This window comes from Nostoc sp., from assembly GCF_036917515.1.
Taxonomy (GTDB): Bacteria; Cyanobacteriota; Cyanobacteriia; order Cyanobacteriales; family Nostocaceae; genus Nostoc.
Genome location: NZ_JBALDE010000033.1, coordinates 1 through 55,310 on the forward strand (window position 1 = coordinate 1; position 55,310 = coordinate 55,310).

Below are 55,310 nucleotides of genomic sequence, written 5' to 3' on the forward strand. Positions count from 1 at the left end.
ATCACAGGAGTAAGGTTTCATTCTACAGGCACTTAGACGTTGATATACTCCATCATCCCATACTGTATTGCACTCAAGCAGGAACTGCTATATCTACCCGATCTTACTCAGTTGGGACGGCAACTTTATCAATGGCTGGATGACTTTGAGCAAAACATCCCCACCGCTAATATTGAAGATGGTTCACTGCGGATGACGGCAGATGCTTACGAAATTTTAGGGGCGATTTGTGCGGCATTGGCGGAGAACGGGGCAGAAAGTCGGTTGATTGTCACCTGTCGCTATTTGAAAGAAGACACTTTGCCACCCCATCGCCTGCATTTGGAATCTTTGGCAGGGATGAACAGCAGTGATATTGATAAAATCTGCTTTCCCTTAGATCGAGAAGTTAGGCAACAGTTAAGAACTCGGCGGATTATTAAGATTGCTGATGGTAATCCCCGCCTGTTGAAGTGGTTGTTAGAGGTGATTCAGCAACCAGGATTAGCGGCGGATGAATTACTGAATCGGCTAGAGGCGACTGAGCAGAAATTCCGCGAAGACATCTTGGCACAAACTCTGCTAGATGCCTTGGAACCGGAAGAACAAAAGTTTCTCGCACGATTGAGTGTGTTTCATCTGCCCGTTACTGTTGAAATCATCAATGCCATTACCGCCACACCTCTACCTTTTCAAAAGCTTATCAGCCTTAGCCTAGTCGAGTCCGCCAGCACTCAACCCACCCAGCCAGCTAATTACCGGGTAACGACAATTTTAGAATCCTTGCTGAAACCAGTATTGAGTGATACCGAGTGGCAAGCAACGCGACAGCAAGCGGTAAAGAAAATCTATCAACTTTGGTGGGAGGAGTCTAATCAGTCATGTACGGACGAACAAGCATTAGAGGTTTTGCGCTTAGGACTAATAGCTGGAGAACAGGAGGTTGCTGCCAAAGTTAGCGATATCGTTGCTACTGATTGGGTAAACAAGTCTCGTTTTTTAGAAGCTGTACAGCTATGCCAGCAAGTTTTAGCAGTTTTTCAGGACTACCGTATCTTTGGAACCATCGCTCGTGCTGAATACTTTTTAGGCTTCGTTGAAAATGCTGTTGTTCATTATCAACAAGCCTTAAACCTTTGCCCTGATGATGATGTCACGGAAAAAGCTGGAACCTTGGGCAATTTGGCATGGGTAATAGCTCAACAAGGAGACATTGAACGAGCGCTTTTCTTGTACCAGCAGTCTTTGGAAATAAGTGAGCGCATTAGTGATGTCCGAGGAAAAGCTATAACTCTCCAGAATATGGCAGGAGTAATAGCTGAAAAAGGAGATATTGAACGAGCGCTTTTCTTATACCAGCAAACTTTAGAGCTATTAGAATCTGTTGGTGATTTCAGTAACAGATCTACCACACTGAACAACATAGCAAAAGCAATCGCTGATTTAGGAGACATTGAACGAGCGGTGTCTTTGTGGCACGAATCTTTAAAAATCAGTCAGAGTATTGGCGACGTTAGATATCAAGCCGAAATTCTGACAAATCTTGCTTATATTGCAGGGAAGACAGGAGATAAAGACAGACAATTAGATTTAAATCTACAAGCACTCCAGTTATGTGTAAAGATTCGAGCTTATAGGCATTTGGTTACAGTAATAACTAATTTAGGTGAAGCAGATGAAAGCAAAGGTTTAATTTACTTTGCTCAAGCAACTTGGCTCTGTCTCAATATTCAAGTACCCTTACCAAATACAATGACCATATTCGCTCATCTCTATCAGGCTTTACCTCAAGGAAATGAACTTCAAGCCTTGCTAACAACAACTACTTTGTTTTTGTGCAGTCAGCTAGACGAAGATCATCCCCTGTTTAAGGAACTCCAGATTCTTGGTGGCAGGATGATAATAGCATTGACAGAAGCCCAAGGAATTGAGACGCAGCAAGCTTTTGATACTTGGATTGTCCAGCAACGGCTGAATGAGCCAAAATATTTCCTTCCCCGACTCAATCAACGTTTAGAGGAAATAGTTGGCGATAGGTGGTTGTTTGACCGCAGTCAAGTTTCAATGAGTGAATAAGGGGAGATGCGAGCATAAAGGAGAGACTGCTTGAGAAATAAGGTAAATTAAGGCAGTGGGCGCTGACGTAGCTGTGTACGCTCTACAACAGTAAAACTGCCTTCTAAAGATATACCTTCAAGACTCAGCAGGCGCAGCAAATCTTCAGCTGGCTCCTCTGGTGTCGCAGTAAAATAGCGGAAATAAACAACACCAACTGGCGATGGCATCCGCAAACGGTAAATTAACTCACCATAATCTCGGTCAAATGTCAGAATAATTCGTCCCTCACGAACTGCGCGTGTCAGAACTTCAGAATCTTCTGCACCTGCTGCGTCTTCGCTTCCATAAGCCACATCGTAACCCGCAGAGCGCAAATATCTAACACTCATTAGGGGAAAATTTTCATTTGCTAGAAACCGCATTACCCTGCCTCTGACAAAAGCGGGAGGGTGTACAAAGATTCTTCACGCATACACTCTGCTGTAAAAGCAAATACCGCCCTTAGTGCTTCTGAGGTAAGAGTAGGATAGTTTTCTAGCACTTGTTGTTCTGTCCATCCCGCAGCAAACAAACCTAATAAGAACTCTACAGATAAACGAGTTCCTTTGACAATCGGCTTACCCAGCAAAATTTTGGGGTCTGAATGAATGTACTGTCGCCAGTCCATAGTTTGTACTCCGACTAAGCTACAGCTATTGTTGCACAGTATGATTTTGGTTGGCTTGGTGAGAAGGAGATGCGATCGCGTTAATCTGAAATTAATCGCTAACAATGTAACCAGCTTATGCAATCCTTCAATATTACACTGCCAGATGCGATATGGAACCTCAACTATAGCAGTTCCTGCTTGAGTAAAATACACTATGGGATAATGGAGTATATTAACGTCTAAGTACTTGGAGAATGAAACCTTACTCCTGTGATCTGCGCCAGAAAGTAAAAGTAATTAACGCATATAACAATCAAGAAGGCTCTCAACGACAACTGGCAAAAAGATTTAGCGTCAGCTTGAGTTTTGTTCAAAGTTTACTCAGACGATACCGCAACAGTGGAACAGTTGAGGCAAAGCCTCACGGTGGAGGTCAAAAACCAAAGCTCAATCATGAGCAGCTGGCATTAGTAGAGTTATTAGTAGAGTCAGATAATGATGCTACTTTGGTGGAATTGTGTAAGCAATTAGAACAAAAAACTCAGGTAAAAATAAGTCGTTCCACAATGGGCAGAATCACACAAAAACTGAATTTGACACGGAAAAAAAAACATTGCACGCCAGCGAAAAATACACGGAACGGGTGCAAAAGTTAAGGGCAGAATATTGGACAACTATTGGAGAAGTCAACTTAGTAGACTTAGTATTTATTGATGAAGCCGGAGTTAACATCGCCATGACTAGACGCTTCGCTCGTTCGCTCCAAGGTACTCGCGCTTATGGCGATCGCCCTGATGGGCGCAGAAAAAATGTCACGATGATTGGGGCTATGTCAACACAAGGAATTATTGCCGCGATGACTTTTACTGGTGGTACTAATAAGTCAGCATTTGAAACCTATGTTACTCAAGTTTTGGTTCCAAATCTTTGGCCTGGGGCAACTGTTGTCATGGATAATTTCAGTTCTCACAAAGTTAAGGGCATTAAGGAAGCCATTGAAGCTGTTGGTGCAAGGTTGGTGTACTTGTCTCCTTATTCTCCTGATTTTTCACCGATTGAAAACTGTTGGTCGAAGGTGAAAGAGTTTTTGCGTAGGCGTAGCCCGCCGCAGGCATCGCAAGCTGCTAGAACCTACGAAGAATTAGATCAAGCCATCACAAATGCCCTAGATTCTGTGAGTAAAAAAGACATTATTGGATGGTTCACTCACTGTTGTTACTATATTGCACCCAACTGAGAACCGCTATAATATCTGGTACACCAGTTTTCTATGGAACTCGCGTACCAGTACAAACAATGGTTGATTATCTCGAAGCAGGCGATCGCCTTGAGGACTTTCTAGAAGATTTTCCCACTGTGAGCCGCGCACAGGCAACAGCGTTTCTCAAGCTAGCTCTGAAAAAGGTATTATCTTCTTATGAAAGTGCTGCTTGATGAATGCCTGCCTAAGAAATTAAAGCGAGATATCACAGGTCATGCCGTATTTAGTAATACTGGGCATAATTATTTTTGGATTGCTGAGAGAAAAGATGCGATCGCATTACTCTTAATTAATCAGCGACAATGTAAAAAGTTTCTGAAATCAGTCCTCTAGACTCATTCACGAGTATAAAAGACTCGTCAGCGAGTATCAAAGACTCATTCACAAGTATAAAAGACTCGTCGGCGAGTATCAAAGACTCGTCAGCGAGTATCAAAGACTCATTCACGAGTATAAAAGACTCGTCAGCGAGTATCAAAGACTCGTTCACGAGTATAAAAGACTCATCAGCTGTTTGGTAAGGTGCGTTAGCTGTTGCTAACGTACCAAAAATATCTTGGAGAGTGTGTTAACAAGATAACGCACCCTACGAAAGTTACTAATCTACTTCATACATTTGCTTATGTTTGGCTAAAAGCTCTTGATATTTCTCGTTTGTCTTTGCTTCTATCCACTTAGCTTTAAATATTGCTGCTGATTCCGCTTTCACTGGATCTACTTCATAAGGAAGAATCTCTTTTTTTACACCTGAATCTTCCGAATTTTGTTTATACTTCCTGCCGGTTTTATGATTAGCATAACGGCGAGAGCGAGTATAGCCCATTTGGATAAATTTCCGTGCCATATCTGCACCAACAAAATCATCTTTCTCTAAATAATCAAGAAAAATTTCGTAGATTTTTTCACTCGACTCTCTAGCAATATCTGGAGTTTTGAACCGCCAGTAAGGAAGAATTTCTGATTTGTATGGTTCTACCAAAAGTACACCCTGCTCACCCTTGCCAACACGATAGAGTTCAGGGTGTTGGCGAAAATCAATATTTTTAAAGTCTAAAGAATAATCAAAAGCCATGATAAATTTTTATTAGCAATAGTAAACTTTGAAAAAAAGTTCAACTTCTATCTGAGTATTGAGATTTTATTAATTATGCTATCTAGCACCCAATCCCTGAACAATGTTATTGCGCCAGGAAGTCTGCGTAGAGTACATCACATTGCCCTCAACGTCAAGGATATGCAAGCCTCGCGCTATTTTTATGGCACAATCCTGGGTTTGCACGAACTCACAGGCGACGAAGTACCCGCAACCCTAGTGGAACTAGTCGCATCTGGGAAAGTAGCCAACTTCATAACTCCCGATGGTACAATTCTAGATTTATTTGGGGAACCAGAATTATCACCACCAGATCCCAATCCAGAAAAAACCTTCACCAGGGCTTACCATCTAGCCTTTGACATCGATCCGCAGTTATTCGATCGCGCGGTGACAGCGATTAGAGAAAATAAAATAGCGATCGCACATGGCCCAGTCACTCGTCCTACTGGTAGAGGAGTGTATTTTTACGATCCAGATGGCTTTATGATTGAAATTCGTTGCGATCCAGATGTCGATTAAATAATTATTTGTCAGTAAAAAACGGGAAATACTTCTATGACAGCACTGACATTAAACCTGAATTCAATTCTGAAACTGACAAGAGAGCAGTTTTATCAGTTGTGTGAAGAAAATCCCGATTTACAACTAGAACGCAATGCCCAAGGAGAACTAATCATAATGCCACGCTCTTAAAAAACACTACTTAATTTACTATGACCGCTAAATTCACGCAAATATTTAAAGTAATTGAAGACACAATCACAAAACCACCAATTCCACACGAACCATACAAGCAATCACTGAAAGCCTGGGCGATGTATTGTTTGCGAGATAAAGGTTTTATAGTCGTTTATGCTCAAAACGCCGACTTTGCTATTGAAAGAAAAGGCGAAGAAAAGCTATATTTCAAAGTTTCAAACAGCCCTGAAGATTTAGATAATTCTCTTAACTGGATTGTTTGGGATAGTGCAACCAAAAGCGCCAGTCTCCTTCCTCAAAAAATAGACTGATGCCAAAATATTCATCAAATATTTATTTTCCTGATTTTTTAACTATTCTGATTCCTGAATTCTGACTAGACAACTGCTGTACAAATATTTGATGTTCTGGAGAATTTAATCCCAACTGCAATACAGCTAATACTTGCTGCATATTACCAGCAATTAAATCGCACATTGACAACCACAAACCAAGAAATACTTGACTTTTGATAATTCCATCAACATCCACTTCTAAAGAGACATATCCTCCTTGTTGCAGGCTAAACCAATCTAATTTGTTTTCAAATACTTGCCAAACAATATATTCTTTTACTCCATTACGACCATAAACTTTTTTCTTGTCATGTAAATCAATAGCAACACTGCTAGCTGCTATCTCTATTACCAGTTCTGGCGCACCTTCGATGTAATCTCATCGCTCAAACGAGATTGTCCTTGGGATGTTGGTGTGATTAATAACACTCCATCTGGTTGCGGTTCATTGTCTCGATCTAAGCGGACTGTTGGCTCAATTCCTAATTTCACACCAGAAGTGGCAATTTGGTAAGTCCACAACCAACCGATAAGATGGCCATGTGGTTCAGCATGACTTTCAAAGCGTAATGGGGATACCAAGTATACAACTCCTTCAATTAATTCTGCCTTTTGATGACGGGGCATTGCTTGATAGCGTCGCTCAAATTCGTAGCGAGTAAGGCGATCGCCATTTTCTAAAAGAGGAATTCGCTGCTTGAGTGATGGGTTAACCATGATTTTCTGCTCTGGCAAGGAGTCTTACTTTATTATGGCTTGGTACATATTTTTCTTTTGATGTACTGCCTAAGCCCGATCGGGTTTCTCAAACACCATTAAATGTTGTTGAGGTAACAAGTTCTTAGTTTCCCGCCAAACCAAACCAACAGCTTGCATTTCCTTACGGACTTGCTTTTGAGTCATCTTGTGCAGACGTTTAATCATAATAAAGGGATTTTCGCCGCGATATTCAACCAGCACCACCTTCCCACTTGGTCTAAGTGCTTTGACAATTCCTTGCATCACTTCTTGGGGATACTCAAGTTCATGATAAGCATCCACCATCAAGGCTAAATCGATACTTTCAGATGGTAAATTGGGGTCAGTAAAAGTGGCTAAAACAGGCTCAACATTAGTGATATTCTTCTCTTTTTTGAATAACTCAATGATTTCTAACATTTCTGGTTGAACATCTACAGCCAACACCTTACCTGCTGTTAATAACGGCGCGATACGAAAGCTTAAGTAACCTGTTCCAGCGCCAATATCCGCCACCACATCATTAGGTTTGAGATTCAGGACGTTGACTACCTTACTTGGCTGTTCCTCTCCCTCTCTACTTGGACGTTCTAGCCAGCCAGCGCCAGTGTATCCCATAACTTTGGCAATTTCGCGCCCCATGTAGTATTTGCCGATACCATCTGGACTATGGATAAAACGCTGTTCGTAAACAGTGATCGCACCAGTCGTGGCTTGTGCTGTCAGGGTTGGGTTCAACAGCGAACAACTTAATATCACAACAAGAGTTACTATAAAGTGGAGAAAATTTGACATTTGGTTATGACCAATATGGATATTTATAAGCAGCAACTAAAAGAATTTTATGGTAGTAGAACGACTTATGACCATGAAAAAGATACTCGCCATCCTCTAGAAGCCAAGCTTTTACTTGAATTTGTAGGGCTACATTCGGGGCAAAAAATCCTTGATGTGGCAACTGGAACGGGTTTAGTTGCGATACCCGCAGCTGAAAAAGTTGGTTCAGAAGGCTATGTGGTTGGAATTGACATGACCCCTGGAATGTTGCGTCAAGCAAGACTTAAGATTGCAGCAGCAAGATTACAAAATATCGAGTTGATTGAGGCAGATGCAGAATATTTAAACTTTAGTGATAGTAGTTTTGATGTTGTTTTTTGCTGTGAGGCAATTGTACTTTTTCCTGATATAATTGCTGTTTTAAAAAAGTGGTATCGCTTCTTGAAACCAAAAGGATTTGTGGCATTCACCTGTCCTCCCGAAACTGCTATTATGGCATCTCTTCAGCAGAGGATCTGCGCTAGAGTTTTGGGTGTATCGCTACCACATATCCTTGAACCACTGGGAAATCCAGAAAAATGTCGGAAATTGCTTGATCATGTAGGTTTTAGAGATATCGAAATTAAGATTGAACCATCAGGACGTTATCACCCTCTTAGTGATAACAGATTATCGATGACAGTAATTAATATAAATTTTAAAGGTAATCCTCTGTTGTCAAAATTATCACAAGAACAATTAAATCAATTGCAAGTTGAGTACAAAGCAGAAATTGAGAAATTAGCAACCGATCAAGGTCTTTGGATAGACACTACAAAGTTCTTTGTTCGTGCTCGAAAATAAATTTATGACCTTTATTCATGAACTGACACATGAGGGCGATCGCAGATGATAATTTTGCCATTAATAATTACAATCACAGTTTAATCTCCTAGACCGATGTCGAAGTAAACGTTTTCAGATTTACTTAAAGCAGCCCCTTTTAAAATTTATAATCCAACCTGTGGACGCTTATATGCAAAACCTGTCCCTAATATTAGTGCCTGTACTCGCTGCACAAAAAGCAGCAGGTGACGGTTTAATTAAACCTCTTGGTCATCATGAGCTGCTGTTGGTGCTGGTGCAACTGTCACTATTGCTTCTAGTCGCGCGGGGATTAGGTGAGTTGATGCGCCGGATTAATCTACCGCCTGTTGTTGGGGAATTACTTGCAGGTGTGCTACTTGGGCCTTCTCTATTTGGTTTGCTTCTTCCAGACTTACAGGCGCACATCTTTCCCAAAAGTCAAGAACAGTCTAATTTACTTTCAGTGATTTCTTGGTTAGGTGTGTTATTTTTGCTGATTGTGACTGGGTTGGAAACGGATCTCAAGCTGATTCTTCGTAAGGGTAAAACGGCTCTTTTGATTTCACTAGGCGGAATTATTGTCCCGTTTTTTACCGGATTTGGACTGGGCTGGCTATTGCCAGATAATTTTTTAGCCGAGCCAGAAAAGCGATTAGTATTCAGTCTGTTCATCGCCACAGCAATGAGTATTTCGGCAGTCCCAGTGATTGCTAAGGTGTTGATGGACTTAAACCTGATTCGCCGTGACATTGGTCAAGTTACCCTAGCTGCTGGGATGACTGACGATACCATCGGCTGGATTTTACTTTCTGTGGTTTCAGGTTTAGCTAGTAGCGGCAAATTTGACTTTGGAACTATTTTCCATTCTGTGAGTGCAGCTATATTGTTTTTAGCGATCGCCTTTACAATTGGGCGTACCATTGTAGACCAGATTTTGCGCTGGGTTGATGACTATGTTGGTGGAATCTCCGCTAGTATATCGGTTGTGCTGATTCTTTCGCTCTCAGCAGCAGCACTTACCCACGCATTAGGTTTAGAAGCTGCATTAGGTGCTTTCGTGCTGGGAATTCTGGCAGGTCAATCTCGCCGCTTTAGTAATGAAGCTGGACACATGCTAGAAGTTTTCACAGCAGGCTTTCTAGCGCCAATTTTCTTTGCTTCAGCAGGCTTGAAAGTTAACTTACTAGCTCTGTTAGTCCCTGAAACGTTGCTATTTGGCTTGATTGTTCTCGTTGTTGCCTGTGCTGGTAAATTTACAGGTGCTTACCTTGGCTCTCGCGTCGGTGGCTTGAGTCATTGGGAAGGTTTGGCGATGGGTTCCGGGATGAATGCTCGTGGGGCGATGGAAATTGTCGTTGCCACGATTGGTTTATCTTTAGGAGTGCTCAATCCCCAGATGTACTCGATTATTGTCATGGTGGCGATCGCCACTTCCCTAATGGCTCCACCCCTTTTGCGCTGGTGTTTGTCGAAGGTGGTTATGAGTGAAGAGGAAGCTCAACGTTTGCAACAAGAAGAACAGGATAGCCGCAGCTTTATCAAGCAAATCCAGCGTGTCTTAATACCTACTAGTGGTGGCCCCAACATCCAACTTGCGGCGCAACTAGTTGGTTACATGGCTCACCAAAACTCGATAGAAGTTACATCTCTATATGCTCTAAGTGATAAGCAACCTCAAAGCAGAACCCGCCGAATGGCAGCAACCCAGGTTAAAGATACCGCCGCCGAGCAAGCTCTGGCTGCTGTGACTGAGGAAATGCAGCTACCTGCTGATACCACCCTGCAAACAAAAACGGAGTCTGGGCGTAATAAAGCGGAGGTAATTTTGAATGAAGCAAACAAAAACTATGACTTAATCGTACTGGGAGCTTCTGAACAGATAAGTCCCCAGAAAGCATTGTTCAATTTGCTTGTTGATCGGGTTGTCCAAGAAGCGCCTTGTGCAACGATGGTGGTGAAGTCGCATCTACCTCAAATAAAAGGCGAGATATGCAAAATCCCTCATCAACAGCTCAACAAGATTCTGGTACCAACGGTGGGGACAGAATATAGCAAAAATGCCGTAGAGATGGCAAGTACGATCGCTGCTCAAACCGGGGCATTAGTGATGATCGTTAACGTAATTAATTTGCCACAGGTTGAGTATATTCTTTACGAACAGCGATCGCTAGCTCCAGTGAAGGAAATTGCTCACGATATGCTCGAACAGCAAGCAGAAATGGGCCGCAATCTGGGTGCTGATGTCAAAACTTATATTCTTCAAGGAAGTAGCCCAGAAAGGGAAATCCTCAAGTTTGCCCAAACCGAGGAAGTTGACTTAATTCTTCTAGGGAGTAGTATCCGAATGGTTACGGGTCGCGTTTTCTTCGGTCATAGAGTCGATACTATTCTGAGTAAAGCCCATTGCCCAGTAGCAGTAATTACTGTGCCATAGTTGTTCCAAGCTTAGATATAGCTGAGTGCTGAGTGCTAAGTTATGAGTATAAACCCAGTTGCTTCAAGGTTTTGAGCAATCAACACTGTCATAACATATCTGAATGTATAATAGACTATTTAATACATAGCGATACGGTGCATGAGGCATTCCTTTACCACGCTTGGACACCTGCTTAGGAAATATATCCTCAAATCGCTTCCATTCTAAGTCGCTCAATCCCTCAAAACGTCCAGCCATCACTGATAAACCCAACCTCTTGCCAAAAAATAGATTACTACAATCTGGCATTAGTGGCATAGGTTCATGTAAAGAGGTAGCAGTGCTACTTCTCTACAAGGGTTGTGGATAACGCATATTTAATTTCACCGGATGTCTAATGATTTGGTTTTAGCGCGAAGCCCTAGAAGTGACGGATCTTTGCAAATTAGCTAGAGCGCGATTGTAATCCAAAATAGCTTCAACTTGATTACCTTCTGCTCTTGTCAGGTCATTTTCAGCATCAATTACCTCTGTTTGAGTGCCCACACCAGCTTGGAACCTTAACCTTGCTAAATTCAGAGCTTCCCTGGCTTGATTTAAAGCCACACTAGAAGTCTGCACATTATTTAAATTGGATTGCAATTGAGCATAATACTGTTCTACATCAAAGCGAATTTGGTCGCGCTGGGTAGCAAATTGAGTCTCTGCGATCGCAATATTAGCTCTCGACTGATCTGCACGCGCTTTTGCTACTCCCGCATCAAACAATGTTAGATTTCCTTGAAGTCCCACTGAATAGCCATCAGTAATGCTCGCGCCATCATTATACCGATCTAGTAGATTGTAGTTGCCTACCAAACTAACTTGCGGCCCTAGCTGTGAAAGTGCCTGTCGTCGCTGTTGCTCGGAAATATTACGTTGTGCCAAATACTGTTGCAACTCTGGACGATTTTGAAACGCTTGGACAATACTTTGTTCTACCGTCTGCGGCCAAAGACCCGCTAATTGTACAGGGTCTGAGGCAGTGACATTAACTGACTGTGACAAACTTAACAATGTGGCAAGCTGACGACGGGCAATTTGCTGCTGTGAGAAAGCATTAGTTAGTAGTTGTTGGGCGTTTGCTAAATTCACCTGAGCTTGCAGCACATCGAATCGTGTACCTACTCCAGCTTGTTCTCTGGCTTGAGTATCCCGTAAACTAGCCTGGGCATTTATCACAGCAGACTGATTAATTCTGACTAGTTGATCTGCTTGTTGCAAATCGTAGTATTGAGTTGTGGCATTCAAGCTAATTGTCAAAGACTGAGTTTCAACATTTAATTCATCTACCCGTAGCTGTTCTTCTGCGGCTCGGATAGTCGCTTGTATGTTCCCAGAAGTATAGAGATTATAGTTCAGTTGGGCTGAACCATTAAAAGTGGTGCTGGATTGAGATGAATTGTTATTAAAACCATTACCATTATTAGTCACGCTACTGTTAATCCCAAGAGTAGGATACAAGGCAGCTTGAGCCTCGCGGACCGCCGAGCGACTGCGTTCTAACTCTAATATAGCTACCTGTAAATCTCGATTGTTGCGTTTTGCGAGTTCCAAAGCTTGTGCCAAACTGATTGGCACAGTTTCCTGAATCCTTACTTCCTCAGGTTTAGTGGGAAATTGCAGAGGATTGGGATTGGGGTTGAGGCGTTCGGGAACTTGTACAGAGCTTGAAGAATTCTGTGCTTTTGGCGGAGTTGCTGCACTTGCTGCATTTGGAAAAAGAATTGCGAATGCGATAGTAAACCAGGTAAAATGCACGAAGAATAAGCTGAAATTCATAATCCAGATATAGTTATTAATTAGGTTATTTGAGGATATAATCAAAATTTTTCATCCTGATTGACCTGACAATGATTTAAATCTTAAATTCCTCCTCAAAAGGTTAATCTTAACAAATTAACCGACAATCAAACCATCCTGAACTCGAATAATCCTTTGGGTTTGAGCAGCGATATCTGGTTCATGAGTGACAATCACAATCGTAATCCCTTGATCGTTAAGTTCAGTCAGTAAACTCATTACCTCATGGGAAGTTTCAGTATCCAAAGCTCCTGTCGGCTCATCTGCCAAAACTAATGCAGGTCGGTTAACCAAAGCACGAGCGATCGCTACTCGTTGTTGTTGTCCGCCAGAGAGTTGACTAGGACGGTTAGCTATACGTCCCCCTAATCCTACCCTTTCTAAGGCTTCTAATGCCCTTTCTCGGCGTTTTGGCTTGGGCAAGTTAGCGTAAACCATTGGCAACATAACGTTTTCTAACGCTGTCGCCCGCGCCAATAAGTTAAATTGTTGGAACACAAAACCTATCCTTTGGTTGCGGATATAAGCTAATTCATCATCATTAAAAGTCGTCAGGTTCCTGCCTTCAAAAATATAGTCTCCAGTTGTGGGACGATCCAGACATCCCAAAATATTCATCAGCGTCGATTTACCCGAACCTGACGCACCCATAATTGAGACGTATTCTCCTTCTTCAATGGAGAGTTCAATTCCCTTGAGTATGGGAACACTAACTTCTCCCAAATGATAGGTTTTGGTAATAGATTCCATCCAAATCATTGTTGGCATATTGATTTTTGCTTGATAAATTATTGGCTGTTGGTTGTTAAGTTTTCAAAAGTTACATTGATTTTATAACCTGCGAATAAAATTTAGTTTTTAGGTTATTTGCAAATAAGTGGCAATATTAATATATAAAATTTATCAATAAATAAAATGTAGTTACTGTAATCAAATACCATAATCACCATCTAATTACAATTGGTAGTTGTGAGCCAAAAGATTGTGAATTACCTTCTTTGACGTTATCAAACTCTATTTCTAATTGGTAAAAGTTGCCATGTGAAAATTGTACTAATTCAAGCTCAATTAGCATTCTCACTTCGGCAGAAAATTTTTGAACACCGGGTAAGGTGACTTGTACTGCTGTAATTTCTTTAAATCCAACTTGATGAACTAAAGGAGGTCGCCGTTCTAAGGATAAATTTCTAGGTTTTTTTGTTGTGGGTGAAATGAAAATCAAGGGTTCTGATAAATTATCACTATTAGTTGCGATCAGAATAGAAGCTCCTGGTGTCCGATATTTTGCATGGTAATCCCAAGTAGGGAATGGCATTTCTCGTAAATCTGACGCTGTTGAGCGGAATGAAATGCCAAAAGGACAAGCTTGTGTTTCTTGCCAACGGCAGCGTGGCCACAAACCTGTAGGGCGAACAAGAGGAGACTGGATTTCGTTAGCGTCAAAAAGCCAAAGTAACTCAAGATAAGCATTCTCAAAGAAGAAGCAAACATTTGCAGTCCCTTGACCTTGATGAATTCCCCGAGTACCTTCTGTGAGTCCAAAAGCAGTTAGTATATCTGCTGGTGGTGCTTCTGGTTCAACACAGACAAAGATATGATCTAGTTCAAGTTGCATATATTCACCTGTTTTCAGAGAAGTATTTAATTTTTCAATTTTGTTTTTTTGAATTATTTAGTCACTACGTAAAGCATTGATTGGATCTAATTTAGATGCGTTCCGTGCTGGAATTACCCCAGCGATTAAGCCAACAGTTAATGAGAGTACAAAGCCAGCAACGATTGACAAGAAAGAAATTACAAAGGGAAATTTGAAAACATTTGCAGCTACAAAGGCTAATAAAACGCCAGTCACCATCCCAATACCTCCGCCGACAATGGAAATCACGATCGCTTCCGCTAAAAATTGATTAAGTATTGCAGAATTAGTGGCTCCTACGGCTTTGCGAATCCCGATTTCTCGCGTCCGCTCGACCACAGAAACTAGCATAATGTTAGCAATACCAATACCACCAACTACCAGAGAAATTCCAGCGATCGCTACCACCATGACTGTAAATAAACCCACAATACTAGTAAAGGTACTAACAATATCAGCTTGATTAGTCAGCCGAAAATCATCAGCTTGTGGCGGATAAATATTATGACGTAGCCGTAAGAGATTGGTAACTTGAAACTGAGCGGCTTCTAACTGCTCCTGATTTGCACCTTTGACTAAAATTCCACTTACAGAAACGCCCACCAAGGCATTATTCCCAACTAGTCTCTTTGACATACTAGTTAGAGGAATAAAAATCTGGTCATCTCGATCCATCGGCCCCTGAGCGCCTTTAGGTTCCATCACCCCAATTACTTCATAAGCCTCTCCCTGAATCCGAATTCTCTCACCGATCGGATTTACACCCTGTGCAAAGAGTGTTTTTTGAACTGTCGGGCCAAGAATGGCAAGCTGTGCGGCAGTATCTAGTTCTTCTTGAGTAAAATATCTCCCTTGTTGGGGGTGAGTATTTCTGACTTCTGGGTAGTTTAAATCAGTGCCATAAATGGTTGTTGAGGTGTTCTGTCCTGCATATACAACTTGAGCAGTCCGTTGGAGATAAGCAGAAACCAACTGTGCTGATGGCGCTTGTGTAGCGATCGCTTTCGCATCTTCCCAAGTCAAGGTACTGCTAGAACCTACTCCTTGACGGACATTCCCGCTTCTTGCTGCACCCGCCAATATTTGGATCACATCTGTACCCAATGCTTGTATCTGTTGCTCAACTCCTTTTTGTACTCCTTGACCGACAGAAGTAATGGCAATAACTGAAGAAATCCCAATAATCACGCCCAACATAGTTAGACCTGTGCGTAATTTGTTACTCCACAGAGTCTCCGCCGCCATTGTCAAAATTTCCAGCAATGGTACTGTGCGGGTATTTTTCGCTTTGTAAAAGCCCTTAAATATCTTAAACATAATGTTTTATTTAAAACTAACTTTAAGGGGAACCACCGCCTTGAGAACGACCTCCACCACCGGAACCACCTTGAGAACGACCTCCACCACCACCTGCTCCTCTTCCGCCTCCTCCGGCTCCACCACCACCACCTAGACCAGGGAAAACTCCTCCTCTTGGTGTTGATTGCGGACGCGATCCTGGTGGGAAACTGAGCAATACCCTTTCGTCTCCTGTCAATCCAGACTTAACTTCGGTAAAGTTATTCGCGGTGACGCCAGTCTCAATGCGAGTGAACACAGGTCTGTGATTTTTTCCTTGCACAAACACGCCTGTAGCATTTTCTTGGCGAACCACTGAGGCTGTTGGCACTACTAAAACATTTTGAACTTGACCGACTTGAAAATCTACTTCTGCATTCATCCCAGACCGCAGTAGCCTTTGAGGATCCAAAAGTGATACTCTCACTTCAAAACTAGTGACGTTTTGCTCTACTATTGCTTGGGCAGCAATTTGGCTGACTTTACCTTCAAAGGTTTTTCCTGGGTAGGCATCTGCTTTAATCGAGACTTTTTGCCCAAGGCTGATTTTAGAAATATTTGTTTCCGCTAAATTGGCGACAACTTCATTTGTGGAAGCGAGAGCCAAGATAGAAGAAGAAGAAGAAGAAGCTACTTCACTACTAGCAGTTGTAGGTGTCACAAAAGCGCCTGGATCGGCATATTTCTTTGTTACCACACCATCAAAGGGTGCGCGAATGATCGTGTCGTTGATTTCGGCTTGGATGTTTTGCAGCGAACCACGAGCCGATGTTACCTGGGCACGAGCGGCATTAATATCTTCTTGGCGCGTTCCGGCTTTCAAAAGTGCCAAAGCTTGCTGTCTCTGCTTCACTACAGCTCGTGCTTGCTCGATGTCTTCTGGACGTGACCCAGCTTTTTGCAGCCCCAGTGCTTGCTGTGCTTCATTTACACTAGCTTGGGCACTGTCACGAGTGGCACGGTTTTGGTTAAGAGTCTGAAGGGAAATACCGCCTGCATTGTAGAGTTGTTGATTACGAACAAAATCATCTTGTGCTTGGCGAAGGGTGGCTTGAGCGCTTTGCAAGCGTGCCTGTGCTTGGGCAATATCTTGAGAGCGATTACCTGCGATCGCTTTTTGCAAATTCGCTTGGGCTTCGTCTAATACTCCCTGTGCTTGGGCAATATCTTGAGGACGATTACCTGCGATCGCTTTTTGCAAATTCGCCTCGGCTTGTGCCAATTGTCCTTGAGCGGAAGTAAGTTGCCCCCGGAGGTTGGAATCATCCATGTAAGCGACAATCTGTCCTTGTTTGACGATATCTCCTTCCTTCGCCAGCAGGCTTTTCAAGATGCCAGAATTTTTCGGGCTGAGGTTGATTGACCGCTCAGGTTTCACCGTTCCGTTCGCTGAAACTGTGATTGTTAAACTTTGCCTTTGTACAGGTCTTGTCAGCACTCTGCGTCTGGCTTCTTGACGAGGAGCAACCGTTACTTGGTAATAAACGGCATAGCCAATTCCACCCAAAAGGCAAAGAGCAATTAGCCAAGAGAGCCAATTACGTCTGACCTTTTTTTTCTTTAGCTCTGGAACTAAAACTGAGGAATTTACGGTATTTTGTGTATCAATTTTCATATTCATTTTGTCTAGAAGGAACGGCTACCGAGCTATTTATTCACGGCTAAAACTATAGCCTGGTAGCCTAATACTGACAATGATTTTGAGTTTTTAGTGTTTTAAAGGTTGATTTGCAGTACTAATCCGCTAGGAAGTCTGAAGTAATCATCATGCACTCTCACTAATCTCCCAGCAGGAACAATTTCCTGATTGGGAAGAAGAATATCCCCGTTAGGAAGTCTAAAGTAACCTTGATCGCGCAGTCTGACTACGGATCTAGCAGGAATGATTTGCCCATTGGGATATCTGATATCACCATTGCTAAGTCTAACTACTCTGCCAAATTGGTTGTCACGGTTCCAATTATCCCGATATCTGGGGTTTCTGACTTCTACAGGATATGTTCTGCGATCGCGGTTCCAATTATCCCTGTCTCTAAAGTTTCTGATTTCTCTAGAATTGTATCTGCCGTCGCGATCCCAATTCTGATTGCGATCGCCAACAACATAGACTTTTGTTTGAGCACTTGCAGGCGCAGTCAAGAGACTGGGAACAACGAGCAAGGTGGCAGCTAATACCATCGATATACGCCTTGGCTTCAACATGGAATTGATTCCTTATTTACATTAAAGTTCTATTCTGCTAGGTATGGATTAAGCAATCTGAGACAGTTGCTTTATATCAAAGTGTTTGATATTTACCTCATCGTATAAATTCATACATAATAATTATCGTTCAAAACATCTAAACTGATGTATGACCAAAGTCACTTGTAATTCCACACTGATGTATGACCAAAGTCATCAATTGTTTAATGGGTATGGGGCATAGGGCATAGGGCATTGGGCATTGAGAAGAGACAAGGTAGGCAAAGAAGAGGGGGAGACTTGTTCAATAATTCCCCCTTGTCCTCCTTGTCCCCTTGTCCTGCTTGTTCCCCTTGTCTCCTCAAGATTGGTAAGATTTTGCTACCGCCAACAGCGCAGATCGTTTAAGCTAGCTGAAAGATTGTTTGATTAGTGGCTTAAAGGCGGTAGTGTGCCTAAACATGTTCGTTTGATTTCTCTTTTGATGGTCTGTAGTTTATGGAGTATGCCAAAAGCCGCTAACGCGCAGGCATTAATACCCCATACACTGCAATTAGATACGACAAAGTTAGAAAAGCAAGGGTTGAGCTTGGCACAAGAGGCGGCTCAACTAGCTCAGTTTCAACAGGTTGAATTAGCTTTGCCACGAGCGCGGCTAGCTAGTCAACTGGCTCCTGGGAATGACAAAGTGTGGTTGCTGTTAGGTGGATTGCAGTTGCAATCCAAAGAGTTTGATGGGGCGATCGCTAGTCTGAAAAAAGCACAATCTCTCAACCCCAAAAATGGTGATATTTTGTTTGCTTTGGGTTCAGCGAATTTTCAACAGAAAAATTACCAGGCTGCTGTTGTCAATTATCAAGATGGTTTAAAATTAAAACCCAACGATCCAGAGGGATTATTTGATTTGGGTAATGCTTATTATTTGCTGGGTAAATTGCCAGATGCGATCGCACAGTACAATAAAGCCGTTTCCCAAGATAAAAAATTCTGGCCGGCGCTCAACAACATTGGCTTAATCAACTATGAACAGGGTAATATCCCTGAAGCAATTAAGCGATGGCAATCTGCTATAACTCTTGAGAAACAAGCGGCAGAACCTTTATTGGCCTTAGCCGTGGCACTCTATACTAAAGGCGATCACCAACAAGGACTAACCTTGGGAGAAGCTGCACTCCGTATCGATTCGCGCTATGCTAATTTGAATTTCCTCAAAGAAAATCTCTGGGGCGATCGTCTACTGTCTGATACGAAAAAATTCCTAGAATTACCCCGTATTCAAGCAGCCATACAGCAACGAGAAAACTCATCATCAGCGCCTACGCCTAGACAACAGCCTACTCAATAAAAGCAGGGGAGTAGGGGAGCAGGGGAGCAGAGGTGCACAGGGGAAAGAGGTAATTTTTTATTCTCCCCATTTCCCATTCCCCATTCTTCATTTCCCCACTTGCCTAACAGTACCTTTTCGTAGTACATCTATACTAAATAAAACCAGGAATTAGTTGCCCAAAAACATTGGCGGGCGAGTATTCCTGAAATAAGTCGTTAATTCCCAGTGTTAGTCTGTGGGTAAAAGTGCGATGATTTGGTCAACAAACTGTTGATGGTCAACAACTGGTTTAGAAATGTAGCCATCAGCACCGCTTTGCTTGAGAAAATTCTCACGATCGCCTTCCATAGCATGTGCCGTCACCAAAATTACTGGTAAGTTTGCTGTTTTTGGATCGGATTTTAACATTTGTGTAATCTTGATTCCATCAACGGACTTGCCTTGGTAAACACTTCTGGACAAAGAAACATCCATTAAAATCAGGTCGGCTTCTCCTGATTGGGCAATTTTAATGACTTCTTCGACATTTTCAGTGTGTTTCACACCCAAGCCACCACGCTTGGACAAAATTTTGGAAAAAACACGAGCATTAATTAGATCGTCTTCGACAATTAAAACAGTTTTCATGAGAATTTTAGTTATAGAGGTGAGGAAATTCAAAAATTCCAGAATACAAAATTAAGAAATGCAATCATGGTAAGTATCATGGCTATTAAGTTTATGTAGATTATACTCGTGTACATCCTTTTTAATAGTCAATGTGTATCCTCGTCATCAAGGATGATACTACTGCTTTTTCTTCTGTGACTATCAAAATTTTGTTATGAATCTCATTTCATCCGTTATGCTGTGGTTGCCGCAGTGTTGAGTTGCATTGGCTTTTGTGTAGTTAAACTTCAGGGAAAAAACTCATGGCAAAACAGTTAAACCTTCTCTCAACGGGACAGGTAATTCCAACAGCCCTGCACACCGAGATGCAACGGTCTTATCTAGAATATGCCATGAGCGTGATTGTCGGGCGAGCGCTACCAGACGTGCGTGATGGCTTAAAACCAGTGCATCGGCGCATTTTGTATGCAATGCACGAACTCGGTTTGGTACCAGATAGACCTTATCGAAAATGTGCCCGTGTAGTGGGTGATGTGTTGGGTAAATACCATCCTCACGGCGACCAATCAGTTTACGATGCTTTAGTCAGGCTGGTGCAGGATTTTTCTAGCCGCTATCCCTTGCTGGCAGGACACGGTAACTTTGGCAGCGTCGATAATGACCCGCCAGCAGCGATGCGTTACACAGAAACGCGCCTCGCACCCATCAGCCATGAGGGAATGCTGACAGAAATTGGGGAAGAAACTGTGGAATTTGTCGGAAACTTTGATAATTCCCAGCAAGAACCAACAGTGTTACCTGCTCAGTTGCCGTTTCTGCTACTTAATGGCTGTTCTGGTATCGCCGTAGGAATGGCGACAAATGTACCACCCCACAACTTGGGGGAAGTTGTCGATGGGTTAATTGCCTTAATCGATAACCCAGATTTGCCAGATGAAAAATTATTTGAGCTAATTCCAGGGCCAGATTTTCCCACTGGTGGGGAAATAGTTGGTGAAGCGGGAATTCGGGAAGCATATACCACAGGTAAAGGTGGAATTCTGCTGCGGGGAGTCGCGACTCTAGAGGAAATTCCAGCCGCTAGGGGAAGCAAGCGCCGGACGGCAATTATCATTACAGAATTGCCTTATCAAGTGAATAAAGCTGCCTGGATCGAGAAGGTAGCGGACTTAGTAAATCAAGGACGCTTGCAGGGAATTTCCGATCTTCGGGATGAGAGCGATCGCGAAGGGATGCGGGTGGTAATTGAACTCAAACGCGATACCAATCCCCAAGAAGTTCTCCAGAATTTATATTACCAAACTGCTTTACAAATGACCTTTGGGGCGATTCTCCTAGCAATAGTCGATGGACAACCCCGCCAGTTAAGTTTGCGTCAACTGTTGCAGGAGTTTTTGAGATTCCGAGAAGAGACGCTGAACCGTCGTTACAATTACGAGTTAGGTAAGGCCCAAAGTCGCGTGCATTTGGTAGAAGGTTTGCTGAAAGCGCTGTCTAATTTGGATCAGGTAATTCAAATTTTGCGCCAAGCTCCCGATGGCAGTACAGCAAAAATTAATCTTTGCAGCCAACTGGATTTGAGTGAGCTACAAGGAGATGCAATTCTAGCTATGCCGCTGCGTCGCCTCACTAGTTTAGAACAGCAAAATTTGCAGCAGGAATTTGAGCAGTTAAGCGAACAAATTAGATTGTTGGAGCTATTACTGAGCGATCGCCGCGAATTTTTAAAGGTGCTGAAAAAAGATTTGCGATCACTCAAGCGCAAGTACAGCGATCCCCGACGGACGAAAATTGCAGAGGAGCAAAAGTCTAGGGCAGAGGAGCAGAAGTCTAGGACAGAGGGGCAGAGGAGCAGAAAAGCACAGGAGGAGGAACTTAAATCTTCTGAACCAGTAGAAGAAGCGATTTTAGAATTTACTCAACGGGGTTATGTCCGCCGCACCCAGCCATCTGGGAGAAAGTCAAAAGCTGAAAATGGTCTGCACGATAATGACTTCATTATCCAAACTGTTTTAACTGACACAGGGAAAGACTTGCTAATACTAACTGGTGGCGGCAAAGTGTATCCGGTGAATGTGGGAGAAATTCCTTTAACTACTGGGCGTTCTCCACGGGGAAAACCTTTAATCACTATGCTCAGTAGTACTGCTCAAGGCACTCAAGAAGCTGTCGTCACCCGCTTTTTGCTCCCGGAAAATCTCGAAACTAGGCAGATGATTCTTTTAACAAAGCAGGGAAGAATTAAGCGTCTGTCCCTGGGAGAATTCACTAACCTGACTCGGCGCGGCATCACGATTTTGAAGCTCAAAGACGATGATGAATTGTCATTTACCCAGTTCACCAAACCAGGGGATCATCTAATTTTAGCTAGTTCTGGTGGGCGACTATTGCGCTTTGCAGTTAATGATGAACAATTACCGATTATGGGACGCACAGCGATGGGTTTACAAGCATTTCGATTATTGAGAAATCAGCAAATGGTTGGCTGTGTCACTGTCGGTAAAGATGACCAATTACTGCTAGTTACTCAAGAAGGATATGCCAAGCGGATGGCTGCGAGTCAGTTAAGAGCCGCTAATCGGGGCGATTTAGGCACACAAGCGCTGAAATTTGCCAGCAAAACTGACAACTTAGCTGGTATGGTGATGGCGATCACATCTGGCGAAGTAGCTTTAGTAACGAATAAGGAGCGGGTCGTGCGCATACCTGTGGAAACAGTGCCGATTTTAGGTAGGGATGTCAAAGGTGAAAGCATCCTCCAACTCAGCCGCGATGAAAAAATCATTACTGTTGCCGAGTGCGATCGTAGATTAGGGTAATGTTCAACTTGCGACAAGCCAACTTGCAGGACTTAGAGGCGCTAATCCAACTGCGTCTCGAACTTCTGCGGGAGGCTGGCGAGATTAAAGGTAACTCTGACACTGCAAACCTAGCAGAGGCGACTCGAAAATATCTTGACGAAAAAATGCCGTTGGGTGAGTTTTTAGCTTGGGTAGCTGAAGTAGATAACCAAATTGTTGCCACTAGTGGCTTGGTATTTTTTCAACGACCCCCTTACAACGGTAATTTCTCCGGCTTAGAAGCCTACATTCTAAACGTTTATACAATTCCGATGTGGCGAGGTCAGGGAATTGCAACAGCATTATTAAAGGAAATTATTAGCTTTGTGAGAGTAACTGAAGCAAAACGCCTGTGGCTTCACACCACTGAGGATGGTAAACGTATCTACGAGAAGCTTGGTTTTGTCTCGACTTCAAAAGAAATGGAAATGGTCTGCTACTAACTTAAATTATCAATAAACTTTTTATTTTAAAATACAATATAGATTGAAAATCAAGGATTTTAATCAAATTAGTTGATAATTAATATCAATAGTATAAAATTAAAATTATTTATAAAGCTAGAAGTCCAAATAACATTTCTTCTACCTCAGTAAATCTCACTGAAGGTTGATGTTTTAGTCTGTACAAATAGCTTTTGATATTTATGTCAAGCTCTGGAAACAAAAATATAAAAAATGTTGCTTTTATGAAAATATTTGTTATATTAGTTTACACAAGGTAATAAACCATAAGAATTAAGTTTGGAGTCCTAACAATGACAAATGTAACCACAACAAAAGTCACTACTCCCGTAATTGAAGATCGTAACGCTTGGCGTTGGGGCTTTACCCCACAAGCAGAAATTTGGAACGGTCGCTTGGCAATGATTGGCTTTTTAGCAGCCGTTTTGGTTGAGCTTTTTTCTGGCCAAGGCTTTCTACATTTTTGGGGCATTTTATAAGTTTTAATATTTAAGATGACCTATAAATAAAAAAACCTGGAGTACTAATTCACTACCAGGTTTTTTATTTGTTTTGTCATTTGTCATTTGTTATTTGTCAGTTGTCATTTGTCCTTTGTTTATTTACTAACGACTAATGACTAGTGACCAATAAAATGACAATGATTACCGGATATATTCCTTAAGAACGCTGTTACGATTTGGGTGGCGTAACTTGCGTAGTGCCTTCGCCTCAATTTGACGAATTCGTTCGCGGGTGACGTTGAAAATCTGTCCGATTTCCTCAAGGGTCTTCATCCGACCATCATCTAAACCGTAACGTAGTCTGAGAACATCGCGTTCGCGTGGACTGAGACTATCGAGGACTTTTTCGAGGTCTTCGCGTAAAAGATTTTTGGAAACTTGGTCTTCTGGCGTCTCACCATCGGATTCAATAAAATCGCCCAATCGAGAATCTTCTTCTTTACCAATTGGCGTTTCTAGTGAAATAGGTAACTGGGCGGATTTAGCAATAAACCGCAACTTCTCGATGGTCATTTCCATGCGAGTGGCGATTTCTTCTTCGGTGGGTTTGCGACCCATTTCTTGAGATAGCAGTTTGGTAGTTTTCTTAATCCGAGAGATGGTTTCGTATAGGTGAACTGGAAGACGAATTGTGCGGGATTGATCTGCGATCGCGCGGGTAATTGCTTGGCGAATCCACCATGTAGCGTATGTAGAAAACTTATAACCTTTTTCGTGATCAAACTTTTCAGCGGCACGAATCAAACCGAGACTGCCTTCCTGAATTAAGTCTTGGAACGACAAACCACGATTCATATACTTCTTAGCAATTGAAACTACAAGACGGAGGTTAGATTGCACCATCTTGTCTTTCGCCCGGCGACCAACATGGAGGCGATAACGAAAGGCTGGTAGTGGCAGTTGTACTGCTTCTGCCCATTCACTATCTCGAGGATCGCGATCTAATTGCTCACAGAGTCTTTCGCGTACCCTCTCTAATTCCAGCAAATCGGCTATCTTCCGCGCCAATTCAATTTCTTCGTCTGCCCGCAACAGACGAATTCTACCAATTTCTTGCAAGTAAAGCCGAATTGAATCTTCGGTATAGTGCTTTTTCTTGCTCTGTGTCCGACGACGCGATTTAGCGGCTTTTCCAGACTTTGCGTCGTCCTCATCAGACTGAGGCTCTAAAAATTCCTCGTCACCTTCATCGATGATCAGCAAGTCCTCTTCATCGTCTATTAAGAGTTCTTCTAACTCGAGCTCAGGCTGATTCATTATTTCTAGGTCAGGCTGATATATGCTTTCGAGTACGTTGTTAGCCTGGTTCATGCCGCGTTCCTCATGCTCCTTGCAGAATCAATTACTCAAGATGTGTTTAGCGCTCTTTTAAATGAGCCAATTACCAACCGAAAATAAGCTTTTTGGCAGGTTTGCCAGAGATATTTTCGGACGTTTTACACCTCCGGTAGGAGGTTTTTTTACTTTAGTTTAAGCAATTACTAAAGGTGACTTGCTCACTTTAGTAAATGTTATATGTGTTGCTATCACATATTGCTTTCAACTAACTGGTCAAAACAAAGACTTGCCTTTATCAAAAAATTTGCCACTCTATACAAATAAGTTCATACTGTTGGCAGATTTTCGTATAAAGACTCTTCCGATTGTAGCCTGTTTCACAGAAATTGCACTCTTTTTGTGTATAAATCATGAATTCATTAAGCAATTGTTAGCTATTTTCACCAAAAAGACATTGAAAACGGGATTTATACCCTGAAATTTTTTCTCTACTTTTCGGAATTGCAGTGAAGCTCTTATTACATTATGAAGTAAGTACGCTTGCTCCTGCCAAATTTCATGTATTTTACACAACATTAATTACTGAGAAAAAGTGCACTATATGTTAAATCAGACTATTCGTCTTAACCTACCATTTTTACATTTCCTTCATAAATTAAGCATCCCTCAAACTAAAACAGATTTTGTCCTTGGGTAAATACAACAACGGTGGTGCTTGCCTGAAAGCAGTTAACCTTCTGTGTACTAACTACCTTAACTGAGGAGTTGAGGCGGTGGCAGAATCAATCTGATCGCAGATCAATTTAGGTTTACTAATTTGGTCTTATTCACACGTTAGCGCACTGTGGTGATTTCAGCCCTATGAAACTTGACAAACTTTTTTTATTGTATACAAAGATATTTTAATCAATTCAAAAACAATTTGTCCTGCGAACTTGCCAATATTGTCTTAATCTTAGGCAAAAGTACATTCGATACATACAATCTGATCGCGAGTACTATGGTACTATATGAAGATATTAACAAGTTTTCAGCCTTATAGTGTTTACTTTCAATAGTTATTATCACGAACACAGAGAACCCAGCAGATTACCTGATGATTTAGTTACAAAAACTTTTTACGTAAACAATATGTCAATTTAAATACTTTTACTTCAGTAATTTCCTATCATCTGATGATGATAAATCCTCAAAATACTTATTAATTGCTGTTGGATAGATGATATTTAGTTATTTTCTTAAAGCATAACAAATGTGTTTCTAGCAGGTGGTTCAAATTAATCAGTGAGTCAGAGCAAAGAGTATTATCTGGACTAAATTTCCAATAAAGTTAGTAGTTATGTTAACAATCGAGTATTGATTGTTTGGAAGGTATTGACAATAAGCAAATTATATGATTTTTCTATCCGATAAACTTGGAATATTTGTAGTTTTTGTATTATCAAATATTTGCTTTTGTAACAAGTTAACCTAAATTTTTAATTGATTGTTCGCGACTAGTTCAAAGTCAGGGAGGCTTTCAAAGCTATCCCTAACTAAAACTGGGGACTATGAACTTTGCTGAACTACCGTGGTGTTGGGGTGGTGTTTAGACTTGCAGGGAAATTAGGTGGGAGAAGTACCTGATCAACTACATGAACAATGCCGTTGCTAGCTGGGATATCTGGCTGAATCACCTTAGCATTGTTGACTGTGATTGAGTTACTGGCACGATCAACTGTGATTTTAACAGCACTACCCTCAACTGTTTTAACTTCTCCAGATGTCAATTGCTGGGAGGTAATTCCCCCAGGGATAACGTGGTAAGACAGAACCTTGATTAATCGTTGTTTGTTTGCTGGTTGTAAGAGTTGGTCTAGATTAGCTTTGGGTAAAGCAGAGAAAGCGGCATCAGTAGGTGCAAATATTGTGTAAGGGCCTGGTGTAGCCAATTGTTCAGTTAAGCCGGCAACTTGCACTGCTTGGATGAGAGTTTTAAACTGTCCTTGACTAGCTGCTGACTTTGCCAATTCTGCTAAATTTTGGGTGGCTATAGTGGCAGTAGGAGTTGGCGTGACGGGCGGAACAGTTGCTGTAGGAGTTTCTGCGACAGGTTGAGTGCAGGCAGACAGAGCAACTAAGCTACCTATGCCAATAATATTGAACAATGCTCTTTCTACTATGCCTTTGCTTGCTTTCATAGCTTTGTGTAGAATCTAGCTGAATAGGGAATTATTAACAATAGTTTATGAATTTATGGATATAGTCACTCATCTAACGACATAGTTTGTAGTAAAAAAATATTAATCTAAAACCTCTATAAAATACATAATTTGTCATCAACCAAAAGAGGTAGTTTTTATAATATTTGGGATAAAAAGTCTTTACTAAAATCTGTTGCAGTAATGTCAAGCAATACTTGAAAGCTAAAGATCCCCGATTTATCAAAGAAATCGGGGATCTTATTTTTTACGAATGACTTGAGACTGCTGGTATTTAGATATCTAGATCGGTGAAGTTGAGTTTAGAGCCATAAGTTTCGATGAATTCTCGTCTAGGTGCGACGCGATCACCCATTAAAATTGTGAAGATGCGATCGGCTTCTGCGGCATCCTCAATTTCGACTTGTTTCATTTTACGGGTTTCTGGGTTCATTGTGGTGTCCCAGAGTTGTTGTGGCATCATTTCACCCAAACCTTTGAAGCGTTGGATGGTGTAGTTGGCGTTAGCAGGAAATTTGGCGATTGTTTGATCTTTTTCGCGATCGCTATAGCAATACTCATGATTACGTCCCCGTTCGACTTTAAACAATGGGGGACAAGCAATATAAATAAAACCCTGTTCGATGAGCGATCGCTGATATCGATAGAAGAATGTTAACAACAAAGTCCGAATGTGTGCTCCATCTACGTCAGCATCCGTCATGATCACTATGCGGTGATAGCGCAGTTGGGTTGAATCGAATTCATCACCTTTAACACCTAAACCAAGTGCTGTAATTAACGATTGAACTTCGTTATTTTTATAGATTTTAGCGTCGTCAGTTTTTTCAATGTTAAGAATTTTACCACGTAGAGGCAAGATTGCTTGAGTGCGGCGATCGCGTCCTTGTTTAGCACTTCCACCTGCTGAGTCCCCTTCCACGATGAATATCTCAGATTCGCCAGGGTCACGAGAGCTACAGTCTGCCAATTTACCAGGTAATGGCGAAGATTCCAGTACAGATTTACGTCTGACTAATTCCCGTGCATGACGCGCGGCTTCTGCGGCTTTGAAAGCTTGGATAGCTTTATCTAAAATTGCATCAGCAACGCTGGGATGAAATTCTAGATACTCGGTAAGGACTTCTCCTACCAAAGAATCGACAATTCCCCGCACTTCGGTGTTACCAAGTTTGGTTTTGGTTTGTCCTTCAAATTCTGGGTCTGGGACTTTGACGGAAATTACGGCGGTCAGACCTTCACGGACGTGTTCGCCACTGAGGTTAGGTTCATTCTCTTTGATTTTATTGCGCTTGCGAGCGATCGCATTTAATGTCCGCGTCAGAACCGCCTTCAAGCCTTCTAAGTGCGTACCACCATCCACCGTGCGAATATTATTGGCAAAACCTAACACATTATCCGTGTAAGCATCAGTACACCACTGTAAAGAGACTTCCACTTGTACATTGTTCCGTTCTCCCTGCACATAGATAATTTCTTCATGCAACGGTTGTTTCTCACGGTTCATGTACGTAATGTACTCTTTGATCCCACCTTTGTACTCGTAGGTTTCTACCTTGGGTGTATCGCTTTTTAGTAGTTCTAAACGATGGTCAGTAAAAGTAATTTTGACACCTGCATTTAGATACGCTAATTCCCGTAGGCGACCTGATAAAGTAATGTAATCAAACTCAATACTATTAGTGAATATTTGGGTATCTGGCTTAAAAGTAACAGAAGTTCCAGTTCTAGCTTCTTTGTAAGGTTTGACTTGCAGATCGCTAACTGGGATACCACGTTCGTAGCGCTGAAGATGAACCTTTTTATCTCGCCAAACCGTAACTTCTACAACCTCAGATAGGGCATTAACAACAGAAATACCAACCCCGTGCAATCCTCCAGAAACTTTGTAACCACCGCCGCCAAACTTTCCACCTGCGTGCAGTACCGTCATTACGGTTTCCAAAGCCGACTTCCCGGTACGCGAGTGAGTATCGACAGGAATACCGCGACCATCATCTGTTACAGTCACAGAACCATCAGCGTTGATATCCACTTCTATATGAGTGCAATGACCCGCCAAAGCCTCATCGATTGAATTGTCCACCACCTCGTAAACTAGATGGTGGAGTCCTCGCGGTCCAGTGGTACCGATGTACATTCCTGGTCTTTTGCGGACGGCTTCCAGACCTTCCAGAACTTGAATCTGATCGGCACTGTAACTGCTCGTCATGTAAACTCTCCTGATGCGTGGGGTTGAAATCGCCTAAAGGCAAAGAAAAGTGAAAACACTCCAAAATTGTAACACAAAAGCCTTGCTGGCGTCTGTAGGGCATTTTCAAGAGAAGTTTATACTGGGGTTGCAGTACCGTGCAAGAAGAGCAGAGGAGCAGAGGGGCAGTGGAGCAGGGGGAGCAGCAGGAGAAGAACTATTAATTATTGCCCAATGTCTAATGCCCAATGCCCGATAACAAATGACAAATGACTAATGACTAATGACTAAATTAATTGTGATTTGTGGGGCGACGGCAACGGGGAAATCGGGTTTGGCTTTGGCTTTGGCGATGCGATTGGGTTCTGTAATTTTCAGTGCTGATTCTCGTCAAGTTTACCGTGAGTTTGATATTGGGACGGCGAAACCAACTGTAGCTGAACAAAAATTGGTGCGGCACTATTTGATAGATATCTGCGAGCCAACAGACATGATGACAGTAGCAGACTATCAAGAGCAAACACAAGCCTTAATTGCTTCTGTTGGTGTTATACCACTATTCCTAGTTGGTGGGACTGGTTTATACATCCGTTCTATTGTTCGAGGTATGAAAATTCCGAGAGTTGCACCACAAACAGAGTTGCGATCGCAGCTTGAATCTCTGGGTCAAACACAACTCTATGCAATGTTACAACAAGTTGATCCAGTTGCGGCACAAAAGATTCATGGCAACGATTCCGTGCGGACTTTACGAGCATTAGAGGTATTTTATGTAACTGGATATCCAATTTCAGAACAGCAAGGGGAGAATCCACCAAATTATCCGATTTTGCAAATTGGGTTAGATTGCGATGTTGAAATTTTGGCTGCTCGTATTCAACAGCGTACTGAGCAAATGATAGCAAATAGTTTGGTTAAAGAGGTGGAGAATCTTTGTCAAAAATATAGCGCTGATTTGTCTTTGTTAAATACTTTGGGCTATCAAGAAATCAAGCAGTATTTAGCTGGGGATATTTCCTTAGATGAAGCGAAAGAATTAACAATTTTGCATACGCGACAATTTGCCAAGCGACAACGCACTTGGTTTCGAGCAGATCCGCAAATTGAATGGTTTTATACGAATGATCCTGATTTATTAGAGAAGGTTTGGCTGCGTATAAATGAGTTTATAAGTTGCACAAGTTAGTGAAAAATTTTTTGCTGATGCAAAGACGCGAAAACTTTGCATTTTTACAGCGAGTGTCTTATAGAGTGTCGGGATCTATGCCCATAGCCCGTAGCCTATCTGCTAGTAATTGGGTGCGTTGTTCTGCTTGTTCGGCGCGTTGTTGTTCCTGTTCGGCGCGCTCATCCCCAGTCAGCAAAACATTACTATCTTGGTAGCACCAGCGTAACCAAGTATCCTGTCTGCCTTCAAATTCACCTTCCCACAGAGTTATACCTAAACCAACTTGTTCAAGCCAAGTTTCTGAAGTTTCAAAGTAACGCCTTCCCCTAAGTTCATAAATGCGTAGTACTTTTTCTCCTAATTGCTGGTTTGGGTCATATACGATGTAGTAACTAGCCCGCATCTGTTCATAAATTTGCAGCTTTTTGCCAAGTTCATCACCTTCTTTATTAGATACAATTTCGAGGACAACTTCGGGAGGTTTGCCAAAACGCCAAACCACATAACAACAATTTTGTTTTTCCCACCATTTTTCAGGTACTTGGACATCTAAGCTGAGAAAGACATCAGGTACTATTGCAGGTTGACCGTCTGTATGGTACATGCCAACATTAGCTGCTGCTAAAAAAGTCTGCTGCTGTAGAGAACTGTAAAGAGAGCCAATTAAAAAGCGTTTCTGTTTAGAAGTAGCAAAATTATCTAAAGTGTCATTTTCAGTGATTAACTAGTTAGCATCTGGCACATAATAACCATCATTATTGATTAAAACTTCCTGAATCATGACTTTATCGAGTATTTGAAAGCGTTATTTATAAATTAGTTGATTGGGAGTGAAAAGGTTTAAGCTAGCTTTGCACTGTGTATTCATAATTGGTGTAATCGAGATAATTATGTCAAAATATGCAGAAGTAAGCTTTAAACATCACGACAATGATTAAACCAATACTGCAAAATCGTTACAGAATTATTAAGCAATTAAAATCTGGGGTATTTGGAGGAATTTATTTGGCTGAAGATTTAAATATGCCTGCCATCCACAAATTTCAATGTGTTGTCAAACAATTACAGCCCGAGGTAATGAACCAAAGAATTATAGAAAGATTCGTTCAAGAAGGGGAAACTCTTTTGAAATTGGGTCAAAACCACAGTCAAATTCCCAAGCTGTTCAACTTTTTTGAGGAAAATCAAGAATTATACCTTGTTCAAGAATTTATTGACGGGCATGACTTAAGCCAGGAAATGACTTTTGGCAAGCAATCGAGTGAAATTGAAGTGATTAAGTTCTTACGAGAAATTCTTGAAGTGCTGGAATATGTTCACTATCATCGATATATCCATAGAGATATTAAGCCAGCTAATATCATGAGACGCTTTCGGGATGGAAAGTTAATACTGATTGATTTTGGTTTAAGGAAAGAAATAAATTTTTTAGGACAAGCCCCTTACAGTGTTGATGTTGGTACTCCTGGTTATAAGCCAAGTGAGCAGATAAATGGTACACCTATGTTTAGTAGTGACATTTATGCTGTGGGGATGACAGCAATTCAATTCTTGACTGGAATACCACCGCACCAATTTTCAAAAGACAATAGTGGTGAGGTAAATTGGCGGCATCTAGCCCAAGTAAGCGACAGGCTGGGTAATATTTTAACAAGAATGTTAAAAAATAATTTCTGTGAACGCTATCAAAATGCAAGTGAGGCATTACAAGCTTTAATAAAACTACAACCAATAAACCTTGATTTTTCTCAAGGATTAGCAGCAGTTAATGTTGGTGGTCGAGTTAGTTTATTTGGTTCTACCGCTCCTTAATTCATCAGGTAAAGGATCATTAAAATCATCACTTATCCAAATCTTACCTTGGTTTAAACCTAGTACCCGTTTCTGGGGTGATTGTTGGGGTTGAGCATATTTTTGTGGTAAAAATTCAACAAAATCTAACACCTGTTGTTGCTGTTCGGGTGCTAGGGTTTGCAGCTTTGCAATTAATTTTGAGGTAGAATCTAAAACTTGGTAAGTCATTTTACACTCTCCTGTTAAATGTCTGACTCTATGTTAATCTAACCCCACAATTAACAGAATATCTAGATTCTAACATCATTCAACGCACTCCTTAAGAGACATCGCACCTTCCGCACTTAAATTATGCGATCGCTTTTACTCACTCTTAACTGCTATTCTTGCAACAATAGTAATTACAGCTATACTAACCAGCCTGCAACATCTACCTTGAACTTTAAGAAACTATGCTTACTCAACAGAAACAGGACTTACGCAACTGGAAACCCATTATCAAAGCATTCGAGGCTGTCCTTGGCAAAAATGGCGTGGTGCAACGCCGCGAAGAACTCATTACCTATGAATGCGATGGTTTAACTGGCTATCGCCAACGTCCGGCTGTGGTGGTATTACCCAGAACTACAGAACAAGTTGCGGAAGTTGTGAAAATATGCAATCAATACTCTATACCTTTCATAGCACGCGGTTCTGGTACTGGTCTATCTGGCGGCGCTTTACCATTAGAAAATTCTGTTTTAATTGTCACTTCCTTAATGCGGCAAATCCTCAACATTGATTTGGAAAATCAACGCACAGTTGTACAACCAGGGGTGATTAATAGTTGGGTAACACAAGCTGTTAGTGGTGCTGGATTTTACTACGCTCCTGACCCTTCCAGTCAAATTATCTGCTCTATTGGGGGCAATATTGCTGAAAATTCTGGTGGTGTACATTGTCTCAAATATGGTGTTACCACTAACCACGTTTTGGGATTAAAAATTGTCACGCCAGAGGGGGAAATTGTTGATTTAGGTGGACAAATTCCAGAAATGCCTGGTTATGATTTAACAGGTGTTTTTGTTGGTTCCGAAGGTACATTAGGAATTGCCACAGAAATTACGTTGCGAATTCTTAAAAGTGCAGAATCAATTTGTGTGCTGTTGGCAGATTTTACTAGCATTGAAGCTGCTGGGGCAACTGTTTCTGACATCATCAGCGCCGGGATTATTCCTGGCGGTATGGAAATGATGGATAATTTCAGCATCAATGCGGTTGAAGATGTTGTCGCAACTAATTGTTATCCCCGCGATGCTACTGCTATTTTACTAATAGAAATTGACGGTTTAGAAGTGGAAGTTGCAGGAAATAAGCAGCGAGTTACTGAAATTTGTAAAAAGAATGGGGCACGAAATGTCACTTCTGCTACTGACCCAGAAACCAGATTAAAATTATGGAAAGGACGCAAAGCCGCTTTTGCTGCTGCTGGACATTTAAGCCCAGATTATTATGTACAAGATGGTGTAATTCCTCGAACTCAGTTGCCTTATGTTCTGCACGAGATTAAGACATTAAGTGAACAATACGGTTATCGTGTTGCTAATGTATTTCATGCTGGTGATGGCAATCTTCATCCGCTCATTCTTTATGATAATTCTGTGCCTGGAGCATTAGAGCAAGTAGAAGAAATGGGTGGAAAAATTCTCAAACTTTGTGTGCAAGTTGGTGGTAGTATTTCTGGCGAGCATGGCATCGGTGAGGAGAAAAAATGCTATATGCCACAGATGTTTAGCCAAGTAGATTTAGAAACTATGCAATGGTTACGGCAAGTTTTTAATCCTAAAGGGTTAGCAAATCCTGAAAAGATATTCCCCACACCACGAACTTGTGGTGAAGCAGCAAATACATCGGCACTCAAGCAATTTGAAGGTGTGGAAAGATTTTAAGAGTTAGGAGTTAGGAGTAGAGACGCAACGCCAGTCGCTACAACGGAGGGAACCCCCGCAACGCGCTGGCTCATTAATCGCGTCTGTACAGGAGTTAGGAGTCATAATTTATTAGGTTTTGGTATCGTTAAGTATATTCATCACCAAAGCTGGCTCCGTATTATTTGAAATATTCTGACTCCTAACTTCTGACTTCTGAATCATCATTTCTTTACATCATCCGGAGGATTACAACTTTATTTTGTAGTTATATATATTCCGATCGCACTAGGTCACGCTTACAAATGAATTGGGTTGCCCGCTGTTGTATTTCTTGCTTGCTATGTTTGGGATTAGTAATCGCTTTCACAGTTTTTTTTCCCTCTTCACCAGCAGTTTATTCCCAAAAAACAAGTTCTTTGACTACAGAAATTCGCGGCGTTTGGCTGACTAATGTTGCTAGTGGTGTACTATTTGTCCCTTGGGGTATTAATCGTGCTATAAATCAATTATCGGCTCTCAACTTTAATACAATTTATCCTGTAGTTTGGAACCGAGGACATACTTTTTATAAAAGTGCAGTAGCCAAAGTAACTACAGGCTCAGAAACTCAACCTTTGCTTAACTTCATGCATGGTGGACAAGATATTTTAGCAAAGATAGTGACACTTGGTAAAAATAAAGATTTGAGAGTCATCCCCTGGTTTGAATACGGGTTCATGACGCCACATTATTCACAATTAGCCAGGCGTTATCCCGATTGGTTGACAATTGGGCAAGAAGGTGTAAAGTCTACTCAAGATGCCCCGCCAGAAGAAATTGACAATATTTTAGTAACTAAGCTGGCCTGGTTGAATCCTTTACATCCGCAAGTCCAAGAGTTTATTCAAGAGTTAATCTTGGAAGTAGTCAGGAATTACGATGTAGATGGTATTCAGCTTGATGACCATTTTGGGATGCCTGTACAGTTCGGGTACGATCGCTTCACTATCGAACTCTATCAACAAGAGCATCAAGGTAAAAGTCCCCCAACTGACCCTTTTAACTCAGAATGGATGCGGTGGCGGGCAGATAAAATTACTGATTTCATGGCAGAAATTTACCAAGCTGTCAAGGCGGTTAAGCCCAAACTCAAAATATCTCTATCTCCTAACTATCAAGCTTTCGCTTATAAATACTATTTGCAAGACTGGGAAAATTGGGTAAAAAAAGGTTTAGTTAATGAGTTAATTTTGCAGGTATATCGAAATGACAAAAAGTCTTTTATCACTCAACTGGAACAACCATCTATAAAATTGGCTCAAAGTCTAATTCCTGTAGGTATTGGGATATCAACGGGAACCTTAGGAAATCCGGTGAAAATGGCACAAGTCAGAGAACAGGTTCAGGTAGTGCGCGATCGCAATTTTGATGGTATCTCCTTTTTTTACTGGGAGAGTCTATGGGGTTACATCGTACCAGAATCACCCCAACAGCGACGCAAAGGTTTTTTTGAGATGTTTAATGCAAAAACTGTCAGATTATTACAAACAAAGAAACTTTGATGCCATTCGCGCCTAAAAATACTAGATTTGGCTTGACATTACTGTGGACTTTAGCTACTTTTAGCGGATTTTTATTGAGTTTACTCTTTATTGAAGTCGGTGAAAAGCCAGATATTGGAGTAATGGAGGCGGCTATCGGCGGATTTGCGCTCGCACTTCCTCAAGGTTGTCTTCTCAAAGAACCTGTATTTTGTATCAGGTGGATTTTGTCAAGTCTTTTGGGTTGGAGTATCATCACCGCGATCGGTATTGGTGCGGTGGGTTGGATTGTACCTAGCACTCAGAGTCTTCCCCTAAGAATTTTGTCAGGGACGGTTTATGGTGGGCTTGGGGGCTTGGGAATTGGATTAGCACAATCGTTAGCAATTCCCCAACCTGTAGCGTGGCGATGGATATTTGTCTGTGCGGCAAGTTGGGCTGTTGCTGTCCCTGTAGGTTCTGCTGTGGGAACGATCTGGCGCTACTTAAGCCAGTTATTTTTAGGTGAAGTCATCGGATTAGGCATCACTTGGCTACTAGTTGGTATCCTCACAGGAATCAATGCTCACAAATTACGATTATAACTCCCCTTATTAAGAATTATAAATTTAATTGATATATACTTAGGTTTGCACTTCGATATATGCAAAAATCTTAAAAAACTGTTAAAAATAAATTGCAGAAAGTTTGCCTTCACCTGCAAATGTATTTTCACCTTCAAAAAGCAGGATTTTGTTAAGCTGACTTTTATTAGCTTTCCTAGATTTCTGACAAGAAGTAGAGAAAGAGCAAAATTCCGATGAGCAACGGCTGACAAGACTTTGCTATAGGCGCTAAAGTGCATCTACTACAAGCGTAACGACAAGAGAGCGCCTAGAAGAGTTAGTAATACAAGACAGGGACTCTCGCATGAATATAAATCCAATGGAATCAACTATGGAGTTGACAAAATTATCACCACCTCAAATTCTTTTTGGCACAGAAGTAGATGAAAAAAGTGGTAGCGAGCAGTTTCTACTAAGTATGTACGATTCTGTGCAGGCATCAATATTTGTAGTTGATGTTTTGGAGGATGGGGATTTTCGATATGTGGCCCTTAATCCCACTCATGAGCGGTGGATAGGGATTCGTTCAGACGATCTTCGGGGCAAAAAACCAGAGGATATTCTCTGTGCCATTGATGCTGCCAAAGTACGTCAGCATTATGCTGACTGCGTGCGATTCGGCACAACTATTTCTTACGAACAATGTTTGCAATTCCAGGGAGTTCCCACTTGGTGGAGTACGACTCTCACCCCACTAAAGGATGCTAACTCCAAGGTTTATCGACTAATTGGTACTAGTAGTAATATTACCCCTGCCAAGCAAGCAGAACAAGCAGTTGGACTCCAGGTTAAACGAGAGCAACTGCTAGAAGCGATCGCCGCACGGATTCACCAATCTGTAGAATTAGAGACAATTCTGCATCAGACTACAATTGAACTGCGGCAGTTTTTGAATTGCGATCGCGTGTTAATTTATCGTTTTGAGGCTGATGGTAGTGGAGTAATCATTGCCGAATCAACAATAGCTGCTATCGATCCCCTATTGGGAAAAAATATCACCGATCCCTGCTTTAGTGGCAAACATCCAGAACACTACAGACGAGGTTGCATTCAAGTTATCGAAGATATTTTTGCCGCCGACTTGCATCCTTGCCATATAGATTTCCTGACATCTTTGCAGATCAGAGCTAATCTTGTAGTGCCGATTTTTCAAAAGCAAGATATGTGGGGGCTATTGATTGCCCAGCATTGTCACCAATCGCGTCAATGGCAGCAAACGGAAACTGACTTGCTCAAACAGTTGGCAACTCAAATCGGCATTGCAGTCCAACAGGCAGAACTTCATCAGCAAATCGAGGATCTCAAAGCCAAGATGGAGTTACAGAAGCAGAAGCACATCAGTCAGTTGCAGCAGGTACGAAACTTTGAAGCCTTGGTGCAACGCATGACAGAACAAATCCGCGACAATTTGGATCAAACTCAGGTATTGCAGACACTTACCCAAGAATTAGCAAAGTTACTAAACCTTGAGCGTTGCCAAATTGAATTCTACAGTACCTGCCAAACTCTAGTTACGATTACTCACGAATACTGCATTAACTTACCCCAGTGTCAAGGATTAACCAAACAGATTGCAGATTATCTTGAAGTATATCAGCCGTTGTTGCAAAAACAACCATTACAATTTTTAGAAATTGTACCGGGATGGGAACCAAAGTTGCTAGTTATGTCCCAAATAGCTTGTCCAATTTTCGATACTCAAGGGATTTTGGGAAATATTTGGCTGACAAGACCATCACAAGAGGCTTTTGATGAATTTGAAATTGAGCTAATACAGCAGGTAGCAAATGAATGTGCGATCGCCATTCGTCAAGCCCAGCTTTACAAACAAAACCAAGCACAGGTAAAAGAACTAGAAAAATGCGATCGGCTCAAAAACCAATTTCTCAGAACTCTCTCCCAAGAACTGCGAACACCAATAACAAGCATTAGCCTTGCAGTCCAAACTCTCGAAAGTGTTCTCACACCAGCAGAAATATCAGAGATAGAAATAGTGCCGCAACTTTTGCAGATTCTGCATAACGAGTGTGGGCGAGAAAACAAGTTAATTAACGACCTACTTACACTCACATATCTCGAAGCCGAACCCGATCCCCCAACATTGATTGCCATTGACTTTCAAAGCTGGCTTCACCCCATTATCGAGTCTTTTCGAAACCTCACCATCTGCCAGCGACAGCAATTACACCTGACTGTCGATCATGCGCTACCGCCTTTAGAGACAGATATCACTGATTTGGAGCGGATTGTCACTGAACTGCTCAACCATGCCTGCAAATACACCCCAGCCGGAGAATTGATCGCAGTTTCTGCTCACTTGATCGGGGATACAGTCGAGCTTAATATTACCAATTCGGGAATAGAGCTTACCAGCAATGAACTCTCACGGATTTTTGAACCTTTTTATCACATTTCCAAACACGATCCTTGGAAACATAGCGGCACAGGGCTGGAATTGGCATTAGTGCAGAAAATGGTCAGACATTTAGGCGGTTCAATTTATGTAGAGAGTGCAGCAGGTCAAACCACCTTCACCGTCAAATTCCCCTTTTAATTGGTTTTTTGGATGCGACACTAGCTAAATTGTCAATAGTTGTGCTACACTACAATAGCTATTTGTATGGGTGACTAGCTCAACGGTAGAGCAGTAGACTCTTAATCTATTGGTTGCGGGTTCAAATCCCTCGTCACCCACTACTTCCAGCCCTTCTGTACATTAACTAATTATTTGTCACTGTTAACAGATTAATGTCAATTTTCACTAATTAATGTCATTGTTAACAGATTAATATCCTCTTTGAAAAATTAATGGCAGTTTAGAGAACTAGATTATGAATTACGCACTGCACAAATTTATTATCTTGTGCATTAACGTAAATACGTCGTTTCGGGCTTTTATTAATCATCCTTTGATAAATAGTGATCGCGTAAAAAGTAGCCATAGATCAAGGTTTAATGCCTGAAATCCATACTCCACATTTGGTCTTTCCTGTCAATGCGTAAGTCCTATAAATATAAATTTCCTATAATATTATTCCATTTATATCTCACTTTTAGGTGATTGCGATGCTTTAAAAGAAACCGCCTAGAATGCTTTTGCAAGATACCTAAAGTTGGTGATTGCAGCAAGAATCTATAACGTACTGTGCGTTTAATCTCACCTTGTTATAAAATATTCTTTTGTCCAAAACATTTACGACCAATAGATTAAGAGTCCTTTCAACCCACCGTTTTTAACAAAACTTTTGTAGCTAATCTGAAAAATAAGATATAAATCTTTATGACCCATCTCTATCCGAAGGGGTATTGAAACCTGAAGATGGTAAAGAATGGGCGACGTTGACCAGCTTCTTTCAACCCGCCTCTAGCTGGGAGGGGTGTTGAAACCTGGCAAGGAAGCTGAGGCTACTCAGGAGATTTATATCTTTCAACCCGCCTCTAGCTGGGAGGGGTGTTGAAACCACGCCCAGTCAGCCGGAGGTAGCTGCTCCAACTTACTTTCAACCCGCCTCTAGCTGGGAGGGGTGTTGAAACGCGGCATCATACAGACCGCTATGGTAATTCTAAACTTTCAACCCGCCTCTAGCTGGGAGGGGTGTTGAAACTCTGCGCTCCAAACCTTTGATTTGCCAACAGTTCTGAATACATTTTTGGCAAGTCTCCCAAAATCACCTATCAGTCAATACTTAAAAAAGTAAATCAATTGACACAGTAAAGGCTATAAACCTTACTAAATAAGCGATTTAGACTTTTGGCAGATCCCCAGGGAAATTGACCCCGCTTCGATTCGCCAAAAAATAATTAAGGTGGGTTCCTCCTTGATCGGAGGTGATTCAGTAGCCACCGCTGCGGTAAACCCGCACCTCTATTACTGGGGGCGCACCTAATTCCTATCCACAAGGGACAGCAGCATCAAGGTGGGTAGCTACTAGGGTCAGAAAGCAAGACTGTTTAACAGCAGTCAAACTAACCCAAATTTACACAGCACAGAAGCTTGTAACAAGCATGAACTGCGGCGCTATTGAGTATTCTTATTCTATTGTCAAGGTTCGGTGTTTTGTCAATCAGTTTATTTTGCGGGAATGGTAAGCTGCGAGCGCTAATTCTTTCGCTTTCTCTTGTGGACTACCTCGAATTGGCTGTTTTGACTCCTCTATCACAATTCCAGCTTTAACAGCTGACGAGTGAATATTTGCCATCAATCTGCTGTAACTCCATTGATGAACGCTAACTCGGTACTGTTTGGCATACTTTTGTTGAACTTCTATTAAGTCTGATTTTTGTTCAGCTTTGGCTTGAACCTCACTCTGAACTTGTTCTCGCATATTATCCAACTTAGGTAGAACAATACTTCCAGCAGAGTATGTTTGGGCGATCGCAATAATCTCTTTCGCCAATAATCTATCTATATATTCCCCTAATTCTGGTTCTCCAAACTGATTTGGTGCGGCAAGCGTTTGAGCTACTTGGCGTTGATGGGATAAAGAGTGCTTTTGCTGTCGCTGTCGATTTAGCAGTTTGTAGTCATCACCAAGTAGTTGTCTGATACTGCGATAGGTAAGGACTTTACCTGTAGTACCGTCTACGATTGCGACTGTTGCAGGCTTTTCTAAGCCGAGGCTAACACCGACAAGAATATGAGATTGACCTTTATATAAAGGTTTAGTAGGGCGAGGAAAAGGGTTATTAATTTTGTCTAAGGTAGAGTTTTTCCGTTTGATATGAGCTTGCTGTTTCTCATTAAGCTTGCCTTTGGCTTTTGTATTGGTGATAATTTTAGCGATTTTTTCGGCTTTCTCTTCCCTTACTTGATCGGTTCCTTCAGTCGTCCATAGGCGGGTATCTACAGAACAGTAGAGGGTTAAACGATTAAGATTCCAAGGATCGCCTTTGCCTTCCTCTTCTTGCCAAGCAATACGCCCACTACGCAGGGTGAATAGGCTACTGGAGTGTTGATTTTTGCTATTTTTCTTAATTTGTTGATCTTCTAGGAAGCGTTGAAACCAGTGAAGTTGGCGAGAATCACAATAAACTTGAAAGCTATGCTCACTCAAACCGTTGAATTTTATACAGATGCGCCCGAACTGGTTTTTAAACCAAGTCATGTCTCCGTTGCTTTCGTAAGCTACTGGGAAAGGTACTTTGCTGGATTGCCTTAAAAGGCTGTCTTGCCAAGATTTTGCCTCGGACTCATTTGTTGGAACGTTATGAGCGGCAACAACAATAGTTTCTAACCATTTGGCAGATGTTAAATCTCTACCTTTGGGAATTCGTGTTTCTAGCTGTTTTCTGAGGCGTTCAATTTGAATTTCAAGTTTACGGCGGCGTTGAGCAAATTTTTTAGCGTCTTCCTCTTTATCGTTTATTTTACAACCATTTTTTAGTAAATAGCTGGTGGCACATTGAGTCAAGTTATCTTCTGTCTTGCGATAGGACTCAAATAAGTTCTTTGATAAATTGTTGCTATCTGAATTTTGAGATTTTTTGCGCTTTTTAGCTTTTTTCCCATTCGTTGATTGAGTTTTAGCAGTATTAAGGGGAGCAAATTCAGCCAAAACTTCAGCAGCTATAGTGCGAAGACTATCTAAGCTGACACCACTATTTTCGACCAATTCAACATCACTTTTGAGCATTTCCAACCAGCGAATTTTGCCTTCTAGTTGGAACTGCGATCGCTTCATCAGGGCAAACCATGATTTATATATGTAGTTCACTGTGGCGATCGCACTCGTATAAAACCGTCCAGGCTGACCAATAAAGCGAGGATCAGTTTTTAAAGGTTGGCAAAGTTCTTTGACAACACTAGTGGGGTGTTTGCCTTTTTGCCGCCAAGTTTCAAACTTTGGGTGTTGACTTACCTGACGTAGTAGTTCATTAATCAGTGGCGTATTTAACTCCGCCATCAACTTCCATAGTTGCTGGCGTGATGACTCTGAGGCTACAAGGCGACACTGAATAGTGATTTTACTCATCGTTTTAAAATAATATTGTCTAATAGTAACATATTTGTTTAAATAAGTCTTCTGTAAAATAAATTGTATGCAGGAGACATTTTTTACAAGCAAGGAAGCTGCTGAAATCACAGGCTGTACCCTCCGTCAGCTACAGTATTGGCGAGAAAGGGGAGTAATTGTTCCTGTCATCAGTGAGACTGGAACTGGACGTAGTATTTATTACTCAAAATCAAACTTGCTAGAATTGGCTGCAATGTCATATTGGTTATCTGTGGGATTAAGTTTTGACATAGCCAGCACCACGCTGAAAAAGCTGAAAGACCAAGAGCCAGAGCTATTTATTTCAGGTAAAGGCAAGCGGTTTATGTTATTGCCGGAAGTACAGAAGCGATCGCTTGAGCTTGTGGAGTATGACAGAAAAAAGGCGATCGCATCTTTAGATGAAGGTAAGCCTGTGATTCCCGTGTGGTTGGACGAGATTTATCAGAGGTTAGCGGTTAAATTGGACGAGTAAATAATGAAGTCAAGAAAAATAAGAAATGAGCAATGAAGCGAATACTTGCCGTAAGTATGTGGAGCCAAAGTTAAAGGATGCAGGATGGGAAACAGAATCCCATGCATACTATGAGCAGTATTACTTTACTGATGGCAAGATTCGCCCGAAAAATAAGCACCAATCTCGTGGCAAACGGAAATTTGCAGACTATTTACTGCTATATAACGGAGAATTTCCCTTAGCCGTGGTGGAAGCAAAGCGAAAACACAAAACACCAGATGAGGGACTGGAACAGGCGATAGACTACGCCAATCTTCTAGGGGTGAGGTTTGCTTACTCTACTAACGGACAAGGGATTGTAGAATTTGATTTCATCACGGGTAAACAATCTGATGTAATAGACTCTTTTCCCAGTCCTGATGAACTTTGGCGACGATTAACAGGGGAAGCTAAAGAGCAAATTAGAGAGGACATAGCAGAAAAACTGTTGACTCCGTTTTATCCAATTCCAGATAAACCACTGCGTTACTATCAACGAAATGCGATTAATGCTGCACTAGCAGCAATTTTTAAAGGTCAAAAGCGCCTACTGCTGACAATGGCAACGGGAACAGGTAAAACTACTGTTGCTTTCCAAATTGCTTGGAAACTGTCAAGTTTGGAGTGGAATGCTTCTGGAGAATCTCGTTCCCCTAGAATTCTGTTTTTGGCAGATCGGAATGTGCTGGTAGATGACCCGATGAATAAGGATTTTTCTGCGTTTAATCAGGAGAAAATTTACAAAATTCAGGGGGAAGCGAAAAAAGGACGTGACCTCTACTTTGCTATTTATCAAGCAATTGGTGATACACAATATAGCTTTGGACTTTACAGAGAATATAGTCCTGATTATTTTGACTTGATTATTGTTGATGAGTGTCACCGGGGTAGCGCCAGGGATGAAAGTAACTGGCGACAAATTCTGGAACATTTTGAACCAGCGTATCAGTTGGGACTGACAGCGACACCGCTACGCGATGATAACGTTGATACCTATCGCTACTTTGGCAATCCCCTTTACACATATTCCCTCAAACAAGGGATTGATGATGGTTTCTTAGCTCCCTATCGAGTTTATCGGATTACTACCCGTTCCGATCGGGAAGGATGGCGACCTAACGCTGGACAGATTGACCGTTATGGAAGAACAATTCCCAATGAAGTTTATCTCACCCCAGACTTTGAGCGGAAATTGGTAAGAGAAGCGCGGACAAAAGCGATCGCCCAACATATTACTGATTTTTTGAGAAGTGGCGATCGCTATGCCAAAACCATTGTCTTTTGTGTCGATGAGGAACACGTTAAGGCAATGATTAAGGAATTACGCAACCTCAACAGCGATATCACCAGAACAAATCCTGACTACATAACTCGCATTACCTCTGATGCTGGTGATGTTGGTAAAGGACATCTCTACAAATTTAAAGATGTCTTAGATGAAACTCACATTATTGCTGTTACTGCTAAGTTGCTAACAACAGGGGTAGATATTCCCACCTGTAAAAATGTTGTGCTTGCTCGTGTTATTCGTTCAATGACAGACTTTAAGCAGATTATTGGACGGGGAACTCGTGTACGAAAAGAACGGGGGAAGCGATCGTTTAATATACTCGACTATACCAATAGCACGGTGTTGTTTGAAGATAGAGATTTTGATGGAGAACCCGCACTTATTAATGAATCAGAGATTGATGATCGGGGGAAAATACTCTCTGAACATGAGGAGGAGTTGGAGTCAGCAGAGTTAGAAGAGGAAACAGACGACTTGGAAGAGGATGAAAAGTCTGGATTTTGGGGAATCCCAGATGATGATGACGAACCACCTCGGAAATATTACGCTGACGGGGGAAGTGAAGAAATTGTTGAAGAGAAAATTTATGATTTAAACCCAGATAATCAACTGCACTTGTCTCGATTAATTGACTACACTAGAGAACAAGTTAGGATTCTCTATCGTTCTACCATAGAAATACAGCAACGCTGGGCAGATCCAGAGCAGCGTTCAGAGATTATTGAGTTGTTGGCAGATCGGGGGATTGATTTTGATGAGTTAAAACAAGTTACTAAGCTTCCCGAAGCTGACCCTTTTGATTTACTATGTCATATTGCCTTTGATGCTCCGGTGCTGACTTGCAAGCAACGGGCTGAAAGGTTGCGTCGTCGCAAGGCTGACTTTTTTGAGCAATATGGGGAGGATGCTAGGGCAATTTTAGAAATACTTTTGGACAAGTATGCAGAAAAAGGAGTTGAGGAATTTAATATTCCAACCACATTTAAGGCTAACCGCGAATTTGATAAATATGGCAACGTAGTAGAAATTGCTCAACGGTTTGGGGGTGTTCAGGAATTGAAAAAAGCGGTAAATTATTTACAAAATTTACTTTACACTGCCTAAAATCGTAAACAGTTTTAAATAAAATTACTGAGAGATTGATGAATAAAACAAATAATAATTTACGTATAGGTTTAGAAGAAAATTTTTATCATTCTTTCAAAAGAGGCTATGAATTGTACATTGAATCAAAAAATAATCAAGATGCTTGGTTACTCGAAGAATCAATAATTTGGATTCAGCATGTAATTGAAATTGGATTGAAGTTATTACTAATTCAAACAAACGAATACTTAATTTTTACAAATATAAATGATGCAATTAATAAATTTGAGAAGCTTATTAATACAAAACCTAATGCTACTATAATCGATGTCTTTGAAGAGGATGATTCCCCACATTCAATTGGATGTGAAGATGCTTTAAAACGAGCGCGTATAATGCTGGGTCTAGAGGAATTAAAAAAAGGAGATAATAATCAAGAAACTTTAGGCGACAAGATTCTTGATCTTAATAAATATCGAAATCGAATAACTCATTTTTCTGTACAGTTAAATACTGGAAAAATTATTACTCTACTGGGAGAAATTATTACAGATTTTTTGTCACTTCTAGAAAGAAATATCAAAAACCAAGAGTTTACTGAGAGATATATTCCAGAGATTCGCTGCATAGATTCACCTATGCGTTCCCCGTTTACGGAAATGACCAAAGGTGTAAAAAATAGAATATTAAATTTGATAAAATTATTTGATAATCAAAAATTTTCAGGTGATTTTTTTGACAGAGAGGGGCAGGAAATATGCCTGCCTAAATTTAAATATGAAAGTTTGTCCATTATAGAAGATTGGGGATCTGCTGTAATAATATTAGCAGAAACTTTAAATGAAGAAAAGTGGATAATTTTTATCCAAACAGGGTTTTTTAGTTATGATAAAATTCAGTTTGTTTGGCACAATATGATAATTAACATCGCAGGAGAACAACAAAATTTTCAAGGTTGGTTGGTGAACTTTGTTGGTAATGATCTAGTGAGAAAACATTCTAATAATGTATCACTAGGTGATAATTTACGTCGATTAGGTATTTTAATATCTAATCAAGATAATATACAAAAATTAGAAGAAAAATTAACCTATAAGAATTAAGATAAGGTTTTTTATTAATTGACAATCAATGCCCAAACGCACTACCAAACAAAACGATAAAACCATAACTACAGCACAAAAACTAGGAAGCGTGATTAAGTCAGCGCGTGACATCATGCGGACGGATAAGGGATTAAATGGAGAATTAGACCGTCTTCCCCAGTTGACTTGGATTATGTTTTTGAAACTTTTGGATGATTCCGAGAAACTGCATGAGGTGGAAGCAGAGTTAGAGGGAATTTCCTATAAACCAACTATTCAACCGCCTTATCGCTGGCGAGATTGGGCAGCTAATGAAAATTTTACTGGCGATCACCTGAAAAGTTTCATCAACAATGATGAGGCAATTTCACCAGAAGGCATCAAAGGTGCAGGGTTACTCGCCTATTTGCGGAATCTCAAAAGCAAAACCGGACGCGATCGCGCTGATGTCATCGCCAAGGTGTTCAAAGATGTCACTAACCGCATGATTAGCGGGACTTTGCTGTGGGATGTGCTAAGTAAGGTAAATGAGATTCACTTTGATAAATCAGAAGAAGTGAACCTCCTTAGCACCCTTTATGAGTCGATGCTGAAGGAAATGCGGGACGCTGCGGGAGATTCGGGAGAATTTTACACCCCCCGTCCGGTAGTGCGGTTTATTGTGCAAGTGATGGAACCGAAGCTGGGGGAAACGATTTTTGACCCTGCTTGCGGAACTGGTGGTTTTTTGGTGGAGGCGTATGAGTACCTGAAAAAGAATTGTAGCGCCCAAGATTGGCAGATATTGCAAAAAAGCATTATTGGCGCTGAGGCAAAATCCTTGCCTTTGATGTTAGCGCACATGAGTTTGTTGTTACATGGGTTTGAATATCCCGATATTGATGATGGTAATAGTCTGCGGTTTACCCTTGCGGAGATGGGTGAAAAAGATTGGGTAGACGTGATTCTCACAAATCCGCCGTTTGGGGGTGAGGAGGAAGACAGAATTAAAAATAACTTTCCCCCAGATAAACAAACCAAAGAAACGGCGTTGTTATTCCTTCAGTTGATTATGCGTCGTCTCAAACAAAAACCAAAACCAGGACGCGCCGCAGTAGTATTTCCTAATGGGGTGCTATTTGGGGATAATACTTGCGCCAAATTGAAGGAAGATTTATTCAAGGATTTTAATCTGCATACCATTGTCCGTTTACCTAATGGGGTGTTTGCACCTTATACCGGCATTCCCACAAATTTGTTATTTTTTGACCGTTCTGGACAAACGGATAACATTTGGTACTATGAGTTACCTTTACCAGAAGGACGGAAAACTTACACCAAAACTAAGCCGATACAGGATGAAGATTTTGCTGAATGTGTGGCATGGTGGAAGAACCGAGAAGAGAATGGACAGGCTTATAAGTATAACTTTCGGGAAACTTATAAGCAGGCTAGAAAAGAAGCAACACCTCATTGGGATGCTGCAAAGAAAGCACAAGAAACAGCTAATCAGCTTGCAAAGACAGTTAAGCAATTAACTGAGAAAATCCAAGGTTTACAAAATTCGATTTTAGACTTTTTGCCAGCGAAAGATATTGCACGGATTAAGAATCAAATTCAGGTAGTCAAGGATGAGGTCAAACAGGCTCAAGCTGAAGAGCGAAGTCAGCGCGAGATTGCTAAAGATGAAAATGCTAAAGGAGATGCTATTTACTGGGCAATTTATAATCTTGACCGCAAAAATCCGAATAATCAGCAGGATTTTGAGCATTTACCGCCTGAGCAGTTAGTGGCTGATATCTTAGAAAAAGATAGGCGAGTAGCTGAAATTATGGCAGAGATTCAAGCGCTTTTGGGAAGTTAAATCAGGAGAAAGTTAGATGAATATCGAGGAAGCAGTGTTAGAAAGATTACGCCAGTTACCTATTGATAAACAGCAGCAACTATTAGATTTTGCAGAATTTTTATCTCAAAAAACGACTCCCAAGACTATTTTACGGACTGTTAGAGGATTATGTGCTGATTTAAAAGTAGATATTACTGAAGAAGATATTACTCAAGCGCGTCAAGAAATGTGGGGTAATTTTCCCAGGGATATTGTTTAATGACATCGATAGTAGCAGATACACACACTTTAATTTGGTACGTTTTTGACTTGCAGAGATTGTCTCAAGCCGCATTAACAGCGTTGGAACAAGCAGTTAATATAGGTAATCCTATTTACGTATCAGCTATAACAGTCATAGAAATTGCTTATTTAGTTGAGAAGGGACGCTTTGCTGAAGAGGTATTAACACGAATTTTAAACGCTTTGGATGACCCCAATGCAGGCATTGTACTTGTACCTCTGGATCGGAATGTTTCAGGAGTAATTCGGCAAATTGATCGGGTAACTGTTCCTGATATGCCTGATAGGATTATTGCGGCTACAGCTTTTTATTTGGGTATTCCTTTAGTTACTCGTGATTTGCGGATTAGAGCTTTAACCACTATTAAAACTATTTGGTGAAAAAAATTGCTTAAACACATTATTACTGAGGGTGATTTATGAGTAAATGATGCACAGACAATTACTAGTATGAGTAAAATTTATCCTCTAGTACCGTTGTACGAGGTACTTACAGAGTACAAAGAGTACATTGAAACTCCTGAGCCAAAGATTTATCCAAAGCTTTCAGTAAAACTATATGGTAAAGGCGTTGTGCTTGATGAACCTGCTGATGGTACATTTTTAAGGATGAAAAAACATCAGATTGCCAAAAGTGGGCAAGTAATTTTATCTGAGATATGGGGTAAAAAAGGGGCAATAGGCTTTGTACCTCCAGAGGGTAATGGTGCTTTATGTACAAGCCATTTCTTTTTATTTGATGTAAATTATAAAAAGCTAGAACCTAAATATTTACAGCTAATTTTTTCAGCGAACTTTTTAGAAGAACAATTAAATATTGAAGCTAAAGGTACAACTGGATACGCAGCAGTTAGACCAAAATATTTACTTGCTGCTAAAATGCCCCTGCCACCGCTAGAGGAACAACGGCGGATTGTGGCGCGGGTTGAGGAACTGGTAGGGAAGGTTGAGGAAGTGCGATCGCTACGTAAAAAAGTCAATCAAGAAGCACAAGCTTTATTGGACAGTATTCTTCATAAAGTATTTGTAGATGAGGAAAATGTTTGGACGCAGTTAAATGTTGGCTCAGTAGCAGAAATTATAGATCCTAATCCAAGCCATAGAATGCCACATTATTCAGAACACGGTGTTCCATTTATATCTACAGTTGATTTTGAAGGATCAGAAAGTATTCGTAAGAAGACGGCAAAGTATGTGACAGAAGAAACTTATGACGAACAGTTAAAGCGTTGTGCATTTGCCATCGGTGATATTTTATATTCTCGGATTGGTACTATAGGTCAGGCGAGAATATTAACGGAAGTTTGGGATTTCGCACTTTCTCATGTTTTAGTAGTTGTCAAACCTAATAGAGATATCGTATTACCCAGATTTCTCTTATGGTATTTACGTAGTGATTCTATCATCGCTCAAGCTGCTAATGCTACTCGTAGCGTTGGTGTTCCAGATTTAGGTATTAAACGTATTCGCGAGTTCCATATACCTGTTCCACCCTTCCCCGAACAACATCGTATCGTCGCCTACCTTGATCAACTACAAAGTAAAGTAGGCGCAATGAAACACCTAAGAGAAGAAGCGATGACAGAACTTGATGCGCTACTACCTTCTATCTTGAACAAAGCATTCAAAGGAGAATTGTAGATAAAACTCACCAATTACCCTTACAAGCTCTGCTAAAATCAATACTTAACAAAGCATTCAAAAGGGAATTGTGAGCCTTACTCTTCAAATTCCTACTGTGAACGATAACCTAGATGACTTTGATTGCTTGTTTCAACTTTGGCAAAAAATCAACCAAGACTGCTCAGAAGTAATCTTCGACTTTTCCAAATGTTGGTTTCTACGACCAAACGCAGTAGCTTTTCTGGGTGGATTAATTCGGTTAATTGAATCACAAGGTAGAAAAGTCACTTTTCAACAACATACTCTTCATAAAAAAGTCAAGAGAAATCTGCAACAAAATGGGTTTATGTATGCCTTTTGCCAGGATATGGCACCTTGGCAAGGAAACTCTATCCCGTATCGAGAAGATCCAAAGCAAAATAAAGATGAATTGGTTCAATACCTAGCCGAACAATGGCTTGGTAGAGGCTGGGTTCATGTCAGCCAAAATTTGCAAAAGCTGATTGTTGCAACAGTGTTAGAAATTTATGCCAATGCTTTTGAACATGGACGGACAGATATAGGGGTCTTTAGCTGCGGACAACATTATCCTGAACTAAAAAAACTTAAACTAACAGTGGTTGACTTTGGTGTAGGAATCCCTCATAACGTGCGCGATTTCCAGAAAAATCCCAACTTACCAGCAGACCAAGCATTGCAATGGGCTTTTCAAAAGGGGATAACTACCAGGGGTGGACGAGTGACGGGTGGTATTGGTCTTGACTATTTAAAACAATTTGTTCATATAAATAAGGGAAAACTTCAAATTTTAAGCCATGATGGATGTGCAACAATAGATGAAAAACAGGAAGTTTACGAAAATAGACAAAGTTTTTTTGGAGGAACACTGGTAAATATTACACTCCTGTGCGACGAATCGTATTATGCTTTGGAGCTTGAACCAGATGATGAGCCGTTGTTTTAAGGGTGATGTGCGGACTATGAAACACGAAATCCTAACCCTAATAGGCAAAAACTGTATTACACCTGGCGATGGTCAGAAAGTGTACGATTTGGTCATCGGTGAATTATTAGCTTTTAATGAAGTTGAGCTAGACTTTGCAGGAGTAGAAATTTTTGCTTCCCCGTTCTTTAACTTTGCTATTGGACAATTACTTCGGGATATTAAGCCAGAAACCCTAAACCGTCTGCTGAAATTCTCCAATCTAAATACGGTTGGTAAGCAAATACTCAAACTAGTAATCGAAAATTCAAAGCGATATTACTCCGATCCTGATTTTCGTAATAGAGTAGATCAAGTTATCAGCGAACAAGCAAATACACAGTAATGCCAGTCAACTACACAGTTCAGGCTGAAGTGGTTGATATCCGGTCTGACGCTCCCAAAAATGATGATATTTTCTTAGTAGATACAAACGCCTGGTATTGGTATACCTATACTAATGCCAGTATTTCATCTCGTCCTTATCAGATTACAGAGTATCCTTCCTACATTGCTAAAGCCATTTCTGCTAACTCATTGCTTTTATACTGCGGTCTTTCATTGGCAGAATTAGCACACAACATTGAGCAAACAGAAAGAGAAATATTTTCTCCAATATTAAAATCTAAAGAATACCGTCATAACTTCCCAACCGAGAGAGCAAAAGTTGTAGCCGAAGTTCAAACCGCTTGGAGTCAAGTAATATCTAGTTCTGTATGCACAGATGTTTTGGTTAGCGAAGAAACAAGCAATGCAGCGCTTACCAGATTCCAAACCCAATTACTTGACGGTTACGACTTGCTGATACTGGAAGCGATGGACAAAGCAGGAGTCACAAAGATAATTACTGATGATGGTGATTATGTGACTGTCCCAAGTATTAAAGTTTTTACAGCAAATAGTGGTGCGATCGCAGCTGCAACAAGCCAAGGCAAACTTTTGGTGAGGTAGAAGCGTGTAGACGCGCATCGGCTTTTGACATTCTGCCATCTCTGCACCAGTTAAGACCATATACTACCTTAACTTTATTGATGAAGCAGGTACTAGGAAGAATAAATTCATGAAGCGATCGCTTGAACTTGTGGGGTTTGGGTTGGACGCATCTTTAAATGAAGATAAACCTGTGATTTCGTTGTGCTTAGAAGATATTGATCAACAATTGGTGCTGAAGTTGCAAAAACAAACCGTGAAGTAATTAGTATCATAAAACGGAAGTAAAAAGTCAAAACATTACAGTGCAAGGTTTTCATTGCTTTTGAATGGTAGGGTTATTTCCGTTGCGCTGTACTAGCCATCAATAATAAAGCAAATATCTGCCATAAGTTATGTATAACTAGACCTTTCAGCGTCAATAGATTGATATCCAAGGTTTTGATAAGAATAATTCTTTTTTTAAAAAGAAATTAGCGCTATGATTAGCCGAAATTTATTGATCATTGCTTTTTGTTATTTTTTATAGTACACTTGTACTTACAATAAAAAGATAATAAAAATACACAGTTTAATATATCTATCTACTAAAGATGCTTTTTAAAGTTGTAAAATGAAATGTTCTACATTATGAGAGCCTAAAAAACTTGTCAGATAAAATGCTTTATGTCAACAGCTCGCCACATTATTGCGCTCTTGAAGAGCTACCTAGAAGGTGAGGAGCAACAATTTTTCTCTGTTGCTTTACAGATAGCTGCACATGAAGCAAGACAAGGACACACCAAAGTTGCTCAAGACATCCAAATTCTCATTGATAAAGCAAAAGAGCGTAAATCTGTTATTGAGCGTAAAGCTTTCCCCGAAACGCTCACCCAACCTAAAGGAGAACTAGTAAATCTTGTATCAGTTCAGTATTCAGACACAAGACTTATTGACATGGTTCTTCCTCCAGTTTTAGAAAAAAGATTACAGCGTATTCTTATAGAACATATCAAGCAGCATCGTTTAGCTGAGTATAATTTAAAACCTCGTCGCAAAATACTTTTAGTTGGTCCACCAGGTTCAGGTAAGTCGATGACTGCTGCTGCTCTTGCTGGAGAATTACAACTTCCTCTTTTCACAGTTCTTTATACTGGTCTAATTACAAAATTTATGGGTGAGACAGCTAATCAGCTTAAACTCATATTTGATGCAATGCTAGTGACAAGAGGTGTTTATTTTTTTGACGAGTTTGATGCCATTGGCTCACAACGTGCTTCAGTTAATGACGTTGGAGAGATTCGCCGGGTTTTAAACTCCTGCTTGCAGTTTTTGGAGAATGATGACAGCCAAAGCCTAATCATTGCTGCGACTAATCATCCTGATTTATTAGATAAGGCTCTTTTTCGACGTTTCGATGACGTTATTGAATATGAGCTACCAAATCAAGAAGTTGTTCGCAAATTACTAAAAACACGTCTAGCTCCTTTTGATACTGAGTGGCAAAATTGGCAGCATATTATTGAGAGTGCTAATGGTCTAAGTCAAGCAGAATTAGTTCGAGCCGCAGATGAAGCGGCGAAAGTAGCTGTAATTTCCGATCAGGACTCAATATCTGAAGAAAATATGATTTCTGCGATTCTAGAGCGCAAAAACACCATCTTTAAGTGAGTGCGGTATTATTTTAATAAAGATGTGTTTAAATTAACCTCTTGATCAAATGCCTGAGTACCAAAGGAATCTCCCTAACTTTTACATCGTACAAAAGGGAGATAGCCAAAATTATACATATCGTGGAGGGGGAGGAAATAAAAAATCCTTTCCACCTCGCAATCGTATAGAACACGCTGAAACGTTGCAACAAGCTTTTGAAAAAGCTCTTGAAAATTATCAGCAACAAAAATTATTGCGCGAACCAGAACTTGCAGTTGGAGAAGCTGGTTTTTATTTAGAATTACAGCTACAAAAAAGCGAACTGAAAGCAGTTGATCTGTTGGAGAACAAGCCTAAAAAAATCGAGTTGCTTGCTGTTCACTCATCTGATGAAGCAGATGAAACAGTATCAGCAACTGTATTTGTCCCAGAGAAAGCATCGGATTTTTTCGGCTCAAAAATCGAAGCTTACCGTGATGAAGAAACTGAAAAAGGTAATCCTAAAAATGAGGCTTTAATCGCAAATTTGGAGGATATTAGCTTAGGTACAGTACGTGCGTTATTCACAGACAATATTGAATTTCCATCTGAATCTCAGGAAGTATGGTGGGAAGTTTGGTTACGTCATGGTTGTCGTGAATCTTTCCAGCAAATAGCTCAAATACTCGATATTAGAACAACAGTAAACTCAATTACCTTCCCTGAAAGAGAAGTAGTTTTAGCCTTGACATCTGTAATAACCTTATCACGAATTATTAATAATAATGGTTTAATTGCCGAACTTCGTCTTGCTAAAGATTCACCATCTATGTTCTTTGAGATGGATATGCAAGAACAGGCAAGTTGGGTCAGAGAACTTGCAGGGCGAACTATAGTAGCATCGAATACTAATTTAGCTGTTTGTCTATTAGATAGCGGCGTTACACGCTCCCATCGTTTAATTGAGCCAGCCCTTGCTCCTCATGATTTGTTTACCTGCAATCCAAACTGGGGAGTGGCAGACAGTAAACATTGGCGCGGGCATGGTACTGACATGGCTGGACTAGTCCTCTATGGCAACCTTTACAATGCACTAGCAACATCAAGCACGGTATATCTTACCCATCGATTGGAATCCGTAAAAATACTTCCAGAGCAAGGAGAAAACGACCCCAAGCTTTATGGAGCAATTACCCAGGAAGCTGTTTCTCGTGTAGAAATTAGCAACCCTAAGCGCCAGCGTGTCATTTGTATGCCTGTCACGAGTGAAATCGACAATAATAGAGGAGTTCCTTCTTCTTGGTCAGCAGCAGTAGATCAAATTTCCTTTGAATTTCAGCGACTCATGGTTATTCCGGTTGGCAATATTGGTGGGGATATTATATTTAGTGAGTATCCTAATCGAAATGATGTAAGCCAAGCAGAAAATCCCTCCCAAGCGTGGAATGCACTTGTTGTTGGTGCTTATACCGATAAAGTCAATATAGATAATCCAAAATATGCTCAATGGCAAACTATTGCTCCTGCTGGCGACCTCTCACCTCGAAGTAGAACTTCTCTTCTATGGACTGATAAGTGGCCTATCCGACCGGATGTGACTTTTGAGGGGGGCAACCTAGCAACTGATGATCCTCATTCTTGTTGCATGGATATTGATGATTTACGACTTCTGACAACTTATTATCAACCAAATGTACGGCAATTTAACCTTTCTGGAGATACTAGCGCGGCAACAGCTTTGTGTAGCTATAGCGGATTGCAATCGCATAGAATACAGTAAGCAGAGACATAGTGTATAAAAATGAAAGCCTACTCCGTTGAGCTAAGAGAAAAAATAGTTCA

At 41.0% G+C, this 55,310-nt stretch carries 51 protein-coding genes, 1 tRNA gene and 2 pseudogenes; 35 read left to right on the plus strand and 19 right to left on the minus strand.

The annotated features are described in order from the left end of the window. Positions 1 to 39 precede the first annotated feature (39 nt). Positions 40 to 2,055 (plus strand): tetratricopeptide repeat protein, encoded by a 2,016-nt coding sequence (locus V7K89_RS04000; RefSeq protein ID WP_335184565.1) that lies wholly within the window; start codon positions 40 to 42, stop codon positions 2,053 to 2,055. Between the two features lie 47 nt (positions 2,056 to 2,102). Here V7K89_RS04000 and V7K89_RS04005 read toward each other — a convergent pair whose 3' ends face one another. Continuing rightward, a complete protein-coding gene (locus V7K89_RS04005) occupies positions 2,103 to 2,459 on the minus strand; it encodes a DUF5615 family PIN-like protein (RefSeq protein WP_335184567.1) in 357 nt (118 codons plus the stop codon). Further along, positions 2,459 to 2,899, minus strand: a complete 441-nt coding sequence (locus tag V7K89_RS04010; protein WP_335184569.1) for a DUF433 domain-containing protein — start codon at positions 2,897 to 2,899, stop codon at positions 2,459 to 2,461. Before V7K89_RS04010 ends, V7K89_RS04005 begins: the two co-directional genes overlap by 1 nt. A 41-nt stretch (positions 2,900 to 2,940) precedes the next feature. On the opposite strand from V7K89_RS04010, the gene V7K89_RS04015 reads away from it, so the two are divergent. The 4 genes from V7K89_RS04015 to V7K89_RS04030 are packed head-to-tail and all read left to right on the plus strand — an operon-like array spanning position 2,941 to position 4,280. Further along, entirely contained in the window at positions 2,941 to 3,342 is a 402-nt protein-coding gene (locus tag V7K89_RS04015; protein ID WP_335184571.1) for a helix-turn-helix domain-containing protein, read from the plus strand. Further along, positions 3,300 to 3,923, plus strand: coding sequence for an IS630 family transposase (locus tag V7K89_RS04020; RefSeq protein ID WP_335184573.1), 624 nt, complete (start codon positions 3,300 to 3,302; stop codon positions 3,921 to 3,923). The genes V7K89_RS04015 and V7K89_RS04020 overlap by 43 nt, the downstream gene beginning before the upstream one ends. Next, positions 3,884 to 4,120 carry a DUF433 domain-containing protein gene (locus tag V7K89_RS04025; protein ID WP_335184575.1) on the plus strand — a complete coding sequence of 79 codons (237 nt, stop codon included), beginning with the start codon at positions 3,884 to 3,886 and terminating at the stop codon, positions 4,118 to 4,120. Before V7K89_RS04020 ends, V7K89_RS04025 begins: the two co-directional genes overlap by 40 nt. Further along, complete coding sequence (locus V7K89_RS04030) at positions 4,104 to 4,280, plus strand: hypothetical protein (RefSeq protein WP_335184577.1); 177 nt, start codon at positions 4,104 to 4,106, stop codon at positions 4,278 to 4,280. Before V7K89_RS04025 ends, V7K89_RS04030 begins: the two co-directional genes overlap by 17 nt. A 265-nt stretch (positions 4,281 to 4,545) precedes the next feature. Here V7K89_RS04030 and V7K89_RS04035 read toward each other — a convergent pair whose 3' ends face one another. Then, positions 4,546 to 5,019: a DUF4385 domain-containing protein gene (locus V7K89_RS04035; protein ID WP_335184579.1), complete on the minus strand. Its 474-nt coding sequence runs from the start codon at positions 5,017 to 5,019 to the stop codon at positions 4,546 to 4,548. A 75-nt stretch (positions 5,020 to 5,094) separates the two neighbouring features. Between V7K89_RS04035 and V7K89_RS04040 the strand changes: the two genes are divergently transcribed. The 3 genes and pseudogenes from V7K89_RS04040 (at position 5,095) to V7K89_RS04050 (ending at position 6,053) form a co-directional block, all read left to right on the plus strand. After that, the gene (locus V7K89_RS04040) at positions 5,095 to 5,562 is read left to right on the plus strand and encodes a VOC family protein (protein ID WP_335184581.1); all 468 of its coding nucleotides are present in this window, start codon (positions 5,095 to 5,097) and stop codon (positions 5,560 to 5,562) included. A gap of 36 nt (positions 5,563 to 5,598) precedes the next feature. Further along, positions 5,599 to 5,727, plus strand: a pseudogene (locus V7K89_RS04045) (Uma2 family endonuclease); the annotation flags it as partial. Between the two features lie 29 nt (positions 5,728 to 5,756). Beyond that, positions 5,757 to 6,053 carry a hypothetical protein gene (locus V7K89_RS04050; protein ID WP_335184583.1) on the plus strand — a complete coding sequence of 99 codons (297 nt, stop codon included), beginning with the start codon at positions 5,757 to 5,759 and terminating at the stop codon, positions 6,051 to 6,053. 22 nt (positions 6,054 to 6,075) lie between these two features. Here the strand turns inward: V7K89_RS04050 and V7K89_RS04055 are convergent. Both V7K89_RS04055 and V7K89_RS04060 read right to left on the minus strand, forming a co-directional pair. Next, positions 6,076 to 6,794: pseudogene (locus V7K89_RS04055) on the minus strand (Uma2 family endonuclease). 69 nt (positions 6,795 to 6,863) lie between these two features. Then, positions 6,864 to 7,610: a class I SAM-dependent methyltransferase gene (locus V7K89_RS04060; protein ID WP_335184585.1), complete on the minus strand. Its 747-nt coding sequence runs from the start codon at positions 7,608 to 7,610 to the stop codon at positions 6,864 to 6,866. 15 nt (positions 7,611 to 7,625) lie between these two features. Here V7K89_RS04060 and V7K89_RS04065 point away from each other — a divergent pair, with 15 nt between their 5' ends. Together V7K89_RS04065 and V7K89_RS04070 are read left to right on the plus strand one after the other, a co-directional pair. Beyond that, on the plus strand, positions 7,626 to 8,435 hold the full coding sequence (locus V7K89_RS04065; RefSeq protein ID WP_335184587.1) for a class I SAM-dependent methyltransferase: 810 nt from the start codon (positions 7,626 to 7,628) through the stop codon (positions 8,433 to 8,435). 172 nt (positions 8,436 to 8,607) lie between these two features. Continuing rightward, positions 8,608 to 10,872, plus strand: a complete 2,265-nt coding sequence (locus V7K89_RS04070) for a cation:proton antiporter domain-containing protein (protein ID WP_335184590.1) — start codon at positions 8,608 to 8,610, stop codon at positions 10,870 to 10,872. Positions 10,873 to 10,935: 63 nt separating this feature from the next. Here V7K89_RS04070 and V7K89_RS04075 read toward each other — a convergent pair whose 3' ends face one another. The 7 genes from V7K89_RS04075 to V7K89_RS04105 form a co-directional block, all read right to left on the minus strand. Further along, positions 10,936 to 11,163: a hypothetical protein gene (locus V7K89_RS04075; RefSeq protein WP_335184592.1), complete on the minus strand. Its 228-nt coding sequence runs from the start codon at positions 11,161 to 11,163 to the stop codon at positions 10,936 to 10,938. 99 nt (positions 11,164 to 11,262) lie between these two features. Continuing rightward, positions 11,263 to 12,675, minus strand: a complete 1,413-nt coding sequence (locus V7K89_RS04080) for a TolC family protein (RefSeq protein ID WP_335184657.1) — start codon at positions 12,673 to 12,675, stop codon at positions 11,263 to 11,265. A 117-nt stretch (positions 12,676 to 12,792) separates the two neighbouring features. Next, complete coding sequence (locus V7K89_RS04085; protein ID WP_335184594.1) at positions 12,793 to 13,464, minus strand: ABC transporter ATP-binding protein; 672 nt, start codon at positions 13,462 to 13,464, stop codon at positions 12,793 to 12,795. 175 nt (positions 13,465 to 13,639) lie between these two features. Then, the gene (locus tag V7K89_RS04090; RefSeq protein ID WP_335184596.1) at positions 13,640 to 14,311 is read right to left on the minus strand and encodes a VOC family protein; all 672 of its coding nucleotides are present in this window, start codon (positions 14,309 to 14,311) and stop codon (positions 13,640 to 13,642) included. 57 nt (positions 14,312 to 14,368) lie between these two features. Further along, positions 14,369 to 15,649: an ABC transporter permease gene (locus V7K89_RS04095; protein WP_416212160.1), complete on the minus strand. Its 1,281-nt coding sequence runs from the start codon at positions 15,647 to 15,649 to the stop codon at positions 14,369 to 14,371. A gap of 22 nt (positions 15,650 to 15,671) precedes the next feature. Continuing rightward, entirely contained in the window at positions 15,672 to 17,285 is a 1,614-nt protein-coding gene (locus V7K89_RS04100; protein ID WP_335184598.1) for an efflux RND transporter periplasmic adaptor subunit, read from the minus strand. A gap of 101 nt (positions 17,286 to 17,386) precedes the next feature. Beyond that, a complete protein-coding gene (locus tag V7K89_RS04105) occupies positions 17,387 to 17,872 on the minus strand; it encodes a hypothetical protein (RefSeq protein WP_335184600.1) in 486 nt (161 codons plus the stop codon). Between the two features lie 433 nt (positions 17,873 to 18,305). Between V7K89_RS04105 and V7K89_RS04110 the strand changes: the two genes are divergently transcribed. After that, a complete protein-coding gene (locus V7K89_RS04110; RefSeq protein ID WP_335184602.1) occupies positions 18,306 to 19,199 on the plus strand; it encodes a tetratricopeptide repeat protein in 894 nt (297 codons plus the stop codon). A 210-nt stretch (positions 19,200 to 19,409) separates the two neighbouring features. Here the strand turns inward: V7K89_RS04110 and V7K89_RS04115 are convergent, their stop codons facing one another. Further along, entirely contained in the window at positions 19,410 to 19,808 is a 399-nt protein-coding gene (locus V7K89_RS04115; protein ID WP_069073372.1) for a response regulator, read from the minus strand. Between the two features lie 284 nt (positions 19,809 to 20,092). Between V7K89_RS04115 and gyrA the strand changes: the two genes are divergently transcribed. The 3 genes from gyrA to V7K89_RS04130 all read left to right on the plus strand — a co-directional run bounded on the left by gyrA (position 20,093) and on the right by V7K89_RS04130 (position 23,573). After that, positions 20,093 to 22,609, plus strand: a complete 2,517-nt coding sequence (gene gyrA, locus V7K89_RS04120) for a DNA gyrase subunit A (RefSeq protein ID WP_335184604.1) — start codon at positions 20,093 to 20,095, stop codon at positions 22,607 to 22,609. Beyond that, positions 22,609 to 23,073 carry a GNAT family N-acetyltransferase gene (locus V7K89_RS04125; protein WP_335184606.1) on the plus strand — a complete coding sequence of 155 codons (465 nt, stop codon included), beginning with the start codon at positions 22,609 to 22,611 and terminating at the stop codon, positions 23,071 to 23,073. Before gyrA ends, V7K89_RS04125 begins: the two co-directional genes overlap by 1 nt. Positions 23,074 to 23,387: 314 nt before the next feature. Further along, positions 23,388 to 23,573: a chlorophyll a/b-binding protein gene (locus V7K89_RS04130; RefSeq protein ID WP_335184608.1), complete on the plus strand. Its 186-nt coding sequence runs from the start codon at positions 23,388 to 23,390 to the stop codon at positions 23,571 to 23,573. A gap of 165 nt (positions 23,574 to 23,738) precedes the next feature. On the opposite strand, the gene rpoD is transcribed toward V7K89_RS04130, so the two are convergent. The 3 genes from rpoD to gyrB form a co-directional block, all read right to left on the minus strand. Continuing rightward, positions 23,739 to 24,908 carry an RNA polymerase sigma factor RpoD gene (gene rpoD, locus V7K89_RS04135; protein WP_094353188.1) on the minus strand — a complete coding sequence of 390 codons (1,170 nt, stop codon included), beginning with the start codon at positions 24,906 to 24,908 and terminating at the stop codon, positions 23,739 to 23,741. A 1,532-nt stretch (positions 24,909 to 26,440) separates the two neighbouring features. After that, positions 26,441 to 27,055, minus strand: a complete 615-nt coding sequence (locus V7K89_RS04140) for a fasciclin domain-containing protein (protein ID WP_335184610.1) — start codon at positions 27,053 to 27,055, stop codon at positions 26,441 to 26,443. Between the two features lie 295 nt (positions 27,056 to 27,350). Then, positions 27,351 to 29,288, minus strand: a complete 1,938-nt coding sequence (gene gyrB / locus V7K89_RS04145; RefSeq protein WP_335184612.1) for a DNA topoisomerase (ATP-hydrolyzing) subunit B — start codon at positions 29,286 to 29,288, stop codon at positions 27,351 to 27,353. A 49-nt stretch (positions 29,289 to 29,337) separates the two neighbouring features. On the opposite strand from gyrB, the gene V7K89_RS04150 reads away from it, so the two are divergent. Together V7K89_RS04150 and miaA are read left to right on the plus strand one after the other, a co-directional pair. Then, positions 29,338 to 29,526, plus strand: coding sequence for a hypothetical protein (locus tag V7K89_RS04150; RefSeq protein ID WP_335184614.1), 189 nt, complete (start codon positions 29,338 to 29,340; stop codon positions 29,524 to 29,526). Between the two features lie 24 nt (positions 29,527 to 29,550). After that, positions 29,551 to 30,453 (plus strand): tRNA (adenosine(37)-N6)-dimethylallyltransferase MiaA, encoded by a 903-nt coding sequence (miaA, locus tag V7K89_RS04155; RefSeq protein ID WP_335184616.1) that lies wholly within the window; start codon positions 29,551 to 29,553, stop codon positions 30,451 to 30,453. Between the two features lie 58 nt (positions 30,454 to 30,511). Here the strand turns inward: miaA and V7K89_RS04160 are convergent, their stop codons facing one another. Then, positions 30,512 to 31,156, minus strand: coding sequence for a Uma2 family endonuclease (locus V7K89_RS04160; protein ID WP_335184659.1), 645 nt, complete (start codon positions 31,154 to 31,156; stop codon positions 30,512 to 30,514). Between the two features lie 209 nt (positions 31,157 to 31,365). On the opposite strand from V7K89_RS04160, the gene V7K89_RS04165 reads away from it, so the two are divergent. Next, positions 31,366 to 32,247: a serine/threonine-protein kinase gene (locus V7K89_RS04165; protein WP_335184618.1), complete on the plus strand. Its 882-nt coding sequence runs from the start codon at positions 31,366 to 31,368 to the stop codon at positions 32,245 to 32,247. Here the strand turns inward: V7K89_RS04165 and vapB are convergent. After that, positions 32,224 to 32,457 carry a type II toxin-antitoxin system VapB family antitoxin gene (vapB, locus tag V7K89_RS04170; protein ID WP_335184620.1) on the minus strand — a complete coding sequence of 78 codons (234 nt, stop codon included), beginning with the start codon at positions 32,455 to 32,457 and terminating at the stop codon, positions 32,224 to 32,226. The genes V7K89_RS04165 and vapB overlap by 24 nt on opposite strands. A gap of 224 nt (positions 32,458 to 32,681) precedes the next feature. Between vapB and glcD the strand changes: the two genes are divergently transcribed. From glcD to V7K89_RS04195, 5 genes are all read left to right on the plus strand, one after another. Further along, complete coding sequence (gene glcD / locus V7K89_RS04175) at positions 32,682 to 34,157, plus strand: glycolate oxidase subunit GlcD (RefSeq protein ID WP_335184622.1); 1,476 nt, start codon at positions 32,682 to 32,684, stop codon at positions 34,155 to 34,157. Between the two features lie 284 nt (positions 34,158 to 34,441). Then, the gene (locus V7K89_RS04180) at positions 34,442 to 35,680 is read left to right on the plus strand and encodes a glycoside hydrolase family 10 protein (RefSeq protein WP_335184623.1); all 1,239 of its coding nucleotides are present in this window, start codon (positions 34,442 to 34,444) and stop codon (positions 35,678 to 35,680) included. Further along, entirely contained in the window at positions 35,680 to 36,243 is a 564-nt protein-coding gene (locus V7K89_RS04185) for a hypothetical protein (protein ID WP_335184625.1), read from the plus strand. Before V7K89_RS04180 ends, V7K89_RS04185 begins: the two co-directional genes overlap by 1 nt. A 325-nt stretch (positions 36,244 to 36,568) precedes the next feature. Next, positions 36,569 to 38,818 carry a GAF domain-containing protein gene (locus tag V7K89_RS04190; RefSeq protein WP_335184627.1) on the plus strand — a complete coding sequence of 750 codons (2,250 nt, stop codon included), beginning with the start codon at positions 36,569 to 36,571 and terminating at the stop codon, positions 38,816 to 38,818. A 68-nt stretch (positions 38,819 to 38,886) separates the two neighbouring features. Then, positions 38,887 to 38,958 (plus strand) — tRNA-Lys (locus V7K89_RS04195). A 1,370-nt stretch (positions 38,959 to 40,328) separates the two neighbouring features. Here V7K89_RS04195 and cas12k read toward each other — a convergent pair. Next, the gene (gene cas12k, locus V7K89_RS04200) at positions 40,329 to 42,236 is read right to left on the minus strand and encodes a type V CRISPR-associated protein Cas12k (protein WP_335184629.1); all 1,908 of its coding nucleotides are present in this window, start codon (positions 42,234 to 42,236) and stop codon (positions 40,329 to 40,331) included. Positions 42,237 to 42,303: 67 nt separating this feature from the next. Here cas12k and V7K89_RS04205 point away from each other — a divergent pair, with 67 nt between their 5' ends. From V7K89_RS04205 to V7K89_RS04265, 13 genes are all read left to right on the plus strand, one after another. Next, the gene (locus V7K89_RS04205) at positions 42,304 to 42,732 is read left to right on the plus strand and encodes a MerR family transcriptional regulator (RefSeq protein ID WP_335184631.1); all 429 of its coding nucleotides are present in this window, start codon (positions 42,304 to 42,306) and stop codon (positions 42,730 to 42,732) included. Between the two features lie 25 nt (positions 42,733 to 42,757). Next, on the plus strand, positions 42,758 to 45,148 hold the full coding sequence (hsdR, locus tag V7K89_RS04210) for an EcoAI/FtnUII family type I restriction enzme subunit R (RefSeq protein ID WP_335184633.1): 2,391 nt from the start codon (positions 42,758 to 42,760) through the stop codon (positions 45,146 to 45,148). A gap of 38 nt (positions 45,149 to 45,186) precedes the next feature. Then, positions 45,187 to 46,233 carry a hypothetical protein gene (locus tag V7K89_RS04215; protein WP_335184635.1) on the plus strand — a complete coding sequence of 349 codons (1,047 nt, stop codon included), beginning with the start codon at positions 45,187 to 45,189 and terminating at the stop codon, positions 46,231 to 46,233. 28 nt (positions 46,234 to 46,261) lie between these two features. Beyond that, on the plus strand, positions 46,262 to 48,058 hold the full coding sequence (locus V7K89_RS04220) for a class I SAM-dependent DNA methyltransferase (RefSeq protein ID WP_335184637.1): 1,797 nt from the start codon (positions 46,262 to 46,264) through the stop codon (positions 48,056 to 48,058). 16 nt (positions 48,059 to 48,074) lie between these two features. Beyond that, positions 48,075 to 48,299 carry a hypothetical protein gene (locus V7K89_RS04225; RefSeq protein ID WP_335184638.1) on the plus strand — a complete coding sequence of 75 codons (225 nt, stop codon included), beginning with the start codon at positions 48,075 to 48,077 and terminating at the stop codon, positions 48,297 to 48,299. Beyond that, positions 48,299 to 48,703, plus strand: coding sequence for a type II toxin-antitoxin system VapC family toxin (locus V7K89_RS04230; protein ID WP_335184640.1), 405 nt, complete (start codon positions 48,299 to 48,301; stop codon positions 48,701 to 48,703). Before V7K89_RS04225 ends, V7K89_RS04230 begins: the two co-directional genes overlap by 1 nt. A 69-nt stretch (positions 48,704 to 48,772) precedes the next feature. Beyond that, positions 48,773 to 49,963, plus strand: a complete 1,191-nt coding sequence (locus V7K89_RS04235; protein ID WP_335184642.1) for a restriction endonuclease subunit S — start codon at positions 48,773 to 48,775, stop codon at positions 49,961 to 49,963. Positions 49,964 to 50,033: 70 nt separating this feature from the next. After that, positions 50,034 to 50,909 carry an ATP-binding protein gene (locus V7K89_RS04240; protein WP_335184644.1) on the plus strand — a complete coding sequence of 292 codons (876 nt, stop codon included), beginning with the start codon at positions 50,034 to 50,036 and terminating at the stop codon, positions 50,907 to 50,909. A gap of 16 nt (positions 50,910 to 50,925) precedes the next feature. Beyond that, positions 50,926 to 51,273: an STAS-like domain-containing protein gene (locus tag V7K89_RS04245; RefSeq protein WP_335184646.1), complete on the plus strand. Its 348-nt coding sequence runs from the start codon at positions 50,926 to 50,928 to the stop codon at positions 51,271 to 51,273. Next, entirely contained in the window at positions 51,273 to 51,878 is a 606-nt protein-coding gene (locus V7K89_RS04250; protein WP_335184648.1) for a hypothetical protein, read from the plus strand. The genes V7K89_RS04245 and V7K89_RS04250 overlap by 1 nt, the downstream gene beginning before the upstream one ends. 109 nt (positions 51,879 to 51,987) lie before the next feature. Continuing rightward, the gene (locus V7K89_RS04255; RefSeq protein WP_335184650.1) at positions 51,988 to 52,122 is read left to right on the plus strand and encodes a hypothetical protein; all 135 of its coding nucleotides are present in this window, start codon (positions 51,988 to 51,990) and stop codon (positions 52,120 to 52,122) included. Between the two features lie 401 nt (positions 52,123 to 52,523). Continuing rightward, the gene (locus V7K89_RS04260; RefSeq protein WP_335184653.1) at positions 52,524 to 53,507 is read left to right on the plus strand and encodes an AAA family ATPase; all 984 of its coding nucleotides are present in this window, start codon (positions 52,524 to 52,526) and stop codon (positions 53,505 to 53,507) included. A gap of 49 nt (positions 53,508 to 53,556) precedes the next feature. Then, positions 53,557 to 55,248, plus strand: a complete 1,692-nt coding sequence (locus V7K89_RS04265) for a S8 family peptidase (RefSeq protein ID WP_335184655.1) — start codon at positions 53,557 to 53,559, stop codon at positions 55,246 to 55,248. Positions 55,249 to 55,310 lie beyond the last annotated feature (62 nt).

What these genes read in the sequence shown, in the direction of transcription:
- V7K89_RS04005 (WP_335184567.1), bottom strand. Translation starts at nt 2,459, where the DNA reads ATGCGGTTTCTAGCAAATGAAAATTTTCCCCTAATGAGTGTTAGATAT.
- V7K89_RS04015 (WP_335184571.1), top strand. Translation starts at nt 2,941, where the DNA reads ATGAAACCTTACTCCTGTGATCTGCGCCAGAAAGTAAAAGTAATTAAC.
- V7K89_RS04025 (WP_335184575.1), top strand. Translation starts at nt 3,884, where the DNA reads ATGGTTCACTCACTGTTGTTACTATATTGCACCCAACTGAGAACCGCT.
- V7K89_RS04030 (WP_335184577.1), top strand. Translation starts at nt 4,104, where the DNA reads ATGAAAGTGCTGCTTGATGAATGCCTGCCTAAGAAATTAAAGCGAGAT.
- V7K89_RS04035 (WP_335184579.1), bottom strand. Translation starts at nt 5,019, where the DNA reads ATGGCTTTTGATTATTCTTTAGACTTTAAAAATATTGATTTTCGCCAA.
- V7K89_RS04040 (WP_335184581.1), top strand. Translation starts at nt 5,095, where the DNA reads ATGCTATCTAGCACCCAATCCCTGAACAATGTTATTGCGCCAGGAAGT.
- V7K89_RS04050 (WP_335184583.1), top strand. Translation starts at nt 5,757, where the DNA reads ATGACCGCTAAATTCACGCAAATATTTAAAGTAATTGAAGACACAATC.
- V7K89_RS04060 (WP_335184585.1), bottom strand. Translation starts at nt 7,610, where the DNA reads ATGTCAAATTTTCTCCACTTTATAGTAACTCTTGTTGTGATATTAAGT.
- V7K89_RS04065 (WP_335184587.1), top strand. Translation starts at nt 7,626, where the DNA reads ATGGATATTTATAAGCAGCAACTAAAAGAATTTTATGGTAGTAGAACG.
- V7K89_RS04070 (WP_335184590.1), top strand. Translation starts at nt 8,608, where the DNA reads ATGCAAAACCTGTCCCTAATATTAGTGCCTGTACTCGCTGCACAAAAA.
- V7K89_RS04075 (WP_335184592.1), bottom strand. Translation starts at nt 11,163, where the DNA reads ATGCCAGATTGTAGTAATCTATTTTTTGGCAAGAGGTTGGGTTTATCA.
- V7K89_RS04080 (WP_335184657.1), bottom strand. Translation starts at nt 12,675, where the DNA reads ATGAATTTCAGCTTATTCTTCGTGCATTTTACCTGGTTTACTATCGCA.
- V7K89_RS04085 (WP_335184594.1), bottom strand. Translation starts at nt 13,464, where the DNA reads ATGCCAACAATGATTTGGATGGAATCTATTACCAAAACCTATCATTTG.
- V7K89_RS04090 (WP_335184596.1), bottom strand. Translation starts at nt 14,311, where the DNA reads ATGCAACTTGAACTAGATCATATCTTTGTCTGTGTTGAACCAGAAGCA.
- V7K89_RS04095 (WP_416212160.1), bottom strand. Translation starts at nt 15,649, where the DNA reads ATGTTTAAGATATTTAAGGGCTTTTACAAAGCGAAAAATACCCGCACA.
- V7K89_RS04100 (WP_335184598.1), bottom strand. Translation starts at nt 17,285, where the DNA reads ATGAAAATTGATACACAAAATACCGTAAATTCCTCAGTTTTAGTTCCA.
- V7K89_RS04105 (WP_335184600.1), bottom strand. Translation starts at nt 17,872, where the DNA reads ATGTTGAAGCCAAGGCGTATATCGATGGTATTAGCTGCCACCTTGCTC.
- V7K89_RS04115 (WP_069073372.1), bottom strand. Translation starts at nt 19,808, where the DNA reads ATGAAAACTGTTTTAATTGTCGAAGACGATCTAATTAATGCTCGTGTT.
- gyrA (WP_335184604.1), top strand. Translation starts at nt 20,093, where the DNA reads ATGGCAAAACAGTTAAACCTTCTCTCAACGGGACAGGTAATTCCAACA.
- V7K89_RS04125 (WP_335184606.1), top strand. Translation starts at nt 22,609, where the DNA reads ATGTTCAACTTGCGACAAGCCAACTTGCAGGACTTAGAGGCGCTAATC.
- V7K89_RS04130 (WP_335184608.1), top strand. Translation starts at nt 23,388, where the DNA reads ATGACAAATGTAACCACAACAAAAGTCACTACTCCCGTAATTGAAGAT.
- rpoD (WP_094353188.1), bottom strand. Translation starts at nt 24,908, where the DNA reads ATGAACCAGGCTAACAACGTACTCGAAAGCATATATCAGCCTGACCTA.
- V7K89_RS04140 (WP_335184610.1), bottom strand. Translation starts at nt 27,055, where the DNA reads ATGAAAGCAAGCAAAGGCATAGTAGAAAGAGCATTGTTCAATATTATT.
- gyrB (WP_335184612.1), bottom strand. Translation starts at nt 29,288, where the DNA reads ATGACGAGCAGTTACAGTGCCGATCAGATTCAAGTTCTGGAAGGTCTG.
- miaA (WP_335184616.1), top strand. Translation starts at nt 29,551, where the DNA reads ATGACTAAATTAATTGTGATTTGTGGGGCGACGGCAACGGGGAAATCG.
- V7K89_RS04165 (WP_335184618.1), top strand. Translation starts at nt 31,366, where the DNA reads ATGATTAAACCAATACTGCAAAATCGTTACAGAATTATTAAGCAATTA.
- vapB (WP_335184620.1), bottom strand. Translation starts at nt 32,457, where the DNA reads ATGACTTACCAAGTTTTAGATTCTACCTCAAAATTAATTGCAAAGCTG.
- glcD (WP_335184622.1), top strand. Translation starts at nt 32,682, where the DNA reads ATGCTTACTCAACAGAAACAGGACTTACGCAACTGGAAACCCATTATC.
- V7K89_RS04180 (WP_335184623.1), top strand. Translation starts at nt 34,442, where the DNA reads ATGAATTGGGTTGCCCGCTGTTGTATTTCTTGCTTGCTATGTTTGGGA.
- V7K89_RS04185 (WP_335184625.1), top strand. Translation starts at nt 35,680, where the DNA reads ATGCCATTCGCGCCTAAAAATACTAGATTTGGCTTGACATTACTGTGG.
- V7K89_RS04190 (WP_335184627.1), top strand. Translation starts at nt 36,569, where the DNA reads ATGAATATAAATCCAATGGAATCAACTATGGAGTTGACAAAATTATCA.
- cas12k (WP_335184629.1), bottom strand. Translation starts at nt 42,236, where the DNA reads ATGAGTAAAATCACTATTCAGTGTCGCCTTGTAGCCTCAGAGTCATCA.
- V7K89_RS04205 (WP_335184631.1), top strand. Translation starts at nt 42,304, where the DNA reads ATGCAGGAGACATTTTTTACAAGCAAGGAAGCTGCTGAAATCACAGGC.
- hsdR (WP_335184633.1), top strand. Translation starts at nt 42,758, where the DNA reads ATGAGCAATGAAGCGAATACTTGCCGTAAGTATGTGGAGCCAAAGTTA.
- V7K89_RS04215 (WP_335184635.1), top strand. Translation starts at nt 45,187, where the DNA reads ATGAATAAAACAAATAATAATTTACGTATAGGTTTAGAAGAAAATTTT.
- V7K89_RS04220 (WP_335184637.1), top strand. Translation starts at nt 46,262, where the DNA reads ATGCCCAAACGCACTACCAAACAAAACGATAAAACCATAACTACAGCA.
- V7K89_RS04225 (WP_335184638.1), top strand. Translation starts at nt 48,075, where the DNA reads ATGAATATCGAGGAAGCAGTGTTAGAAAGATTACGCCAGTTACCTATT.
- V7K89_RS04230 (WP_335184640.1), top strand. Translation starts at nt 48,299, where the DNA reads ATGACATCGATAGTAGCAGATACACACACTTTAATTTGGTACGTTTTT.
- V7K89_RS04235 (WP_335184642.1), top strand. Translation starts at nt 48,773, where the DNA reads ATGAGTAAAATTTATCCTCTAGTACCGTTGTACGAGGTACTTACAGAG.
- V7K89_RS04245 (WP_335184646.1), top strand. Translation starts at nt 50,926, where the DNA reads ATGAAACACGAAATCCTAACCCTAATAGGCAAAAACTGTATTACACCT.
- V7K89_RS04250 (WP_335184648.1), top strand. Translation starts at nt 51,273, where the DNA reads ATGCCAGTCAACTACACAGTTCAGGCTGAAGTGGTTGATATCCGGTCT.
- V7K89_RS04255 (WP_335184650.1), top strand. Translation starts at nt 51,988, where the DNA reads ATGAAGCGATCGCTTGAACTTGTGGGGTTTGGGTTGGACGCATCTTTA.
- V7K89_RS04260 (WP_335184653.1), top strand. Translation starts at nt 52,524, where the DNA reads ATGTCAACAGCTCGCCACATTATTGCGCTCTTGAAGAGCTACCTAGAA.
- V7K89_RS04265 (WP_335184655.1), top strand. Translation starts at nt 53,557, where the DNA reads ATGCCTGAGTACCAAAGGAATCTCCCTAACTTTTACATCGTACAAAAG.